Raw genomic sequence first — 57,671 nt, 5'->3', positions numbered from 1 at the left:
TTTACATCTTTTATTATAATGATCAATAGTCTTATGTCAAATACTTTTGACATCCTATCATTCGGTGACATTCTTATTCTTTACCCACATTGCAATCAAATGGATAGCCCGCTCCATTTCTTCAAAGCTTGCGTAAGCGTACGATAGTCGGAGTTGATGCTTGCTCGAGCGATCATAGATATGACCTGGATTCAGCAGAATTCCACAAGCTAGCGCATGCTTGAACAAGGCTTCGATTGCAATTGACCTATCCATGGTCACCCATATGTAAAAACCGCCTTGGGGAACTCTCCATGCTGCAAAAGATGACCAATACTGTCTCAACTGGTCAAGCAAAAAGTCTCTTCGCAAACGCAGCTGAACACGAATGTGTTGCATGCGCGACTCGTGAAGACCCGATCGGAGCCACTCCGCCGCAACTTGTTGCGATAATGAGCTGGAGCCGTAATCCATCTGCATTTTAATATCTGCCAAGCGTTCTATCACCTGCTTCGAACCAACAATCCAGCCCATTCGCAGGCCAGGGCAAACACACTTGGACATCGTTCCTACGTAGAGGACTTGTCCATGCTCATCCATAGACTTCAATGATCGTGGCGCCGGGGCATCCAGCCATAACGCTTCGTAGGCACTGTCTTCAATAATCGGCAATCCAATGCGATTGCTAATGTTCATTAATGCTTCTCTTCTGTCCTGCTCCATCACCGTACCCGTTGGATTATGGAAGCTTGGTATCGTATACAGCAGCGAAGCCTTATACTGTAATGCATACTGCTCCAGAGCATTCACTTGTATACCGCCTTGATCCATTGGTACACCAACCATTCTTAGTCCGGCCGATTGGAAGGCATGAATAGAATATAAATAGGAGGGCTTCTCTACGAGCATCGTTGATCCACGACCAACGAGGCCTGCTGCAATGAGCTGCAGTGCTTGAAGTGCCCCCGAGACAATCAATATCGAATTAGGCGCGGCTTCGATGCCTTGCACCGACAACTGCTTGCTGAGCTGTTCTCGCAGCGGATAGTGCCCAAGCGGCTGTTCATACCCAAGTGATATTCCATGATCGATTACACCGCGTATCGTTTTCTCCATCTCTTTTGTTGGCAATAAGTCAGGGGCAAGCTCACCCGTGCCCATACGAATCATTTGCGGTGAGAATTCCATGTTATTTATCGTCTGAATAATCGGTAAATTGGGATAATGTGAGCCTTCTTCCACATACGCATTCCAATTCGGCAGAATAGGAGACATGCTGTCGACACGATGGGCCATGTCCGATATAACTGTCCCCCCTCCGCTATTCCCTTCAATAAACCCCGCATCAGTCAAGCAATCCAAGGCCGCCACCAGCGTGCTGCGATTCACACCCAATTGCTTCGCAAGCTCACGCTGTGCAGGGAGTCTCGCACCCGCTTCCCATTCCTTAGACAAAATTTTAGATTTCATATAATGCTCGATTTGTTTATACAGCGCGATCGATGAGGATCGTTCGAGTCTCCAATCGCTGTAGTCAATGCTGCACGTCTTTGGCATATGTTCCTCTCCTGCACCAAGTTGATTGATAAGCTTATTATAGAATTTGGTTGGTCAAGAACTCAACCAAATGGTCGGGGACAATTGTAAATTGCTGCGTTATGATATTGTCTTAGAACCGGTTCTATTGATGATGACATACGGAGGTAGATATCAATGGTCGAGGCATTCGTTCACGGAATATTGCTCGCACTTGGCCTTATATTGCCGTTAGGCGCACAAAATGTGTTTATTTTCAATCAAGGGGCTTTATCTAAGCCGTTCGTAAAGGCCATCCCTGTCGTGATAACAGCGGCATTATGCGATACCCTGCTTATTCTAGCCGCAGTTCAAGGCATCTCGCTATTCATCTGGAAGTGGAAATGGCTTCAATACGGACTGTATCTACTGGGATTCTTCTTTCTGTTATTTATGGGTTGGAGTTTGTGGAAGTCGTCAAGCAAGTTGAATGGCAGTCAGGGAAGTGCTATGAGTATCCCGAAGCAAATGATGTTCGCCATGTCCGTCTCTCTTCTGAATCCACACGCGATTCTCGATACGATTGGCGTTATTGGAACGAACTCTTTGCAATATTCTGATAAACTCAAGTGGATGTTTACGATAGCCTGTATCGCAGTATCGTGGCTGTGGTTCCTGGGACTAGCTGTAGCAGGTCATTTCACTAATAAAATCGATGCTGACGGCCGCATCCTCACTTGGTTGAACAAGATATCCGCAATTACCATTTGGTTGATTGCGGTATACATGTTGGTTCAACTGCTAACCGGTGGCCTGACTGTAATTGGATAACTGCGATCCTTATATGAGGAACGTAATACAAGCAAGACTCCCTGCTCTTCCAGCGAGCAGGGAGTCTTGTTCATTTTTAAACCGTAAAGATTCGAAGTTCTTCTTGCAGATCTTGCATTTTGCGATTCAATAAGGTAGCTGTATCCGATATTTCTTCCACAATAGCAAGCTGCTCTTCGGTCGATGCGGCAACACTCTGTGTATTCAGTGAGGAATCCTTTGCTATGGTAGCAAGGTTGTCCAAAGTGGCAGCAACCTCCTCACTTCCAGCAGACATTTCTTCAGCGGCTGCCGATACTTCTTGAATTTGCTCCGTGACCTGCTGCACGGATGTCCATATTTTGTTGAAATGCTCCCCAGCCTCCTGCACAATCAAGGTACCTTGTTCAGCCTGCTCCGTATTTTCTCCCATCGCTTCGGCCAGTTCCTTCGTATGTGCAATTACCGTATTCAGCATCTCAGCAATTTGTTCCGTAGAGTCCTTCGTTTGCTCTGCAAGCTTGCGCACCTCTTGGGCAACAACGCCGAAGCCTCGTCCATGTTCGCCTGCCCGTGCCGCTTCAATAGATGCATTGAGCGCCAATAGATTGGTTTGCACCGCTACATTGCCAATGATACTGACGATATGCTCTATCTTCTCGGATTGATTCAACAAAGACCGCGTAATCCCTTCAGAACGACTGACGGAATTTCTGATCTGTGCCATTTGCTTCACCGTCAGCTGGACAACCTGATTGCCTTGATCAACCGACTCTGTTGCGTCGATGCTCAGTTCTGATACGGCAGAGGATGATTCAGCAATCCGCTGGATGCCGATTGCAATTTCCTCCATAGCAGCCTTACTTTCTTCAGCCCCTTGCATCTGCGATTCTGAACCAGTTGCAACCTCTTGAATAGAATTGGATATTTCATAGCTAGACTGAGATGTTTGCGTGGCGATTACCGTTAGTTGCTGTGACGATTCCGCGACCTGATCAGCGGTCGTCTTGACATTGGTAACCAAGTGCTTGATTTGAGCAATCATCGTGTTAAAACTATCAGATAGAACGCCGATTTCATCTTTCGAGCGAACCGGAATAGATACCGTTAAATCGCCGGCCGCCACTCTCGTGGACAGAACGGACAGCTGTGTAAGCGGCCGAACTAATCGGCGTATTAAGAATGCGATCACGATAATGAATATGATACCTATCGATGAGCCGATACCAATAATTTTCCACAACATGGCATTCAGATCGCCGTCAATCTTCTTATTATTGAAATCTACGGCAAACACCGCTATCGTCTCATTCCTGTCATTATTGATCGGCTTCAGCACCGTAATCCATTCGCCATCAAGATCTTCATAGATGTCACTAAAGCCAACACCTGTCCGCTCCATCTCATGGATCGCATCGACAAGCTCTGGCTTGATCTCATACTCGCTTCCTGGCGCATTTCCAAATTCAACGAAGGAATCGTTGCCTTGAAGCACCTTCAGATAGAACTTTCCATCACGTTCCGTGAAACCGGGAGCAAGCAAGTACGAATTCGAAATGAAATTGTCGCGTACCATGCTGTTCAAGCTCTCCTGAATCCAAACAATATTCTTATCCTTTGCATATTGTGAGGAATCCATTGACTTGAGCTTGTTAGCAGCTCCTGCAATACCCTCCTTTTCTATCTCGATATTCTTCGTAAGCGTAGTATGAAGGGATAGTAATTCATCATTATAGATTCTTCGCTCCATCATATATGAGGATGATATGAATACAATAGACATGACCATAAGAAGAACGGTCACGACGATGATAGATTTCATCACTAAGCCTTTGTTTTTCATTCAATAGCCCCCTAGTTGACTGACAAACAGGTTATATACAGGAGTTCTTTCCATTCGAATCCTTATTGCCTATAAACCTTGTCCGTATTTACTGACCAATCAGTCTATGTCAATGAGCTATATATCGTCATTTTTCGACAAAAATGAATAGACACGTTTAAAAATGTTGTAGATATTTTTCAGAAAACAAGAGCATATATATCCGAGTAAGGAGAAAAAACGTCCCTTTTAAACGAAGTCATCTACAAAAAAAACATCCTTGCCTAAATAATCGGCAAGGATGTTGATGGTAAGATTCTGCATGCACAGACAACATAACTACGAAGCACTAACTACTAACCAGATAACGCCATATCAATTCGATATTGAGTCGCTTTTACACATTTTTTGCAAACTTTAAGAGATGTGCCATCGCTTTTTGTTTGCGTGTACAATACTTTAATCCGTGTGCTTCCACACACTGGGCATGTTCCCCGTCCATGTGATGGAACGTTCCATAATGCTTTACCGCGTTTTGTTTTAGCCATTTCGTTTCCCCTTTTTCGTATCTATTATCGTAAATGTGGTGTGGCTCCGCGCGCTTCGCGAACGTCCTTCACCACCTGTTTCATAGCTTCTATAGCATCTTTTTCAATTTGTTGGGCAGAGATAAGAGTGGTCACCATCTCGTGACATAGCCCCTCTTCATGCGCATCATTCCAGTCGTGTCGTAATCTTCGGAGGATTGCAACAATATCATCGTATAAGTCAGCTAGAACTCGATATTTCTCTGCCAGTTGCTCCAGCCCATCCATCGATTGCTTCATATCATGCAAATAACGAGCAATGTAGTGCTTGAAGGTACGATACATGGACAATGTTTGCTCCGCCCCATCCCAATCCGCCGTACCCGACTGGATTTCCTCTATCATTGCATCATAAGCTTGTTCGCCACATGCAAATTGCTCTGGCGGCAAAATGCTATCATGCTGCTCCCATTTATAAATCGCCTGCACCAGCGATTCCGTAATCAGATCACGTACATCTATGGAAATGCTGCGCTTGGATATCCGCTGGATAAATACAATCGACGAATTTCCCGTTTGCCCGAGTGTCTGATAAGACACCTTGCATCCGCTATTCCCGCACGAATCTACTGCGAAAAAACACTGCTGCGCTTCGTCATAGCCATAGATCGTGTAGTACTGATCGTGCCAATAAATGAGTCCAACACCTTCTTGTAGAGAAAGCTTCATTTCTTCGATTGCATACTTACGAGAGACCGGGAAGACCGGATCTGTATTGTAGCCTGCATACGTCTCTGAGTAGAGACCAAGCAAATCCGCAGCAACGAAATGTTCGGCAGGCCAGTTATAGGCCGTCACAGATATAGCATCCAACTGACGATGAACGGACATGCGGAAGGCCAATGATGACATACACGCAATCGTATGCTTCGGATACGTGGTTAGCCCGCCGGCCAGCAGTACACTATGGAAATGATCGATAAACGTTTTTGTTTCCGGTACGATTTTCATATTTTCAAGGATAATAGACGTCATCTCTTCACCTGCACCTATTCATAGTTGTTGACCGCAATTATCTTGGCGCCGTCGATCCCCAGTGGAGACTGTTGGAACGCGAACGCATGACTTCCTCGTAACCGATTTCAGTGCGCAGTATTTCAATCGCTGCTCGTTCATGTTCCATCGCAAGGTGAGCCTGCTCGATTAGCTGTGGTACATGGTCTGATTGGATGCACAGCTCATGTCCCGTACCATTCTGAACCGTCGCTTTCATGACTTGAAATGCCTCATCTACAAGTTGATAAAGTTGAATGACCTCATCAGATATACCAAGCTTTCCTTGGATAGTAGCCAGATAATTCATCATGTCACGCTTGATACCAGCATAAGAGCTAATGGTATAAGCGCCCCCATGCGAATGATAGTGTTGGCTAGACAGGGCGGCAATCATATATTCGTATGCTTTACAGCCTGCAGCAAAGTCCAGATCCGGCAAAGTTCGATGCGGCGTATCCCAATCTGTAACTGCTGTAATTAGCGACTCTCGGTAGATTTCTTGGTACGGCATGTCCACTGCACCAATAATCGTTTGATAGTACCAGAATGGCGTAGGATTATCGATGATGCCAAAATTCCGATACAGCAGCACTTGTTGTTCCTTCGAGTAACCGTCTAGATAGAAGAACACTTCGTCCTCATCGTCATAACCCGTAATCACGGCAAACTCAGGCTTCCAATACACGACGCCTATTCCTTGATCGATGCTGTGCTGAATATGACGTATCGACTCCTGCTGCGCCAATTCAAACGTACGTTGACGCGTATGCCAAGCAAATTGATTTGATTCAATCCCAATTCGAAGGAGCGCATTGCCATGTTCTTCTCCCAAGTTGCCGTACGCTGTAACTGAGCTCCTTGATAATTCCTTGTGAATAACAAACTTAGATAATAGACCTGTCATTCCGCCTAGCATATATTTCGAACCCTCGTACAGACCAGCACCCGTGAGAACAGCATGCAGGGCATCCACGTAAGAACGATGTTCAATTTGAAAAGAAAGAGATAGAGTAGTTCCTATACTCATGAGCGGCCGCTCCTCTCTTATCGCGATAATCCAATTATAGTAAAGAAGGTACGACATATAATGTCATACCTTAAAATTCGTTTTGTTTTTTGTCTTTCCTGTTATATTTACGCCTATTCGCTAAGCATCCCCATTATTTGTTCACATCTTGCTTTTACCTTCTCTTTCAGCCATTTCGGTTTCACAATCCTTGCCCATTCTCTTGTTGACATCAACTGATCTATAAATAAGGACACATCGAAAAATTGGATCTCGAATACCACCGAATCTTCTCGTTTCATAAGATTGTAATCTCTCCATGCTTCCGAAGGCTTATCTATAAACTCTATGATTGCCGTAAATGGCTGAACAGGAAGATTCGATGAACCGAAGGTAGAGGGCAGTTCACCATTTAGCCGAGATATTCCCGCTGCTCGTTCCATTCGGATGATTCGATCCAAGCGAAGCATCTTCTGCTCCTCCTCCTGCTTGCACCATCCAATGACGTAATCGACGTATTGCTTGTAGCACAGCTTATAGGGGTGAAACGTATACGTCTCTGCTCCTTCCATGCCGTCATATTGAATGGTAAGCACTTGGTTGTTCTGAATGGACATGCTTAGTTGATTTGCTATGTCAATGATCTCGGCATTGATCTCATAAGCTGGAATTTGCTGAGACTGCAGCTCATTAACGTCTGACAAGCGACGGAACAATTCTGATATTTGCAGCATAATTGGCAATTTCGCTTGGTATTCATCATAACCGCCATAATTGTAATCCTGATAACGATGAGACAAGAATGCTAGCGTTCGTCTTAATTCTTCCGTAATATACGTGCTTGGCAAAGCAAATGTCGCATCCGTATACCGATAGCCTCTTTTTTTGGCATCATACTGAAGAGGAGCTCCAAGAGAGTTGACCATGTATTCAATATCTCGATTGGCTTGTCTGGTAGACAGCTCGAATTGATGTGCTAATTGAGTGCAATTCGGAAAATGATTCGATCGTACTTCTTGATCAAACCATAAAATTCGATGCATGTTGCTCAAATCCAAGTTCCCCCTTGTAGACATAGACAAAACAACAAAATCACTTGTTGTGCATAACTTCGTAATTGTTGGAAGTTGGCCTTATCGTCGTTATTGTTAGCGTTGCAACCATCCATATGACTTCAACGTCAGCAGCCGATTGACGGTTACGTATCCCCGCCATTCCATCTCGCCTGCTGGACTCACTGCTGGCCAGCTTATTGGCCAACCGCCATCCTCCTGCTGCTCCTCCACAAGGGATTGCAGATGCTCTTCGATTTCTTTCTCAGTGACAAATTGTACGCAGTAGCTGTGACGCGTTGGTGCCCAATCCAGCACCTTATGAACATACCCTTCCGCCTTCGTATTGCGTTCAATGACACATGGCAGCTGCAGCCATTCGTTCACCTTCTGCAATGCCCTCTCTGCTCGTTCTTTATCCGGATGAGCAGTTAAGAAGGAGATATATTGTATATTGCTGTGATAGCCTTCATTATCGGCTGCCTCTAGCTGATTCCACATGAACTGCTCAGCCTGCTGGAACCATTCTTCTCGGCTGAGCTCAGGTACGGTATGCTGCTTCATCAAATACCCAAGAATATGTCCCGTAGGATTTATGGAGGCTTGACGATCATCGGCGACTGTCCACCAAGGCGCGTGTGGATATTCATTCGCCGACGTCTGAATAAGAGGGAATCCTCCAGTATCGCCCACTGTAACCGATTTCAAATAGCTACCGATTCCAACGATTAACCCTCGGTCATATTCGTCAATCTCGTGCATAATGGATAGTGCTACTTCTGTCGGTACAGGCTGACTATGCGGACAACGAATATCAGGCTCCAGCGCTTGACCGAAGCCGCCATCCTCATTCTGAAAACCTGTAAGGGCCATGATAACAGCTGCCTTGCTCCCTTGGTCGAAATGATATTCAAAACGTCTGCGGTCGAGCAGTCTCGCATTCTCGTAAATAAAGCGCTGCGCACGATTGAAGCTGTCTACACTCAACATTTATACCAACTCCATTACTATTTAATGTAATTAATTTACTTTCACATAAACATTATTTCCCCGCTTCGTCACTTGCATGTTTAACGCAGCTTCATGTTTTTAGTAAAATAAGTTAACGCTTCCGAAGTCGTAGAACGAGCAAGACGTTCATAGAGCTGTTCCTTCGCATCCTGTACAGATATCATTGACGTCTCGATACCCAGATTCTCCAGCCAATGGTCAATCGTCTCATAGGAGGTGCTATTCCATCCGTTCACTTCGCCAGCGCTATTTCGCCGTTCTGTCACACCCGAGATGACAATATCCATCGTCCCCTGCAGCTCATTTAACGCATTGTCGAATGCCTTCTTCTGATCAGGGGATTTCATATCTGCCTTCACTCGCAGCAGCCTCGTATCGATACCGGGATGTTCAACAATGATGCCATACAACAGTTTCGCCTCCGGCGACATCTCACCTGCTGCATACCGTTCCTTGACGGAACGAGTATCGCCAAGCACCGAGCGGACAATCGGTACCCACTCCAGCGAGATAAACACCCCTTTCTTCTTGATGAACTTGCCGTAGGCAGCAACCCCATCCCCAGGAAATTGAACCCGCCAACGCCACGGATCCGCATCGGTGTCACTATGCCATGCCGATTCTTCTGTCACACCCGCAAGTGAAGGGTGATGGGGTGCGAGGTTGGCCAGCGGCAGAATACCCACTTGGCGAATAAGCTCAACTGCTTCTTTATAATTGTGAATCAAATTCGTATTCGCGCTCATCTTCGATCTCATCCCTTCTTCGTCTGATCTAACATCTTCTTCCTCTGTTCCAAACGCTATGTATCAAAGAGAGACCTAAAGGCCTACTTTGTTCCCTTATACCTCTCACATACCTGATGAGCATGCTTATAAATGGCTTCTCGCAATTCCACAGGCTCCAACACCTCAGCATCCAAGCCAAGGCCATAGAAGAAGCGCTGTGCCCATTCCCATTCTGACTGGGGACAGTTAAACTCAACCTCTCCTACATCTTCACCGGTTTCATGCACCAATTCCCCAATATGTTCATCTTGCTCGACAAGCAGCATGCCGCGATAGGTCAGTTTTGCCCGGATTCGGATCGGGTCTTCCTTCTTCACGGCTTCTAGATTCCGCTTTATTGGGCTGCCCTTGCCGTTGTCCCCGTTGCCCTGTACTGTGCGTACATCTTCATCTTCGGCTATCGAGATTTGAGACATACGATCGACACGAAATGATCGGTCTTCACCATGTGTTAACGAATAAGCTTCACAATACCAGAACCCATGTGCCGAATATATCCGCTTCGGCTGGATATACAACCAACGCTGATGCTTCTGTGAACGATAGAATATATGGAGCCACTTGGGCTTCGCCTGTGATAGATGCGCAATCAGCTGCTTCAACTGCGGAGCACGGTAGTTTCTTGTAGGTACGGACAGCTCGACACGCTCTAACATCGGTTCCACCTCAGTCAGTACTTCACTGGATACGATCTGCTTCAGCTTGTCCATGACCGTCCAACGCTCCTGATTGAATGGTGAATCGGGAAGCTGTGTCATGCCTTGCAGCGCGAAGAGCACGGTTAATGCTTCTGTGGTCGATAATTGAAGCGGCTGGAGCATGTAGCCATCCATTAACCGATAGCCCCCGCTTGAACCCGCTGTCGCATATAACGGTACTCCCATCTCGCCCAATGCTTGCATATCTCGGATAATGGTACGGCGGGAGACTTCGAATTTCTCTGCTAACGATTGAGCCGTTTCGGAACGGTGATGTAGGGCGATAATGATAGCAATTAATCGATCGATTCGTTTCAATGGCCTCTCCTTAGCTGGATAATTTTCACGGTTTGTCCTGATTATATCATGTGAATGGTGACAGCTTGTATGTCACCATTTATGATCGGGTAACAAAATTTTTGCGACGATTTTCCGGCTGAAATTGTTACATCTCATCGACATCGTCATCATTGGTACATACCAAACTGTTAGAATCTGATATAGTTAATCCGACACATTACGGCGCTTTCGTCGCAAGGAAGGACATCGGAAGATGAACGTATACGCGAAGCATACGCTTCTAGAAGAAGCTTCAACATTTATTAGGCAATGCTATCAAGAGCTCGGCAAGCTCCCTGCTGACATAGAGGGGCGCTTATCACAAATACATTCCGAGATTGAACATACTGGCACTTATTCGCATACTGCAGAAGAACTAACTCACGGAGCTAAGATGGCTTGGCGCAATAGCAATCGCTGTATTGGCCGCTTGTTCTGGTCATCCTTGCATGTGGTTGATGCCAGACATTTAACCGAGGATAAGCAGATCGCAGACGCGTTAGTCCAACATATTGACTTCGCAACAAATGATGGCCGGATACGTCCTGCAATCACGATTTTTCCACCTGCTCATCCAGACGGAATGCATCCTGTTCGGATATGGAATCATCAGTTGATTCGCTATGCTGGCTATGAGACTAGCCAAGGCATCATGGGAGATCCACACTCGCTCCCATTTACCCGAATATGTGAATCACTTGGATGGCAGGGAGAACGCACACCGTTCGATGTACTGCCTCTTGTCATTCAGACAGGTACGAACCCACCGCAGGTATTTGAGATACCGAAGTCCTCCGTTATAGAGGTGCCGCTCAGCCATCCTGAGTTCGAATGGTTTGCCGAGCTGCAGCTGCGTTGGTATGCCGTGCCGCTTATTGCTGATATGCGCCTTGAAATCGGCGGCATCTCCTATCCTGCCGCGCCATTCAATGGCTGGTACATGGGAACAGAAATCGGCGCACGGAATTTGGCCGATGAAGGACGATACAATTTGCTGCCAGTCATCGCAGAGCAAATGGGGCTGTCTACGCTGTCGAATACATCACTGTGGAAGGACAGGGCTCTTGTTGAGCTTAATGCCGCAGTGCTTCACTCCTTCAAGGAAGCGGGTGTTAGCATCGTAGACCACCATACGGCAGCACAACAATTCGTTAAGTTCCAGGAGCAGGAACAGAGTTGTGACCGTGCTCATACAGGCGACTGGACATGGCTGATTCCACCGATGTCACCCGCCGCAACGCCTATTTTCCACCAAAGCTACGACAATACGATTGTGAATCCGAATTTCTATTATCAATCTGTACCGTATATTAACGAAGCATGATCATCAATTATTCTGTTCTCACAAGGGCCTGCTCGCCAAAATAGCCGAGCAGGCTCCTTTCTTTTTATTCCGTAACACAGAACATTGTGACAACCAATTGCGGGTGCACGTAGCGTAATGAGTCTCAGAGTCTCATTCTAGCGCCATTTGACAACTTCTACGTACAGGTCTATATTAATTTCTGTAATCAATAGTTTCCTCTCTCAACTATTGAGCTTTTCAAATAATAAGGAGGAGTTAACATGACTACATCATCACCCGAGTGGATCGTCATTCAAGGGGCTCGGGAACATAACTTGAAGGATGTCACTGTTCGTTTTCCACGAAATCAATTGTCCGTTGTATCCGGCGTATCTGGTTCAGGGAAATCAACCCTGCTGTTTAACATACTTGTCCAAGAGGGTGAGCGCAAATTTGTTAGTGCTTCCGGTCATGCAGCAGACAACGTGCAGCGGCCGGATTATGACAACATCTACGGTCTGTCTCCTATCGTCAGCGTTAGTCAGCATCATCATAACTTTAGCCGACGCTCTACCGTTGGAACATATAGTGAGATTTATACATATCTGCGTTTGCTGTATACGGCAATTGGAGAGCGTGCTTGTCCGCATTGCCAAGCTGCGTTCAGTTATGCGGATATACGTACGACCCCTGTTCGTCTGTCTGAGGAAGAACATTCCCATCAGGTGCACTATGCGTGTCCTTCTTGCGGACAACCCGTTGAAAATATAACCATGGCTCACTTTTCCTTCAATTCACAGCTCGGTGCGTGCCCGGCGTGTACCGGTCTGGGCGAACAAATAGTGCCCATTCTCGATGTAATTGTACGTCCCGATTTATCGATTCAAGATGGAGGCATCCAAGTATGGAAAAGGGGATTCCTGTGGCACTTTGCCCCGCTTCTCCTGCGTGCAGCCAAATATTATCACCTTCCTCTGTATGAAGAAGATCTTCAGCAGCCGATCGGCGAATTGCCGGACATCGTGCGTCACATGCTGCTGTACGGCACGGACGATCCACGCATTCGCGAGCTTCGCCCTGATGCCCCTGCCCCATCCAATATGAAGCAAGGCAAATATGAAGGTGCCGTGAACAGCCTACTGCGCCGATATTACGAGGGTGATGATGACGAGGAATCGCTGCTGGAATTCGCCCGCTTCCTCCGTACTGTTCCTTGCGAGTCCTGTCATGGTTCGCGGTTGAACGCAACAAGCTCGTACGTCCTGGTGAACGGGACGCCCATCCATCATCTCATGTCTATGTCTCTAACTCAACTGCTGAATTGGCTTGAAGACCTACCTTCTGCTCTGCCTGATCGATACGTCGAAGCGGCTCAGCCTATCTGCAGGGAATTACGGGAACGTACACGAAGTCTCATGAATGCGGGACTGAACTATCTATCACTAGATCGAAGCTTTTCCAGCCTGTCTGGCGGAGAAGCGCAACGTATGCGGCTGGCCTCTTTGCTGAATTCGAACTTGAGCGGCATGATCTGCGTACTTGATGAACCTACGACAGGCTTGCACCCGCAGGATACCGACAAGCTGATGCGTTCGGTGCGTAAGCTGGCCTCACTCGGCAACACTGTAATTGTTATTGAACATGATATCGATGTTATCCGACAAGCCGATTATGTAGTGGACATCGGTCCAGGCGCAGGAGAGCTAGGAGGAGAGCTTGTCTTCCAAGGCACGGTTAATAAGCTGCTGAATCATCCGGAATCCATGACGGCTCAAAGCCTTCGTGAATCTCTGAATCGGCATCGTTCAACCGCTCGAAGCTGGAACCGCACATTAACCATCCGCGATGCACACGCAAACAACTTAAAGCATATTACGGTCGACGTTCCTCTGGGCATCATTACCGCCATTGCTGGCGTGTCGGGCTCCGGAAAGTCCACGCTTGTCATGGAAGAGCTGCTTCCCCAGTTGCAATCAATTGGTTCGGCATCGAATGCTTCCAGCCGAATTGGCGGTATAGAACATATTCAGCATCTCGTCGTTGTCGATCAGCAAGCGATGGGCAAAATGTCCCGTTCTAATGCTGCAACCTATACAAAGGTATTCGATGACATTCGGGAATGGTTCAAGGAATTGGCCTCTAGACAAGGCTTGCGGTTGAAAGCTTCTGATTTCTCCTTCAATGTAGCTGGAGGAAGATGTGAATCCTGCAAAGGCACGGGCAGTCTTAAGGTTCAGATGCACTTCATGGCCGATCGCTTGATTCCTTGTCCGACTTGCCACGGGAAGCGGTATCGTGAGAAAATACTGTCTGTGCAATGGCATGGACATTCCATAGCCGATGTATTGGGCATGAGCATCGGGCAAGCAAGAGAACTGTTCCGCGATATTCCGAAGATCGCAGCCAAGCTGGATTGCTTATGCGATATAGGCTTAGGATATTTACGAATGGGGCAACCATCCAGCACATTCTCTGGAGGCGAGGCGCAGCGCGTCAAGCTGGCAGCAGAACTGTCCAATGCCCGCAGCGGCCACACGCTGTACATATTGGATGAGCCTTCCGTCGGATTGCATGACCAGGATACGAGCAAATTGCTTGCCGTATTGAATCGGCTCGTCGATCGCGGGGATTCGGTTCTACTGATCGAGCATACTACCCAACTTATTGCAAATTCGGATTGGGTGATCGAGCTTGGCCCAGGAGGAGGGCATGAGGGTGGTACCGTAATCGCCACCGGTACGCCCGATTCGTTGAAATCCAGCAATGACTCCATTATAGGGGCTTATCTATAAAATATAGCCATAGGAAATGGCGTGCCAAGTTCCCGAAAAGGTGCGAGTAGAAAGGATGAGGAAAAATTGACCGAACATAACACATGCGATTTCGAAAATGAATTTACGATGCTCCAATGCAAGCTGGTCGCGGAGCATAATCGGTTCAATGTCGAAGGAATCACTTCCGCTCAATACAATATATTGGATCTGCTTGCTACGAATGGAGCAAAAACGACTCGAGAGCTTGCAGATTCGATCCATACGACATTATCCGCGATTTCCAAATTAACAAAGAAACTTATCGATAAAAACATGATTACACAAACACGCGATACTCATGATCGACGCTACATGTATCATGAAATTACTGAACAAGGTCACGCCTTCCTCCAGAAGGCGGCAATCTCTCGCCATGGCATCATGAATCGAATTCGCGATGGGCTCAGTGATGACGAGCTGCGACAGTTTGCAAACTTATGCGGGAAGATAAATCAATCACTGACGGGGAATATGGAGTAGGAAGTAAACTACGCATAGCAATAACAAGCATGATAGTTATTCATAACCGTAACTACACCCGTCCAGCATAAATATCCGCAATGAATTGCAATCCTGCCAGTTTTTTCTCAATCAAGTTGGAAGGTAAATCGTTTATTGCTCCGAATGAAATGGCAAGAAAGACCATAGGAACGAAAAGTTCCTATGGTCTTTCCACGTCATTGACATTACTCAAACGATTTAATGAAGGAAGCTTATTACAGCTCCAGCTTCTTCGCTTGTTCCTTGATGTAATCGGCGGTTCGCAGAGCCAGTGACATTACGGTATTCGTCGGGTTAGCTCCGCCGGATGTCACGAACATGCTGGCATCGCAGACGAACAAATTGGGAATATTATGGCATTGCCCATACGAATTGACGACAGAAGTCTGCGGATTCGTGCCCATTCGGCAGCCACCCATGAGATGAGCGGTATCCGGCACGACATATTTGACATCGCCGCCTTCCGCTTCCAGAATTGCGCTCATTTTGCCAACGGCATGCTCGATTAGCTTCCGGTCATTCTCTCCATAGCTGAACGTTACCTTGGCCCGCGGCACTCCATTCTCATCCTTCTCACCGACAAGCGTTACCCGATTGTCCGGGTTCGGCAGCACCTCCCCTACCATCGTTATTCTTCCGTAGTAATTATAGTCCAGCAGCTCTTCCTTAAGCCGGCTTCCCCAGATCGGGCCTGTCTTCGACTTGCTCAGGCCTTGAGCGAACCCGACAGGTCTGGCGCCATGAGCATGAAGAGTGTAGCCTCGCGCGAATCCCCTGCTTTTGTCCGTCTCATAGAAGTCTTGCGTCGTTGCCAGTACCGGAGTTCCCTTGTACAGCCGTATATCGCGGTCGAACTTGGCATAAACGTCCTCGCTGCTGTGCGGCATAATCGCTTTGCCAACCCAACCACTGCTATTAGCAAGACCATCCGGATAGCGGCTATTCGCGGAGTGAAGCATCAGTCTTGGCGTCTCAACCGCAAAAGCGGACAAGATGACTACTTTTGCCTTCTGCGCATAGGTCACGCCTTTATGCACGAACGTTACGCCCGTTACCTTGCCGTCGTTTCCCGTTAGCACTTGGGTTACCATGCAATCGGCTAGCACCTCCGCTCCTGCAGCGATAGCCTTCGGAATATGCACAATTAACGTGCTGAATTTCGAATTCGGCATGCAACCTTGGTTGCAAAAGCCCCTGTTGATGCATGGCGGACGGCCGTCGAACGGCGCGGATATGATGGCTAGCGGCGGAACAGACGAACGAATCCCCAAATTCTCGCAGCCCTTCATGAATAAATAAGCATTCGGACTCAGCGGATCCCGTTCTGGATGCGGATAAGGCCCATGGTAGCTGCCCCAAGGGAAATGCTTCGGGCCGGATACCGCAATCTCTTTCTCAATGCGCGAGTAATACGGCTCAAGATCCTCATAACGTATGGGCCAGTCTTCTCCAACGCCATCCAGTGTCTTGGTGCGGAAGTCAGATTCATGGAATCGAAGAAACACGGCCGTAAAATGCACCGTTCCTCCGCCTACACCGCGACCGGAGTTGTTATGCCCCATCGTCAGCGGGTCTTTTCCGTCTACAATGCGGGTGTCCTGCCAGCCTAAGTTTTTCATGGTGAGCTCGTCGCTTGCAAAGTCCTGCTGCGGATCGCGAAACGGCCCGGCCTCCAGTACAACGACGCGGAACCCAGCCTCGCTCAATTCCTTAGCAAGCACGCCGCCGGCGGCACCGGCGCCAACGATTACAACGTCCGCCTCATCAGCAAATTTACGCAGTATCATGCTTCTTCCTTCGCCTCCCATGGATCAAGCCGTCCGATATCGCCGCGAACATAGCCGCGCGGGTATGCAGGGCCGGCATACCCCATCTCAGACCATACGATAGGATGCGAGCAATACGCCTCGACAGTCAGATTAAGCATCTTCACGAACCATTCGCGTTGAAGATCGCTGGGCCATTTCGAATAATCCGCTCGTCCATCGCTAATTTGCCGAAGCACCTCGGTAAGCTGCTGTGCTTCACATTTGCTCGCTTTTTTCCCCGTAACTTGCAACAGGAACTTGTCTAAATGCTGAATCCCTTCAAGAATAAGCATTTTGCGCTCCGGCACGCCCGTTCTGCGTTCCCCTTCTCCCGTCGTCGTATCCTTTAATGTCTGGTCTACGTGGGCGAGCACATATTGAATTACTTCCTCTCTCTCGTCATCGACGAGCGCGGAACATACCTGTTGCAGCAGCTTATATTCCTCACCATCTAACACGGTGCAGGACTGCGACTTACTTATTCTGCTCGTCACGATGGCTTGGGTATGGGTATCCCATGCCTCGCGTTCATCCAGTACATTGAATGAAGGATACCGCGTTCTTCTCACCATCAATCTCACTCCAGTACAGTCATCTTCAACCATTACGCTCGCCAATACAGCGCTATTATCCCAAGCAGGCTCATCGCGGTAATCATGAGCGGCATGATGACAGGAGGCCCAATTAGAAAGTTATGTGATTGATAGCCCCCGACCCGCTTTCCTACACCACGAACATGAAAATAAAAACCGACCAGTCCCGCCAAAGCTCCAACCCACATGAGGAATTGGAAAAAAACACGCAGCCATGCCACGTGAAAGCAGACGAGAATCAACCCGAACACAAAAAACAACGGAGCTGCCAGCACGGGTACCCACATCGCTTTATGGTGAAAATTTTGCCGATAATGAGACATCGTCACTTGTATGCCGATTAAACAAAAGGCTAAACTGACGAATAAAATGAGCATCCTCTCGATTGGCCAACCTTCCCATCCCATCGCGTTCCCTCTTTCTTACGAATCATAATTTTTTTCTTTTGCGATAGCCGCTTATAAAAGTGTTCCAACATATCCCATACTTAAAACATAGGTCATCATTTTTATTAGGAGGTTACTCTTGCTCATTCACAAGATCGACACGTACCCGTTGTTATATCGAATCCCCCGTCCCTACGGAGATGCTAATGGCTTGAAGAAGTTCCGTTCCGCTTACCTGATCAAAATTACGACGAAATCCGGACTTACTGGATGGGGTGAATGTTCGGGATGGCTGCCTGCTCTGGAAGCTGAGTTTGAACACGCCGTCATTCCATTCCTACTTGGCAAGGATGCCCGGGAACGAAATGCCATTATCACTGCATTATCCAAGCAAAAGCATGATAGACCCGCAGCTGCGGTCAGCATGGCGTTGACGGAAATCGTTGCGCACAGCGCGAAATTATCGATTTGCGAGCTTTGGGGTGGCGCGGTTAGACGTTCACTCCCCTTGTACGCATCGCTTCAATCGTATTCAGATGCATCGGATTGGGTAGCCCAATCGCTAAAGGATATGGAGCAGGCGGTTCAAGAGGGGTTTATTAACGTGAAAATAAAAGTAGGCGGGAAATCACTCGCTGATGATATTCGCCATGTCCGCGCCGTCCAAGAACGGTACGGGCAGCGTGTAGGAATTGCATTGGACGCTAATGGAAGCTATGATGCTGCCACGGCCAGCAGCTGGAACTCCCTGGTCAATCAATACGAAAATTGGCTCTGGTTCGAAGAGCCATTGCCCTTGAACGCATGGGATCAATTCGCGCATTGTCGACTTCGACTGAACATTCCGGTTGCAGGCGGTGAAAATGCCACGACTCCCTCGCTGTTCCATCAAGCCATCGTTCAGCAAGCGCTGGATATTGTTCAGCCCGATCCGCTTCATCTTGGCGGTATCGATGCCTATCGCGACGTACTAAAGCTCGCACGCACAGCGACCATTCGCGTAACCCCGCATACCTTCGATGGCGCTTTAGCCCGCTGCTACGCGCTGTTCGCTCACGCTTGCTTGCCTGCCTGGAGCAAAATGGACGCCGACGAAGCGGTTGAACCGATAGAGTGGGACGTAATGGACAATCCATTTACGGCCTTGGTTCCGCTTCACATTCATCATGGAACCGTCAATATTCCGAACGGCCCCGGCATCGGGACAGCCATCGATGAAGACATGCTTAGCCATTACCGCTGGGACGGATCGCGTTTCTGGTAATTGAATCTGACCAGCGTTTCTTTTGCGCAACGAAAAAAGGCGAAGCTCTGGCTTCGCCCAACAATATTGCAATTCGTATTTATGTATCCATTTACGAGAAATATTATCGCTTCAGGCTCCTTGAACCTCGCTGTTTCTTCGGCCATGGGGCCAGCAGCAGCGTTACAGGCAGCAGCAGTAAGCCAACGATGAGCACGGTCCAAATGACGTCATTCTGCATATTTTTCTCATGAGCTATGATAGCATCCAGCGACGAACCTACGACATATCCTCTTTCGATCGTTTCCGGCTTGTCCTTCGGTGCATAGGGCGGCAAGCCTCCATACAAGACGGAATCCGTGCCATTTGGAAATGACATTGGTTTCAGCTGTCCTTCCTCTGCCTGCCCGAGTATGGTAACCTCATCGCCATTTGGAACGCCCGCATAGCTCAGTGCCGTCTCTTTCGGCGCCACTACCAGCACGCGGTTGTTCTCGACCTCCTCGTCCGGATTGCGGAGCGTCCCCTCGTGCAGCGGCACAGTAAGATCGGTCAGGCGGAATACGGACGGCTGAAGCGGGATCCCGTTCACCGACAATCCGTTCACGTCACCGACGGTTGTCGTCATTGTTGTCACATAACTGCAATTGCGAGAATTGCACGACCACCTTCGATCCTCTTTCACGAGCAGCGCATAAGATGAAGCCAAATGTTCATCCAGGGCAGGATTTCGAGAGGTAAGCGTACCTGTTATCGCTACGACGCCTGTCATTTCTGGAGTCACCGTTTCAACAGGAACCGCATTCTGCAATTCCTTTTCCCAGCCCTTAGATTCACTGTACATAATAGCAAAGCCACCGAAAACAAGCAGATCCGTTAGTAGAAAAAAGATAAACCAACCACTCACCCGTCGTGGCTTTGTCACTTTTCCTGTTGTACTTTGATGACGCTGCTTCGCCACGTTCTAACACCTTCTCTCAATCATTGCTTGCGCATCCTCATACCTGAATGGTCGATACGAGCAATGGTGGCATTGCAAAAAAAAGAAATATGCCCTATGCCTATGCGTAAGGACGTTATGTTCTGCTTGAATGCGAATCGGAATCATCGCCTTGCACATTCCTCCGCACCGGAAGCTCGCAGCCATTAGAGCTGCATTGGCCAGCAGGAACAATCGTACGTCTTGAAGCGATGTATCGATACAGTCTCCCGCCAATTCCCAGCTTCATGCTGATCCATATGAACGGACTCATCGGCATTAATATCGGCACCCTCATACAGAGTGCATGCACCGCCTCGATACCGGAAAGAATGCGGCCGCTGCTTGATTCCCGCGCATGCATGCTGTCCACCAGATTGTCCATGGACACCGGAATCCGTTCCGTCACATGCTGATCGCGTATCGAGTAAAATCGCAGCACATGCAGCCAATCCCATCGTTCCAATCGTGAACGTATTCCCGTACAAAGCGGACACCAACTATCATAATACACCTCAAGCATGCGGCGTTTACGTATGCTCATCTGTCCTCACCCGCTTCTTCCTTCAACAATTGTATATCCCTCACATCCCGTTACGAGTAGAACACCGTAAATTGCACGACCGCTTCCTCATCGCCTACATTGGCATACATATGCGTTTCGGTAGCGGAAAATTGAATGGAATCAAATTGGTGCAGCGTATACGTATCTTCTCCAATGGTCAATTGCACCGTACCCGACATTACCGTAGCAATTTCCACTGTCCATGGGTGATTTGGCTCTGGTTCGTAGACGCAATTGGGCTTTAACCGTGCACGCAGCATCTCCATCTTCTCACGCAGATCCGTAAAAACAGGCTCCAATATCCATTGGCCGGATTCACTCTCATAGGTAGGGCCATGACCTGATCGAGAGATGCGCACTGACTTATCCGGCATGAGCAGCGTCATTAGAGGAACGGACAAATGCCGCGATATTTTCCACATCATCCCGATTGTCGGGTTCGTATCTCCACGCTCAATGTTGCCAAGAGTAAGCTTGCTAACCCCTGACAGAGCGGACAATTCCTCAAGACTTAGCTGCTTATCTTTCCTCAGCTTCCGCAAATTCGCGCCTACCGATTGCATCAATTGCTTCGTTTCGTGCTCATTCATCGAATGTTTCCCCCAATTCGAACGAAAAGTTTACAATCATTATGCAAATATTTGTTACATTATACTTTACTTTAAAAATAATATAGTATATTATACTTTACTGGATACACAATTGAAAATGATTTTCAAGTAGAGGTAAGGTGAGCATCATGAGAGCCATATTTGTTGGCATTTTAGCATCCATGTTTTTTTCATCCACATTCATTATTAACCGCGCGATGAACCTGTCCGGAACAAGCTGGGCTTGGACCGCATCGCTGCGCTTTCTACTTGCGATTCCCATACTGCTTGCGATTGTCGCATTTCGCAAAAACCTTACGCCTCTCTTCCGTGAAATGCGTAAGCATCCCCTGCAGTGGCTAACATGGGGTTCCCTGTGTGGAGTCGCGTTCTATTCGCTGCTCAGCTTTGCAGCTGTCTATGCACCGTCTTGGCTCACATCGGGAACATGGCAAATTACGATCTTAATTGGCGCGTGCTTGTCGCCACTGTTCTTCGAAACACGCCAGAGACCGAATGGCCCGGTAAGAGTACGCCAATCCATTCCGTTCAAGAGCATGCGCATTTCCGTCATTATACTTATCGGTGTAGTACTCATGCAAGTGTCTGAAGCAAGCAATGTTACGTTATCGGAATTACTGCTGGGCTTCATTCCTGTTATTATCGGAGCTACCTTCTATCCGCTTGGCAACCGTAAAATGATGGCGCTCTGCGGCAACAAGCTGGATTCCTTCCAGCGCACACTCGGCATGGCACTTGGCAGTATGCCTATAGCTATCCTGCTTGGCATATACGGAACTATGTCCGTAGGTTTGCCATCCGCCACTCAGTTCGGACAAGCAATGCTGCTTGCCATCAGTTCTGGCGTAATCGCAAGTCTGCTCTTCTTCTTGGCAACAGACATGGCGAAGCATAATACAGCACTGCTTGCTGGAGTTGAGTCCACACAGGCTGGCATACTGATCTTCACCGTGCTTGGCGAGGTATTGCTTCTCAACGGAACATTCCCACAAGGCTGGTCGCTAATTGGGATGTTTGTCATTATCGCCGGGATGATTGCGACGAGCCTGGCGAACCGCAATATTGCACCAGCAAAGCCTAAGCCAGCACCAACACTGTCTAAGAGAACAGCCTAATACACCAGAAACAGCGAAAGAGCGCCGCATACTGCCTATCAAGTATGCGGCGCTCTTTCTATTATATAAGGTGGAGGCAAAACTAACCATGGTAAGTTAATATTTTCACAAAGTATTTGAAACGAAAGTCATTTCTTGTTAGGCGTAATAAGCATTCAGCAGTTCACGTGTTTCTTCTTCCGGCTTATCTGTAAGACCCTGGTCAGCCCAGCATTGTCTGCACTCTTCTTCTGTCGTGCATCTGTCATTATCGTCACACATATAGCAAAGTTGAAGGAAGTTGCGAGTTACTTGATCCGTTGTGTCAAATGTTTTGAATGTTCTCATCTTTATCACTCCCTGTTCTTTATGGTTACACTATATCATGGAATTGAATGATAGTATGTGAATTAAATCACAACACAATATAAGTATATATACAAAAGCTGCAGCCCCCTCGAAACCTTACGGTTACGGTAGGACTGCAGCAATTTATAGGGAGAATTTATAGGGGTTTCTTATTTTCTTATTTCATGCCCTTTGTTTCTAAAAAGTTAATCGCTGCATCGAGTAAGGCTGCCGCCGCGACATAATCTGTCGGATTCATCGTTAGATAACGGATTGCCCCTTCGAAGGACGTTAAGCTTGCCTCTTCATGATTTTTCTCTACCGACTTTAGAGCTGCTAGCTCCGTCTTCAGCTTAGCTAACGGCTTCGAGAACTGAGCATCAATCTCTTCCTTGTTTGCCTGCGGTGCGCTTGCTCCCTCTTCCCCGTTCTTCTCTGGATTGTACTTCGCAAGCTCCGCTTCGAACTTCTTCATCAGGGCAACATAAGATTGCTGCCATGCCTTGAATTGTTCTTGTTCTTTATCTTCCGCAGCCAGCTTGTTCAGTTCAGTCAGCATTTGCTTCATATTCGCGCCAAGCGCTTGCGCTTCATCCGCCGCAAGTTTTGCTACACTATAGTTCTTCTTATTATATAAAATCTCTGCAGCAGCTTTATATTGTTCAGGAGTGTGTGCGATACTCAGTGCTACATTTACGTCCTTCTTCAAGAAATATTGGAATCGTTCACGGAAATCTCCCTCGTCGAATACGTTGCGAACACCCCAATGAGTACTTTCACTCGTTTTCTTCAAAACAGCTAGAACGGATTTCGCCTCATCATCGAAGGCATAAGCGCCAGTGTCCATATATAATGCCTTCAAGTGGATTGCCATAGCTGCCAGTGTGTTCGGATCATTCGGCTTACCAGCACCCTTGTAATGCTTTTTCACTGCATTGATCCAATTATTCACCACGGAATCGAACTGCTTATTTGATTTGCGAAGGTTGGCATCTGCCTTCGTATACGCATTTTTCTTCGCGGTGATATTTTTTTGCATAGCAGCCGTTGGAGCACCAAATACGTACACATCAATCGTCTCTCCGAATATATTCTTTTTCTTTTCAGTTCGGAGATAGTAATGATAGCCCGCATATCCATTCTGAGAGTATCCACTCTTGTCTGGATTCTGTATGATCATGCCCGCTGTGGATGAGTTTGCTAGCGTATGATTGCCTTCTGCGGTGCTCGAGCCTATCACGTACAGCGGTGAGCGTTGATCAATGTACCCTTGAACATAGTAAAGCTTATCGTTCAATGCCAACTCATATGCAGCTAGCGCTTTTTCGTATGTACTATACATTTGATGATATGGACCGCTAACTTTGTCATACGCGTTACTATATGCATCTTCATTTGGAATCGCCACAACATGTACCTTGTCCAACTGATTCACGAGATCCAGCTTCACATCATTCAGCAATGCACCGTAAGACAAAGGTACAGCAACGCTACCTTTCTCGAACAGAACAGCTTCAGGCAGCGGCAATGCAGCTCCATCCACCTTCCCCTGCTTGCTGTTGGCTGTGAATACGAAGGTATGCTCTTGATTTTTCAATGTCAATGTCTTCGATGATTTGTTCCAATCCGCTTGGAACCCGAAGATGTCTGAAAATGACTTCAAGCCAAGATACAGTCCATCCGTAGATGTCTCTACATAATGCCTGCCTAGGAACACGCGCTTCCCGTTCCATTCCAGCAGTGAATAATCATACAGCTTCATTGTTCCTACGGTTGAAGAAGCTGCGGAAGCATAAGCTGGCTGTATACTGCTCCCAATTCCCGTTAGAAGCAATGACACAACCAGCAGCCACGTCCATATTCTCTTTCTCACGTTGACCCCTCCATCATATATCGCCATAATTCGGCATAATCTACCAACTCATTATATCATGGCCAGAATCAAAGGCGAGTGACTTTCTACCAACATTTTCGTTCCGTGAAGGTAGAAATGACTCCCCTTATCGCTTCGGCAATAGCTGAACGTATTCATCCGACAGCTTCATGAGAGAGAGAATATAGTCATAGTCCTTGCGATACGCTTCCTTCAAAGGCACGGGCTGCAATGTCTTAAGCGATATCGCTGTGCCATCTTCGAATCCTTCACCAGGTACGAACATCACTTCATTGTTGAAGAAGGAGCCTGTTGGCAGATAGTAGCGCATTCCGACTACATTATGGTCTGTATTCAACATATCACGTCCAAATGCAAGGAATTGCTTCTCTTGCAGGGATATACCGAGCAGGTTGGAAGCTGTCGGCATAATGTCGATTTGACCGCCCGTTCCTTCGATTATCTTAGACTCAGCTTGCTTAGGTACATGAATGATCAACGGAATATTGAAGCGGCTCACTTCATTCGAATAAGGAACACCAAATCGATCAGTTATTTCCTTATCGCTTGCTTCCTTCGGATTAACGCCAAAGTGATCGCCATACACGACAAGCATTGTCTTATCCCATATTCCCTGCTTCTTCAATTCCTCAATAAACTGTCCCAATGCATAATCAGTATAATTGATCGCCGTCAAATAGTTCCCTAAATACGAGCCCTCCATATCGGCAGGAAGAGTCAACTTCCGCAGTTTGTCCGGCACGACAAATGGTGCATGACTGGACGTCGTTACGAACTGAGCATAAAATGGCTGATCACGCTTCGTCATCTCCCGAATTTGCTCCGCACCGACCCTATACAATTCTTCATCAGAAGCACCAAAATCATTGAAGAAATCGTTCGTATAGTACGGCTTGTCATAGTAATGGTCGAATGCTAATCCAGGATAGAGCAAATGCCTGTTCCAGAATGTCACATCGTTAACATGGAATGTTGCCGATTGATAATTCAAGTCATGAAGAAGACGAGGCATACTTGGAAGCACTCTCTTCCCAAAGCCTGTGGACATCGCTGCCGTTCCGGTCGGGTATATGGACGTATTGGACAGAAACTCTGCATCCGAAGTATTTCCTTGGCCGATTTGCTGATAAATATTCGGGAAGTAAAAGCTCTCCTTCACGAGCTTATTCAGTACAGGTGTAATCTCTTGTCCTTCCAGCTTGGTCTGAATCGGGAAGTTCTGAAAGGCTTCCAGTTGAACAACAATCACGTTGGCACCGCGGGCCAATCCGAAACCCTCCGGCTGTCCAGACGGAGGGTTTTCCTTACGATAAGGATATGCCGCTTGAAGCTCTTGGATCTTCACTTTCGTCTCATCCAAATTCCCATTCGCAATGATCTCATTCTCACGTATGATTTTCAGCGCTGTTGCAGCTTGATAGTTGAGATAGCCAATCTTCTCTGACTTCACCGTCTCATTGCTGATCGATTCTGCCTTGTCTATTACGAACCAGGAATAGCTCATGCAGCCGATCAAAATCAAGGCCGCGGCAGTTCTCCATATCCAACCTGCATAACGTTGTGGCGGGGATGAATCCATCCAAGCTTGCTGCTGCGAATACGTCCTGCGGATCAACCAACGAATCGCAACAAATATTCCAGCCACCACGATATCTGCAAAGTACAAAAAGTGTGAGAACTTCACAAGCGGCCCGATACTGCCGCGTATTTGTGGAACCTGTCCCATTTCATCAAATGCAGTAAAGGTTGGGACTGTATTAAAGTGAATATGGTACAGTGTTGCAGCAAACATCAAAATAGAGAAAATGACCTGAAAGGTCCAATATATCGTACCTTTGCCGAATCGAGGCAGCACCATCTCGAAGATACTGACAAGAACAAGTACGGAAATAATATCAGTAAACAAGCCTGATACGGTAATCGAATCATAGACAAAGTGGCGAAGCAGCGTTAATTTGACCACCAGAAGCAGGGTCAGCAGCGCGCCTTGCGGAAGTTGAACACGCTTGCGTTCCACTCTGGCCAGTGAGATATTGCTCATTATCGTTCATTCCTTTGCAATGATGTTCTGTCGTGGTGACGTTGTCTGGTCGTGCATAAAAGCCGATTGAATCTGCGCATCATATGTTTGCTTAACGGTATCCAGCGCCTTCACAAGTCCCATTATATTGCTCAATAGGGTGATGACTGCACACGCCGCTACAATGCTAGTAAGCACACGGCGAGCCTGTCCTCGCAGACTATGAATGAACCACGCCGCCGAGATGATTGTACCAAGGGAATGGGTAAGCTAAATTCGTGACAAACGCCATTCTGTCTACAATACTGGGCATACAGCACCGTCAGAAGAATCCCGAATACCTCATATCTATAGGAGTTAGGAATAAGGGCAGTATAAATACTATACGAACTCGCCCCGAAGAATGCAGCAGTACTAATAGGCAACCTATCTGTAGTAGCAATATTTACATTTTTACATACCGACCTATTATAATACAGATCCTATCGAATGAATATGGTTATTATGGATCACAAGGATATGTTTACTAGTGAGCCTTAGTGCTAGATTCTACTTCTGCACCATAAAAAAGCGACCCAATGAATTGGGACGCTTGCCTTCATCCTATTTTTCCTGTTTCCAGTTGCTTTAAGACAACGATATAAGAAGGAGCAGAGCCATACTAAATTTGTGTGCTCTTCTTAAAAATGGCGATCTCCTCCTTGAGCTTCCGGACAGCTTCATCTACATTCGCTCGCGTGTAACCTTCTGACTTCAGCCATCTCATGACCTCAATTGTTTTTTCTCCCAATTGCCATTTGGCCTGAATGAATTCGCTGCCCGTATGCTGAAGCAGCAAGTACACTTCCTCATACAGCCGCTGAAGTTCAGTTGTATCTACGATTCCGCTGTCCCCTACTTGTACCGTAGAACGGAAGGCTTCTGACTTGCCATTGTAGTTCATTGTAACGTTAACCGCTGCCGTACCTGGTTTTACCCCCTTCATGGTCACGCTGTTACTGGATTCACTGATTTTCTCTACTGCATCACCGATGACTTCCCAATGGTAGATAGCATCTTCTGTAGGTACAGCATACCCGTTGGCATATTGGCTCAGCAGTCTAATCGTTCTTTCCTGTGCTGGAGTAGAAAAGAATTGATAGGTTCCCTGCCAGCCAACCTTCTCTCCCTGTTCCAATACAACTGATTTGTTAAAGACTTGCAGGAAGTAGGATTTCCCATACTCCTGAGTAAAGACAATCGGTTGATCATCAGCCAGATATTGCAATTTACCAAGTCCGTAATTGCGATTCAGCGTCACGAGCAGCTGATGCTGGCTCCCATCCTGTACTCCTGAACTCAGCCAATACTTATCTACGTCTGGATGCTGGGCTTTCGTTCCCGAATCACTATACACGCCCGAGCCGCTTCTACCTACTTCCGTCTCCCCTGCATAGTAGCGTACTTCTTGATTCCATGCTCCGTTGACGGACTGCAATCCATAATAACGATATAACGTAATCTCTTCCAGAGGCATAATTTCCGTATGAACTTGTACTTTGCCGCCTTCAATTTCATACGTAACCGTCTCCTGCAAGATTTCACGACCACGTCCGTCCTGCTCCTTCGTATTGAAGCCCTGAATCCGATTCACAACCTCAATTTTCACCTTGGTCCCGGCGATTGCTGTCCCATCTTGAAGCTGCTTCCCGTCCACCCACACATTATATTTAACGGTTCTTCCTGTCGTAGAACTGTTCTCGCCGCCATCATAATTATGATGGCCACCCGTGAAATCCTGACCTTTGCCGTTGCCATTATCATTGGCACCAACGATATAAGGGCCAATCCAGTCCGATATATCAGGCCACAACATAGTCGATGGGCGCGTCAAGTCGGGATCGGCGTCCTTGTCTACATTCGGACTAAGCCTCCATTCTTTCATCCCGTAGAGCTTATTCGCACCAGCATGATCGAACACAATCCACATATCATTGCCGTCATTGTACTTGTGAGCAATCTTCAAGTTGCTGCCGTTTTTCATGACATATTGCGTTCCACCCTGCAATGGATCGTGAAGTACTGGATTTTGGAAGCCATGGTTGATAGATAGTGGTGTTTCATTCCCCATTATCTGATTATAGGCCCAAGGAGCAACCTCAATCACGACAGACTCCACTTCTACCGGACCTACTTTTGCGCGAATCACGACAGTTCCAGGCTTGATAGCCTGCAGCTTGCCATCTGAGGTCACTTCAACAATGCTTGAGTCCGAGCTCGCGAAGACCGCATTCACTTTCTTTTGTTGTGCATCGTTTTTGTCGATCACGACTGGTGACCACAACGTACCGACATCCATAGTTGCCAGCTTAGAAGGAAGCATGATCCGATATTCCGGAGCAGTACGGTTCGCTTCATATTTTAATAGCTTCAGATCATCAAGGTAGAACGTGGCGTCCTCCGATTGCCTGTTGCGCATAAGGGCAAAGCGAATGATATTTTCCGTATTGATTCCTGCCTGCTTCAGCTCCTGAATCGACTTCGTAATAATGGTCCATTGACCAGGTGGGAACATGAGATTTCTGGCATAGGTCTTGCCCCAATCATATTCATACATAAATACCTCACGTATCTCTTGTGGCTTGGACGAGGCATTGTATACCGCATAGCTAACAGCGTCATACCCGCTCCAATCCATTAGATTATAGGCTGGATAGGATTCTTCCGGAAGCTCCTTCTCGAACCCGTTATAATCGGAATCGATATATGCCGCGATCCAGCTATTCAGATAAGCCTTGAAATCGATTTTCAACGACTTCTCGCCTTGCAGCACGTATGTAGCATCTGTAACCGTTGTCCGCTTGACATGGTCGCCGTTATTCGTTCCAGATTTAATATCCCTTTCAAAATCTACAAGCGAACGAGATTCTGTTACTGTCGGCTCACCAGAATTCCCTAGAATAATATCGCGATACATCGTCTGCTTATCATGGATGCTGACGACAATAGATTTGCTGGGTAAGCCTTGTTTCTCTAAGACAAAGGAATTCTCTGTTGCATACAGATCGTTCATCGCGAACTGACCTTCTGTATCAGTGGTGACGGCATTCCCTGCCTTATCCGTTAACGTCACCCCTGCGATACCGTTGCCCTGACGATCAACCACTCTTCCTGCAAAGTTCCCTTTTGGAGGAATAAACTTGCCCGTTGCAAACCTGTATAGATCCGTATACATCTGCTTCGCCGCCGGTACCTCAGAATGATAGAGATCATAGATTGCGTACACGTCTTGGTAATACGCAAGAAGAGACTGATTCATAAACTGCTTCTTCACACCTGTAATTAAATAGTTATAAAATGCTTGACGATACCGCGGAGCGTCCACAATACGCTGATCAAGCTCTACTTTGACTCCCGCTTCATTGGCATATGCCAAGTCCGCAATCTCTTCCACCCGCTCAATTGTGGTGCTGTCGTCGCCATAATGGTTCGACTGAAGGGCTGAGAAGTCAAAGCCTAGCCGGTTCCCATTCGCCTTCTCCCCTGCACCATACCAAGGAAGCCAGCCTAGACGCATGCCGCGCTGCTGCAAATACTGGGATGCGAAATCCGCACTCTCCTGCTCCCCAGGTACAGTTGTATCGAGATCCTCTTGGAGCCAATAGAAGCCGCTCAGCTTCAAATGCTTATACTGCTGTTGCTCGAAACGAGCGGTTAACGTGTCGATGTACCAGCGGATTAACTCTTTGCGCGTGTTCAAGTTTTCTAGATTTTTCACTGTGCCATCGCCATTGAAATCCCCAAAGTCCTTGCTCTGTGGGTCTGGGAGAGGCAATGTAACATACACGTTTACCTTTTTATTTGGTTCATGCAAATCCTCGCCTACCTGTTCAACTGCGGAATCCAAGCCATCGAGCTGCAACCCCTTCTTGAACAAGCGATCTATTGACCATTTCCAATCCTGCCAAGTTCCCGGCTTGCTTCCTGCCGCCCATGGGTAATAGCGAGTGAGACTGCCCTTGTAGGGGGATGTCTTCGTAAGCAGGAGGAATGTATCGAAGAACGCATCCTCTGCAACTCCATCTTGATTCAAGTATCCTACGTAAGGGAGAAAATGATCCTTCCCGTACTCCCCTCTCTTCGTGCCATTCGTATTCTCTCGGTTATCATATCCGGTGTTCATAATCACAATATTCGAAGCACCATTGGATTTTTCACTGTTTTTGGGCAAATAATCTGCAGACACTATTGTTGAGAAAAACGATGTCATGATCACAGAAGCAAGCATGAAGGAAGCAGTCAGCAGGCTTATGCTTTTCTTTACTTTCACAAATTCACTCTCCTTTAATCTTTGAAATAAAGCGTTCACATAAAATTGATAGCAAAACGCTTACAATTCTCTTCGTACCCACTCCCTTCATGAATCGACCTCTCATTTTTGGATAATTTAACCTATCTCATCATATCAAACTGGATAAACTATTCAACTAATAAATATCCTATTCTCTGAGAAGCCATGCAAAAGAGCTGCCATGCGGCAGCCCCTTTATTTTGAACATCTGTATTAACACTTGTAGTTCTGTTATCTCATCATTCGGCTTCATCATTTTTCTCATTAAACTGAGACGGACTCGTTTCACGGATGTGGATAAGGATATCGAACTGTTCCGACAGGGAAGCATTAAAATACTGCGGCCGATCAGGGATGATTTGAGCGATGCCGTCAAAGAACGGCTGCTCTCCTTGTGCCCATTCCTTGGCTTGTTCCTTAAGATTGCGAACATCCAGCATGAACATCTCATAGGAAACTTCACCTAACTTATAGTTGGAGCTGTTCACGTTCTGCTGAATCGTATCCGTCGCGAGCTTGCCTTCGCTGAATGCAGTGAATTTCCCTTTGGTGGTGGTAGTCCCAATAGCCACATATTTATCTCCAAAGCGCTCTTCCAAAAACTGACCCGCTACTTTCGGGTACATTTCCCTATCAATTACGCCTTTTGCTACGTGGATATTATGTCCCCACACCATCGTTTTACCGCCTAATGCTTGCTTGGCCCATTCTGCATGATCGGCTAAGTATTGATCGTGCAGCGTTACAATTTGTGGATAATCGCTAGGAATCATCATTGCCGTGAAATTCTCGATCACCTTAGCCGTACCCATTACCCAGACGAGTTCGGATGCAGCAATCCCATTGTTCATCTGTACCGTCTTATTTTCGAGCAATTTTACGACTTTGGCTGCATTCGCGTTGAATTTCTTCTTCTTCTCAGGTGTCAGTTTCATATATTCCTGCAAGCCTACAGCCGCAGCCGATAATTCCTTATAGCTCTCCTCAACTTCAGATAGGATTTCAGGATGATGCAGTTTCACATAATCAACCACTTTAGTAAAGACATCTTGCTCCAAAGCCTTCAAGTCGAGTCCGATAAATTGGATTTTCTTCTCGTGTGACGGGTCAGCGTTATAGTCCTTCATCCATTCAACCATCGTAACTATCTCATCGGCCGGGTATAGCAGCTTCAAAAATTCTCTTGGATTGCCCTTTCCCGTGTGGATATATTCATTCAGCTTTAAGCCATTGCCCCAATCCTCTTCGATTCCGAAATTCGTAAAACCCATCTCGGTAACTAAAAACTTGACGAGACGGAACTTCATCGTAAATATTTCAGAGCTTCCGTGTGATGCTTCTCCCAATCCCACATAATCGGCGTTCCCAATCATGTCTTTGAGCGGCATCATATCATCGAATGGCTGCATAGGATCGATCGTCTTTAGCGCCTTTGCCTGTGATTGAATAGATTCGACGACACTCAACTTGACAGGTTGAGCGGCTACGGTAGGTTCCACCTGTTTATCTTCCTTCATCTCCCCACACCCTCCAGTCAGCATTGATGCTCCAAGCACGATAGACATCCCTACATACCTCATTTTCGGTTTCATTTACTTCCACCTTATCTCGTCTTGACATTTTGTTGTCTGCTATGTTTTCTATTTTATTTTTCAAATCTCTCATATTTCTAACTTGATTCTTACGAAATCATTAAGTTATTTCTGCATGTACACACGCCTAAAAACATCGATGGATGACCAGAGTATTGCTCAATAAAATAAAAAGAAGATGACCCGGAGTGCACCGTAGCCATCTTCTATAAGCCGAACCAATTATCGAGGCTGCTTCTGATACGTACCCTTCACAAATTGGTACATCCAATCATAAAGCTCACGAATCCGCGGATCACTGCTGCGAGAACTGTCGAGCAGGGCATCTACACCTTGGTAATAAGCCATGAATGCTTCGTTCATATAGCCGAAGTCGACCCCTCCATTCAAATAATCAATGTAATAGCCGCGTGATGCATCATTCGTGAATGCATCCTCATCCATCTCCATCTCAATACCTAGACCGTGATGCTTCGCTAAGTACGCCGCATCTTCAATCCGATCTGGGTTAGTTCCACCCCAATAATGGTTCGGCTGCAGCGCTGTCGCGTCGAACCCTATCGCACGTGCTGCATAGTTCCTGTTGCCACCAAAATTCGGAACCCAGAACAGCTTCTGTCCTCTCTTATGCACGATATCTCCAGCATACTTGACCAACTTCTCGTCCGATGAATTGTCTCTTCCCATCGATTCGGCCATCCAATACATTCCAACCAATTCCAAACGGTCGTATCGGCCTTTCATCCATTTTGTTCTTACTTGATCCAAATACCAATCAACAGCCTTTTTCCGATTCGTAAAGGATTGGTCCGCGCCAACATCACTAGGCACAAAGTTCTCAGAGATCCCGTCCCCATCGACATCTCCAAAATTGGAAATCGTCTCACCAGGATTCGGAATCATAATGACGACTTTCATCTTATGATGCGAATCATTCAGCTTATTCCCTGCTTCTGTCACAGCAGCATTTAACTCGCTCAAATCCCCGCCCGGCTTGAACATTTTGTCCAGATACCATTTCCAGTCATCAAGTACTGCGTTAATCCCAAAATCCCGCTGGTAATCCGCCGTACGAATGCCTAATAAAAGCGTTCCATCATACATCCAGTCCTGCGGCTCTCCGTTATTGTCAACATAACTGACGTACGGCATGAGCTTCTCCTTTGTCCAATTGCCACGATCGTTACTATACATACTGTTGTACATGAGCCACAGATCGTGAATGCCTGCCGTATCATTGCCCGGCTTCAAATAAGAAGGTGTGACTGGGCGAAGCGCATATGCATCCGCTGTTTTTCCATCTACACCCCATATCTCCACTTCGTCCATGAACACCCAAATCTCTGTCGTAACGGCAATTTTCACATACCGGGCATAGATTTTCTTCGCTTGACTGGATGGATGGGGAACTCGATCTACCGCTGCGTCCCACACATAATCATAGGCTGCAGTCGGAATATTGGTCCAGAGCGGTACCGGAGAATTCATGTATTTTACAGGGGCCCAATTCATCCCGTCTTCTGAGGCATAATAGGAGACAATTTCTGGTGTATAGATGCCTACTTCATGATTGTAGAGAAAGTGAGACTTAATCTTCCCAATCGATTTGCTTTCGCCCAAATCAAATATGATTTCACGCGTCTTTCCCTTTAACAATGCGGTCCAGTTCGGGTCCATAAAATCATTGGCATCTCCATACTTTCCATCTGTCAGCTTCGTTCCATCGTCTGGGTAATTTTCATCAGGTGGCTGATGGGTGAAGGAATACGAAATCCCGCTTGCCAAATTCCTCATCCCATCGGCGGCCACTGTAGGTTCAATATCTACCGCTAATGCAGCTTGGAAGGTGGACAGCAGCATGATAGAAGCTGCGACGAAGCTCACGACTCTCTTCAACTTAATCATCAATAAAAACCCCCTCTCGTCGATTTTTCGATAAAATCGTGTATTGAGTAAGCATGGGTTGATCACCCATTCTTGATGACTTATGTCTATTCCGTGCTTCGCTGCGCTCCCCATTCATCGTTTATCGAGGCTTATCGAGGCTGCTTCTGATACGTTCCCTTTACAAATTGATACATCCAATCATATAGCTCACGAATCCGAGGGTCACTGCTGCGTGAACTGGTGAGCAAGGAATCAACCCCTTGGTAATAGGCCTTGAACGCATCCGTCATGTACCCATAATCGACCCCACCGTTCAAGTAATCAATATAATTGCCGCGTGAGGCTTCATTCTCGAACATTGCTTCGTCTGTCTCTAACTCAACACCAAGACCATGATGCTTCGCCAAATAAGCTGCGTCCTCAATTCGTTCTGGATTGCTGCCGTCCCAGAAGTGGTTCGGTTGAAGTGCTGCTGCATCGAATCCCAGAGCGCGAGCCGCATAATTCTTATTCGCACCGAAGTATGGAATCCAGAACAGCTTCTGTCCGCGCTTATGCACAATCTCTCCAATATGCTTAATCAACTTTTCATCGGACGTCTTCCCGTTTGACACCCCTTCGTCCAGCCAGTACATGCCAGAGATCTCTAAGCTGTCATAGCGGCCCTTCATCCATTTTGTTCTGACTTGATCCAAATACCAGTCAACAGCCTTCTGCCGATTCGCGTAGGACTGCTCTTCCCCTACCTCACTCGGTACGAAGCTCTCAGAAATGCCATCTCCGTCGATATCTCCGAAGTTGGATATCCCCTCACCCGGATTCGGGATCATGATAACAACCTTCATCTTATGGTTCGGATCATTCAACTTCTCTCCCACTTCTTTAACCGTGTCATTCAATGCGCTCAGGTCTCCGCCCGGCTTAAACGTCTTATCCAAATACCATTTCCAATCTTCAAGATTTGCTGAATACCCAAAATCCCGTTGGAAATCCGGCGTACGAAGGCCTAGCACGAGTGTGCCGTCATACATCCAGTCTGTCGGCTGACCATTACTATCGACGTAGCTGACATACGGCATGAGCTTCTCCTTCGTCCAATTGCCTCGATTGTTATCGTACATTCCATTGTACATAAGCCACAGATCGCGGATTCCTGCTGTATCATTACCCGGCTTCAAATACGATGGTGTTACTGGACGAAGAGCATACGCATCAGACGTCTTGCCGTCAACACCCCAGATCTCTACCTCATCCATGAACACCCATATTTGTGTGGTGACTGCGATCTTCACATAGCGCGCATAGATCTTCTTCGCTTGACTGGAAGGATGAGGAACTCGATCTGTTGCAGCATCCCATACATATTCATAGCCAGCTGTCGGAATATCAGACCATAGCGGGGCTGGAGAATTCATGTACTTCACTGGAGCCCAATTCCGGCCATCCTCGGATGCATAGTAAGACACTATGGTCGGTGTATAAATGCCTACGCTGTTGTTATAGAGAAAGTGTGATTTAATTCGGCCGATCGACTTGCACTCTCCTAAGTCAAATGTGATTTCTCTTGTCTTCCCTTTCAACAATCCCGTCCAGTTCCCATCCATGAAGTCATTGACATCTCCATATTTGCCATCTGTCAACTTCAATCCATCATCTGGGTAATTTTCATGAGGGGGCTGAGAATAAGAATAAGATATTCCGCTCGCTACATTCCTCATTCCATCTAGCTCCTTGAGCTCATTTTCTTCGGCAAAGGCTGTGTGAAAGGTGGACAGAAGCATGACGGCAGCAACAATGAAGCTGGCCCATTTCTTCATCTTGATCATCAATTCGACTCCTTTCGTTACGTGAAATGTGTGAAATGCGAACTCCATCGCGAAGGAAGCGTTTTCAAGATGTTGCAACTATTATACCTGCTGTACAGGTTTATGGTTTTGATTATAGTCCATACTTATCGACTTATTGTCCACTTACCAGATACGAACCAAGAACAAGCACATCACCTTCCGAAGGAGATGAATTGAATCATTTACCAATCCAGCAGGAGGCATGTTTACGACAATAACATATACCACCGTAAGATAGCATATGGAACACAGCATGATGGTATTGTGGATCGGTTGCAGCGCCTATTATGGACGAATAAAAATAGGGCATGCAGATGCATGCCCTATCTAAACCAATACCTTATCGTTATGAGTATGGATTAGCGTTCTGGATTGTAAGTCACATGAACTGACTTATATCCAAGCTGCTTAATCTGATCAGGAGAAACATAGAGTGTTCCTTCCTCCAACACACTATTCTCCGCATTCAGCTCCATGGTTCGGCTGCCATTCACAAGCTTAAATCGATGAGCGCCATTCTGCTTTTTCAGCTTCTCTAGCTTGATAAGCTGCCAGCCGCATGCATCCGCGAGCGGTTTAACAGGGATACGAATATACCCTCTTTCTTCAAATACGATCGGCACGCGAATCGATGCCTTATCAACCTTAACCTCGTAATCTCGCTGGATCTTCATCGTTATTTTTTCCTCGGGCAATGCATCCAGATCGAAGTCCGTCGGTAAATCTGCGGTAGCATCCTTGGCATTGTCCATCTTCGGCAAATATGCCTCCGCAGCAGCCCAATCCTTCAACGGCTTGGATATCCGCTTCTTCAAGTCCAACACATATAGAGGACGATCCGGCTTATTCAATGTATATACCACGTATCCCTTCTCAGGATCAACGCCTCTAAGATTGCCGAATACGATTCGTTCCAATTGACTTGTTGCAGGGTCGAAGATCACAATCTCCTCTTGATTCGATTTCTCTCCATTCAACCGGCTGTATATGATGCGATTGTCTGAGAGCCAGACAGCCCCTGTTGAATAGCTAGTTCGAAGCCATTCCTTCGTATGCCCTGTTTGATTGTTGCGCAGTATATAGCTATGAACCGTGGTCATGTACCCTTCTGCAGTCGGTTCAAAATATAGCCGCTCATGGATTCCCCATTTGCGGTCTGGCGAGGAACGAAACACTTTACCCTTCACAACTTCCTGATCCTCAGGATCATACGTATACTGCATCCCGCCTTCAATATTATCTGCATAATTGGTCTTGAGCAGAGGATGCTGCTGACCCTTTTCTACTCGCATGCTCCGAATGCTGGGATCCCATTTCTTCCACTGCCCATCAGCCATTTGAACGACGACACGCTCCTCACGCGCCTCCAGATCAATTCGCTCAACATTATAATAGACCGCTCCGCTCTGCTGATCGGTGTACACCTTTTCGGCAGAGTATGTACCTGCTGCACCTGCGAGAGACGGCAAACTTAATCCCAAAAGGATCCCCCATGCCCATATCGTTGCTTTCAAGGAATCAACTCCTTTCCTTCATACCTTTTATACGAAATTAGTGATACATCTGAATTGTATGCTCAGAGAAGTCCACATAAGTATCAACGTGATAGAACCAAAAATGTTTCATTTCATTTCCCCGAAGGGATAACGATACATATGGGACGCAACAGTAGGGGGTCTCCCCTTCATTCGTTACATCATAGATAATAGCACATACAAAAAAACGCCCCCCGCAGATTGCGAAGAACGTCCTGATCTTCTTATTAACCAATCCATGCTGACCATAGATCGGGTTCTTACCTCTTACATAAGGAACATATAAATCGGTGTGAAAAGAATGGAGGTAATCAGGCCCGCTAACCCCATTGCCAATCCACTGAATGTCCCCTGCTTCTCTGAGTCCGCCAAGCTCTTCGCAGTCCCGAATCCATGCGCAGCCGTCCCCATTGCGATCCCAAGCGGCACTTCGCCGCGAATACCAGTCATCCGCAGGAAGGTTGTACCGAACAATGCACCAACAACCCCTGTGAATACGGTAAATACAGCAGACAGTTCAGGCATAGCACCCAATGACTTGGAGATTTCAACTGCGATTGGAGAACTGACTGATTTCGGCAGCATGCTCAGCATAACTTCCCTCGCCCCGTCTAAACTCATCATGATCGCCGCCACACTCACAATTCCCACGATAGAGCCGCACGTAATGGACAAGCAGATTGCAGCAAATTGCTTTTTGACTAGCTCACGATATTTATAAATAGGAACACCGAGCGCGATTGTCGCTGGCCCAAGAATAAGTGCCAAAATATCTGCCCCATTTTTGTAATCCTGGAGCGGGATATTGCCAATGACGAGAAAACCGATCAACACCGCCGAGCAAAAGAGGATCGGGTGCATCCATTTGAAACGCACATGCAGTACACGGGATAATGCATACACAACGATCGTTGCAGCTATTCCGAACAATGGCTGTTGTGTCCATGATAAAAGGTTCATGCTGCATCTTCCTTTCTTGTCGGCATCTCATTAGCTTCATCCGGTTTCTTCTCCATCTTCGAAGCAACGAAGCCTGTCATCCAGAGAACGACCAGTGTACTGCCGATAATTCCAGCAGAAATGCTGAACCAATGTGCACTCAAAACAGGTATAAATGCCATAATACCGACTACATAAGGGATGAAGAACAACAACATATGATCAAGCAGGAATTGAGCGGATTGTTCAACCCACTCCAGCTTCACCCACTTCATGCCAAGTGCAATCAGGAACAGCACCAAGCCAAGCACGTTGCCGGGTAGCGGGAGATGAAGCAAATTGTGCAGCCACACACCTGCGATGTTGAAGCCTAATAAAATTGCAAATCCTAGCATAAGGAACCACCTTCTGATGATAAGACTTTGATGAAAATCCGTTCCTATTCTGAAACACCCCTATTGTAACAGAACTATCGAGCGTGTCCCACCCGCGAGTACGGTCGAAAAGCAGAGTTGTAAGCGGTTTTTCACAATAAAAAAGGCCTGGAGCAGCCTCCAAGCCTTTTCATGTATTTTCTGTAACTTTCAAAATTTTATCATTTTCGTATGAAATGAATCACACTATCGCTGCAAACGCCGAATAATACGCGTTACCCGCCATACCGTCCAGTTCATATGACGCTGCTTGCGGAAAGCAATATACTGCGGCTCCCACGTAACATCGAATAATGCTAGCCATATTCTTCTATAGTTATTCATTGGATACAGCTCACGGATTCTCCGGAAGATCGCAACAGCAGTTCGTTCTGTCCATAAATAGGGTGAACGATCCGACTCAACATGGGACAATGGAATTAATCCGCTGACAAGCTGCTTGCAATGATGATGCTGTCCGATCCATACGATGATATCACGTAGCTGCTGAAGTACTTCATCCTGTTCGGGTTGACATAAGCCGCGGCAAGAACGAATATCGCCGATCATTACCGTCCCAGAGGCCTCATCGACTCTCAGCACAACGTATCCAAGCAAGAGATCTCCATCCGTTTCATTAAATAAGCGAACGAGTTGGAGCGTGGCATCCGATACCGTCAGCAATCGTTGAAGCGTCTCGATATACCCTGGTGTCGCGGACTCCCAGCTGTTGGCCGCGTCTATGACTTGCTGAACATGTTCAGCTTCCAACGGGAAGCTGCTTTGCTCATACCGGTGCTCCGGCGATGCCATGCTCGGCTCGGTGAATTCATACCGTGCAATTTCCCCTACTTTGAAGAAGTCATTGCCATAGTCATGAAGCAGTGGCATGCCATCTATGCCTGCTTGATAGAACACAATATCGAGACCGAAGCGATCCGCATGTTCGTATAGGGAATGAAGAGCATCATGTTCTTTCGCTTTCATCCGCTCCAGCTGCGGCATGCCAAGCATAATTACCCGCCGTCCCTTAATAATGAAGGGAAAGCGAATTTTGCCGCTGTTGACTGAGAAGACACGCTTGTCCGCAACATTCTGATACATCCAGCCATTAATGCCTGTCAGAAGCACTTGATCATCGCTACGCCAATCTCTACCTAGCGGCTTCTTCAGATGGCGCTCGAATACAAGTACCCCAATCACGTACATAATAGCCGCTACTAGCAGACCAGTAACTAGCGTTGTTGTAAATTGGCCATAGCTGAGTGTGTAAGTTGCTGCATCCGCAACCTTCTCATGGAATTCGGCCAGCATGTAACCCAGCATCATGTACAGAACCATGAGAAGTGATCCGAATAAGGTTGTGAAGAATATCGTACTTTTCGTTAACGGGAATCGATAACGAGTGAACTGTGAGCGAATGAGGAACAGGAACAGCAGCATCCCGCACAGCCACAACGTATGGCGAATCGTCGTTCCTAGCAGGAACGTCAGCAGCGTACATATCGCTAAGGCTGCTAGGGTCATCACATATGCCCGAATTGTTCGCTCGAAGAGTCCCTTCAATTGCAGCAGAATCAACAGGCTGGCACCAAGTAAGATACCATTCACAATTGGAAATACTTGACCATGGAATAACGGAAGAACGAACATGGATGATTCCCATGATGGCTCAGTGAACGTGTATGTAAATAAAAATATGGAAGTCATAAACAACAAGATTACGACTGACCAAGCAGACAGCGAATTCCATAACGAGCGCTGTACGAACCACAAGATGCTGCCAGATTCAATATATGAACCTAACGTCGGGTGATCCTCGAACTTCTTCACCGCAACTTCACCGAACTCGAATGCTGCGAAGATTAAGCCAAGTGTAAACGGGATGAAATAGTACACGGTCCGGTACAGCAGCAGTGCTGTAAATACTGTACTGTCTGCAACTCCTAATGCTTGCAAGCCGATTAAGAACGTAATATCGAATGTTCCGAATCCACCGGGCACCATACTGATAAGGCCGGCTATGGCACTAACTGTAAATACACCGATGACTTCAGCGAAGGAGACGTCTGCCTTCAGCATGAGCAAGATAACGTAAGCAACTGATCCTGCAGCGAGCCATTCGATAAATGACACAACCGTATATCCGAATGTCAGTTTGGCGTTCGCATTCGCTCTTCCCTTCCAACGTGAGAAGAGTAAATACACGGGGAAGAACAAAGCGACCCCGACTAAGACAACCCATAGCCACCCCTTAGCGGCGAGCAGTTCACTCGCAGGGAACACATGCAGCAGTACTAAGATGCCCAATAGGGACAACCCACTAATCATAGAAGGCGCCATCCATGCAATTGCAATCAGCAGCCTGCTGGCATCGCCTGTAAATTGACGATACAAAACGGTTCGAATCCCTACCCCTGCGATCCCACCAAAGCCGACAATCCCGTTAAAGGTATTCGCGATCCAGGATACTCGAAACGTTTTCCCTATGGTAACAGGAGCTTTAATCGAACGCAGCAGCAGGCGATCATAGAAAAACATGGTCGCAACCGCTAGTCCGCCTAGAACTATGAGCCCCGTAAAATACTCACTCGATATTAATCGTATCGCATGGAGCGATTCCCGAAGTGAAAATCTGGATAATTCCTTCTTTCCTTGAATAAAGACGAAAATGATGACTGCTAATGGAAAGGCTATTTTCAGCGTCTGAACAAGCCGCTTATTATGCAATAACGCTTGCAGCTTCGTCTTGATTGCATTCATTCAACCCCTCCTCTATTCCCTGATACCATATAGTGTGTAGTGAGGGCAGGTTCGTTATTCGTTTGCCTTCTTATTGTAAACGCATCGGCTGCATTGCTGCAAATATCTGCTTCAATTGATGAAGGTCTGCAGACGATTGACGGCTCCTTCCTTCTGCTTATCAGATACGTGAGTGTAGACCGTACCGATGCACGATTCATCTCCGTCTTCGACTTCTTCACACCGATGGATGGATTCACATTCGTCAGCTCAAATTCATTTAGTGCTTTATAGAAACTTGTCACCGCACAATGCTTGCGATCCATAACGCATTTTCTCCCTCGATTATGCCTGCAAAATAGCCTCAAAAAAACTGCGTATAATTGATATTATACGTAGTTTTGGATCTGAGTGGCAAATAAATCTGACCGCATTAATTGATTAAGCTAGCCTTTCAACCATTCATAGAAAAGCGACAACCATTACATTACAATACCATAGCATCATAGCTATAGGGTTGTGGTTAAAAGAGAAGGCAGCATATGAAGAGTCTTGGAGATCTTTCCAAGGTTTTTTTATTCACATGGGTATTTTGACTTATATAAAAAGGAATTGGTATCGTCCTGTCGAACTATTACATGGATCTACACATTTCTACGAGGGGACGATTATGCATCATGTTTACAATCACAAATTGGAATAGCGAATTAAGCCATAGGCGATTCCGCATGAACTTTGCGCGCCTTGGGCTTCTTGCATTATTCCTTGCGCTAATCTTTTACTTTATTTTTATGCCGCTTAATAAGGCAGCCGCAAGCGCCGACTCAACGGCTTACACGCAGGATCAATTAGATGCCCTTGAGATGCTGAATGAGGTTCGCCTAAGCGTTGGCCTGCCACCGTTAAAGCTTAATAAAGAAATAACGCAAGCAGCCATCAATCATGCAAAATATTATAATTTGCACGAACGCGGAAAGAAGGTTACCTTAAGTGCCCATCAAGAAAAAATGGGACTGGAAGGGTTCACGGGGACTGGACCTTTTGAACGAATGAAAGCCGCCGGCTGGAATTATGGAACTTCATACCGAACGGGTGAAGACATGCATTTTGGACAGAAGAGCAGCACGATGGCCATGCAAAGATGGCTGGATACCGCCTATCATCGTGACATTATTTTAGGTTCTGCCTATAACGAGATCGGGATCGCGCTTGTTGATGGAACAGCTGTTGTGAATCTAGGCGGTTCATACCAGTCCTCCATGCAAAGTAACCGTATCTTTGTCTATCCTTATCAAGGGATGACCAATGTGCCAGTAGGATTCTACGGGAATGAAGTGCCGAATCCATTGGATCAGTTCAATGTCGAGCATTCAGGCTATATTATTTCCGCGTCAGTCCCTGGCAAGCTGGATTGGCATGAAGCAAGCATCACGGACGAGAAGGGAAATAACGTTCCTTTTTATGAAGAAGTCTCGAACGGGCGTACCCTGTTCCTTTATCCGAAGTCCATATTGCAGGGTTATCATACATATCGCGTCAATCTGGCATACCGTACCGATAGCTCATCCGAGACACAGCGCCTATCCTGGTCATTCAAGACTGGCAAGGGCCATCAATTAGTAAGCATATCGGGAGCTCTGAAAGAGATTCTGATTAATGAAGGCGAAGAGACCTCCATTAAGATGACAGGACGATATGACGATAATGTCACGGAACCGTTGACAGACCAAGTACGTTATGTCAGCAGCAACGCAGCAGGTCTTAAGCTCGTGTCCCCTGCTACCTTCAAGGGAATAAAAGCAGGCAATTATTACGTTACCGCTCATGTGGGGAATCTGTCCTCTGAACGAATTCAGGTCAAGGTTCTGCCACGCTTAAAGACGAAGACTTATCCGCCACTGAATGCAAGCAAGCCCGCAAGCACGGTAACAGAAGCTGAATTCTGGACGATGTTCCTGCAGCAGTATCAAATCCATATTGAGGCTTACGCACCAGCTAAAAAGAACCATGCCGCCGATGCTGCCTTCCGGATTGCTGAAATGCGAAACATCCCGCTGCTTGGATTGACTAGCATTCCAGCTAGAGATAAGCCGATTACGAGAGGGAAGGTTGCAGAAATTATAGCTGCGGCTGACGGTGTCCATTACGTCAAATATAATGCCATCTGGTATGTGCTTGGTATGAATTATATGAAAGGGACGACGGATTCAACGCTCACTGGCTTTGAGCCAGACCGTACAATAACTCGCGGAGAGGCTGTTCAATTGCTTACAGAACTGAAGCCGAAGCTGAAGTCATTGCGCGCAAGACCAGCCAGTCGGACACCTGTTGAATTCCTGCCTCCTTTACCTGAACGAGAAGTCTACATAAAGCCTGAAGTGATCAAAGATTATACGCTTATCGCTACCTATCATCCTGATCGCACCTTAACGGTAGAAGGCAAATTCACCATTCTTGCTGGCCAACAGACGACGATGATGGTACAGACGGGCGGGAAGAAGCCAAAACAAATTGAAGATGTAACGGTATCCGTTGATCGTGAAGGCAACTTCAAAGTCACATCTGGCCCGTACACAGAAGATTCCTTAAACCTAGACTTGAAGACACCTGGAGCTACGTATTGGATCTCTGTCGAAGCCAATGCGATGAATGTCAGCGAATATAGCCCCAAGCCATAATGGTAATAGTGGTTTTTGTATGAACCTTTTTAGGGTGAACATATCTCGAATGTAATAAAACGAACTCCTTGTACTTTAGATGAACTATAACCCTTAATGTGAACAGGATAAAGAAAGCACTACGCTGCCAGAAGATGATTCCTATATTCGTTAGGATTCATCTTCTTTAATGTCCATTGATATCGCTCGGTATTGTAAAAGTGAGTATACTCGTTAATGCGATTCCTAAGTTCGTCAATACTTGTACAATCTTTGTACTCTAAATCGTCTTTCATATGACCGAAAAATGATTCCATTGGTGCGTTATCATAACAATTTCCTCTTCGAGACATGGATTGTGCCCTGATCCGAATGAAGAATGGCTTCGGGATGAATATTGCCATCCAGTCGTTCCAGTAGCTTGTCTAACGCTCGATTCACAAGCGACAGTTCCAGCGAAGTCGACAAATAATGTGCTAAGATCTCAATTCGTAGAACCGTCTTTACACAAGAGAGATATCCCCATTGCTGCCCATGGTTGTACTTGGGTCTTAATGAGCAACAGATCGCGCTCATCGGCCTCCTCTTTTTGTTGACGGGTATCTTCGGCTGAAAGCCACCAATAATAACCGCTAACGCTTACCTTAAGCCAGCCTCAATGAATAATCTTCTTTGGCGTTTTCCAGCTTTATAGGCTTTAACTGCAGCAAGTTTAAAGGCAGGAGTGAAGGATATATTATTCGACTCTGATACACGCAATACGTTTGGATTTCCCTCAAGTTTTTTGATTTGTAACTCGCTACACCGTATGCTCATACTCCATTCTCAATAAATAAATTCAATTATAAACGTAAAGAACCCGAGAGAGGCACTTTTTTTAAAGTGTCCATCTCTCGGCTCATAGTTCACCCAGCATCATGATTAGTGCTTAACAAAAAAAGCTCCCTTAACAGCAGCAGGCCCAAACATGAGCCTGTTTGCTATTAAGGAAGCTTCTTAAACGGATAATCGTCCACACTTATTTCACAACTTATTCCTTAGTCACCAGCTTCAGCGGCGCAGGAATGGTTTTTTCCACTGTCTTGCCCTGCAGCACATCATATGCGGCTTGCACCGCAAGCTGTCCGATCAGGTCAGGCTGCTGTGCTACGGTTGCTGTCAGCTTGCCTTCCTGAATCGATTTTAATGCATCGTCATTGCCATCAAATCCGATAACCGGAATATTTTTGCCGGTGCTCTTAATGGCTTCAATCGCACCTAGCGCCATTTCGTCATTGTGTGCGAACACAGCTTGTACATCAGGATTTGCTTGAAGCAGGTTTTCCATCACGTTGAGACCTTTTGTACGGTCAAAGTCCGCCGTTTGCTTCGCAATAACTTTCAAAGTCTGGTCGGCCACTTCGTGGAAGCCTTTGCCGCGTTCACGGGTCGCTGATGCTCCCGCTACACCTTCAAGCTCAATGACTTTCGCATTTTTGCCGACCAGGTTCTCGATAAATTCAGCCGCCATGCGGCCGCCCTTGACATTATCTGAAGCCACCAGTGCTTCAACGTTGCCGTGATCCGCCGAACGGTCGAGCGTAATGACAGGAATACCAAGACTATTCGCCGATTGAACGGCAGTCGAGATGGCTGCGGAATCGGTAGGGTTAATCAGAAGTACATTAACGCCTTTTTGCATCAGGTCATCAACGTCATTGCTTTGTTTCGCCGAATCGTTTTGCGCGTCGACGACAATTGTTTCTATGCCGTGTTTTTTAGCTTCGGCTACAACGCCATCTTTCAAGGAAACAAAGAACGGGTTATTCAATGTAGAGACGGACAAACCGATTTTCATATCCTTTAAGTCCCCACCCGCTTTTGGCTTCGCCCAGCTTGGAGGCTCCAGAGAACAGCCGGTAGTTAAAATGAGCAATAACGCTGACAGTATTATCGTTAGCTTTTTCATGTGATTCTCTCCTCTCGCTTAAGCAGATTTCTTCCGGTCGATGAGCACCGCAATCAGAATAACGATACCTTTTACCACCATTTGATAGAAGGAAGATACGCCGAGCAGGTTAAGTCCGTTGTTCAGAGTACCGATTATGAGCGCACCAATCAGCGTACCGACAATTCGTCCACGGCCTCCGGAAAGGCTTGTACCGCCTAAGACAACCGCTGCGATTGCGTCAAGTTCATAAGATGTACCTGCAGTCGGCTGCGCCGAGTTCAAACGCGAAGTCAAGATAGCCCCGGCCAAAGCGGAGAGCATACCTGCTAAGGAATAAATCATGATTTTAACGCGTGACACTTTAATACCGGATACGATAGCCGCTTTCTCGTTACCGCCGATTGCATAGGTTTTGCGTCCAAATGCAGTTTTGTGCAAAATCACCCACAATACTGCGAAGGCAATAATCATCGTGATTGCTGGAACCGGAATGCCGAACTGATAACCGCGTCCGAACAATTGAAATGTCATGCTGTCACCAAGCCCGGTAATCGGATTTCCGTCTGTATAAACAAGCGTCAGTCCTCTAAATATCGTCATGGTTGCAAGTGTAGCGATAAACGGAGCCATTTTGCCCTGTGTAACCAGAAGACCGTTAATCATCCCCATCACACCACCGAGCAAACAGCCGGCGAGGATTGACAGAATCGGATCATATCCGGCTACGAGCATATTGGCTACAAACGCACTTGATAATGCCAGGGTTGAGCCGACGGACAAGTCGATCCCGCCCGTAAGAATGACGAAGGTCATGCCAAACGCAATCAGCGCGTTGATGGATACCTGCCGCAGCAAGTTCAAAATGTTAAGCGGTTCCAAAAAACTTGGGTTAAGAATGGATACAATGACAATCAGTATGAATAGACCAAGTAGTGGTCCGAGTTTCTGCGTCATTTGCGATAGTTGAAAGCCTTTGCTTGTTTTTGTATCATTGATGGTTGTCATATCACTTTCCCCCTGTCGCCAGCGTCATTATTTTTTCCTGTGTCGCTTCTGCTTTCGTTAATTCTCCTGTGATTCGCCCTTCGTGAACAACAACGATGCGGTCGCTCATGCCGAGCACTTCAGGCAATTCGGAAGATACCATAATGATGGCAACGCCATGGCCTGTCAGTTCGTTCATTAACTGGTAGATTTCGCGCTTAGCGCCAACGTCTACGCCCCGTGTCGGTTCGTCGAGGATTAACAGCTTCGGACCGATGCCTATCCACTTGGCAATAACCACCTTCTGCTGATTACCGCCGGACAAATTTCCAGCTGCGGTTTCCGCTGAATGTGTTTTGATCTGCAGCCGCTTAATTAAGGCATCCACGAACACCTTCTCACTTTGCGTCGAGATGATTCCTTTCTTTGTAAAACCGCTGATACTTGGAAGAACCATGTTATCCCGAACGGAAAAGTCCAGTACCAAGCCTTCGTCTTTGCGGTCTTCCGTAATGAAACCGATTCCATGATTAACTGCGTCGACCGGCTTTCTGATCTCGACCTTCTTACCAAACATACGGACCTCGCCTTGATCCAGCCGATCCAATCCGAACAGTGCTCTCATGATTTCGGTGCGTCCAGAACCCATCAGGCCAGAGAAACCAACGATTTCACCTTGATGAACGCTGAAGCTTACATCTTCAAACGATCCTTTGCGAGTTGCATGCTCTACCTCCAGGACAACCTCACCTGGTGAAGGATTGCGAGCAGGGTAGCGTTCAGTCAGCTCCCTGCCGACCATTTTCTTTACGACTTCATCGAAATTGGTTTCTGGAATTGGCTTGGTGTCTACCGTCCGGCCGTCACGCATAACCGTGATCCGGTCGCAAATTTCGAAGATCTCCTCCATCCGGTGTGAAATGTAAACAATCGATACTCCTTCTTTTTTCAAGGACTGAATGACTTCAAATAGTTTCTGAATTTCTCTTTCCGTCAGCGCCGAGGTTGGTTCGTCCATGATAAGAACCTTGGTGTCCGTCAACAGTGCCTTGGCGATTTCAATCATTTGTTGTTGTCCCACTGAGCATTGTCCTGCTTCCATATTCAACGGAATGTCAACGGAGAGTCTTTTGAATTGCTCGATTGCAAGCGCCTTCATTTCCTTGGATTTTAGAAGTCCCCAAGTCGAGGACATCTCCTTCCCGATGAACAGGTTGTCCACCACGGTCATGTCAGGCCATATATTTAGCTCCTGATGGATAAAAGCGATACCTTGCCGCTCCGCTTCTTTCGGATTGGCAAAATACGTTTCCTTGCTGTCGATCAGGATGGTTCCTTTATCTCTTGCATGCAGGCCCGTCAGAATGTTCATTAGGGTGGACTTGCCCGCACCGTTCTCACCCATGAGGGCGTGAACCTCACCTTCGCGCAGGTCAAAATCGACGCCGGATAGTACCTGGTTGCTGCCGAAGGCTTTGTGGATTCCTTTCATTTGAATCTGCATAATGGCTCCTCCTTAAAAGTTTTGCGGAGCGTGGCTCCTATGGATGACTTCGTAGCAAAACTACTTCGGAAGCTTACGCTTAGTTTTGCGAGCATTGCTCCTCTGATTATTCTTCTCGGCAAAACTGTCTTCGAAAGCACACGCTTGCTAACCGAAATAGACACCTGCTTGTAAAATGATATTAGCGAACGGTTTAGCCTCGCCCGTGCGAATCACAGCTTTGGCCTTGCGAGTCAGTTCCTTGAATTCTTCGTGAGGACAATCCTCGATTTCACAATCTCCGAATTTATGCTGAATATAAGCATTTGCTTCATGATTTTGCGCTTTGATTTCTTTCGCAATCACCACTTTTTCGATTTCCATATCGGCTGCAATGGCATTGACCGTTTCCACAAAGCTTGGTGTACCTAACGTTAGCGCCAAATCAATTTTCTTGACCCCTTCCGGGATGGGAAGACCGACGTCGGCGACGACGATTGTATCTGTATGGCCCAAATCGGCCAAAATTTTCGAAATATGACTGTTCAAGATGCCTTGTTTTTTCATGTTACATCTGCGCCTCCACTTCTTGACGATATGGCATGCCGCCCTGCGCACCAAACTTCGTTACAGACAAGGAAGCTGCACGGTTGGCAAAAAGGACGCTATCGTAAATCGCTGTTCCTTCAGCCAGTGCGACCGCAAAAGCGGCGTTAAAGGTATCCCCTGCGCCTGTCGTATCCACCACGGCCACTTTGTAAGATGGTACGAGTACTTCATTAGAGCCGTCGAAATAACGTACTCCTTTGCTGCCTTCGGTAATAAACAGTTTGTTCGGATATTTGCGCAGCGCCTCGGAAACGGTTAGAGATGAAAACAGGATTTTCGCTTCATGCTCATTTGGTGTAATATAAGCGGCATTTTCGATTACTTCATCATCAAGTGGACGTGCTGGCGCTGGGTTGAGCAGCAGCGGAATCCCAAGGTTCTTGCAGATCCGGCTGACATGAGTAACGGTTTCCACCGGAATCTCCTGCTGGATCATCACCATATCCGCTCCTTCAAAAGCTTCCCTCGTATGGTCGATATATTCCGGGGTAACTTCATTATTAGCTGCTTTCACAACAACAATACTGTTATCACCTTCTGCCAAAATGATATGCGCTGTTCCACTTTCCATGTGTGGAACCGGTTCCACATTGTCGACACAAACGTTGTTTTGCTTAAAGTTGTTCAAAATTTGCGCTGCGAATGCATCGTCTCCTACGCGCCCGATCATGGTTACGTCGGCTCCGAGCCGCGCTGCGGCAACGGCCTGGTTCGCTCCTTTGCCTCCAGGAACGGTTTTGAAGCTTTCCCCGAGAACCGTTTCACCGGCCCCCGGGCGTTTGGATGATGTAACGACCAAATCAATCGATGAGCTTCCTACTACAATAATTTTAGCCATGTTGCCCCACCTTCCTCATTGTTTCCCGCTCTGTAAATGTCACGGGCATTTGTATGATTTTCTGATCTACATGTTCATTCTCTAATAATTGTATTAAAAGGTCTGCCGAGGCTCTGCCCATATCATAAGCGGGCTGCCTGATCGTCGTCAGTGCTGGTGTTAAGAGACTGCTGAGCGGAATATCGTCAAAGCCGATGATTTGCACGTCATCCGGCACATTCTTGCCAAGCCTAAGCGCTTCATGAAGCACCGCCGTAGCAACAATGTCGTTGCTGGCTATGATGCCATCCGTGTCCGGATAACGCTCGAACAATTCCTTCGCCCATTTTCCTGCTTCCGTGAACGAAAACGATGTAGTCTGGATTACGTTGTAATCCATCCCATGACTGTTCAACACATTAATTGCGCCCTGATAACGATCCTGTGCCGGCCGAATGGAAGCCGGCCCCTGCATGACCGTAATCCGCTGACTGCCGCGGGCAATCATTTCATGGGCAGCTATTTTTCCACCTTCATGTCCGTCCGCATATACCGACGGGCGATTGTCCACCGTACGGTCGAGAAATACTACCGGAATCTTCAGCTTCCGATAAATATCTGCATCCGGATGATTCGTGGATGCAATCACGCCAACCACATTATTTTGTACGAAGGTCTGGATATATTCTTTTTCTTTTTGTATATTTTCATCGCTATTGCCAAAAATGATTCGAAAATCATTCTCCTGCATCTTATCCTCCACCCCACGCGCCAATTCAGGAAAAAAAGGGTTGGTGATATCAGGGAGTAGGAAACCGATCAGTCTGGATTTTCGCTTGTATAAGGATCTAGCTACTTCATTCGGCGTATAGTGAAGTTCTTTGATTGCGCTTTCAATCTTCCTACGGGTATCATCATGCACATATCCAGTGTCGTTGATTACCCGCGATACGGTTGCTGCGGATACGCCCGCATGTTTCGCTACGTCTCTAATCGTTGCCATCGTTGTTACTCACCTCTAAATATGAAACCGGTTACACATATAAAATAACACAATCATTTACCTTTGACAAGGTTTATGGCTGTTCCATTATCTAGGTGGGATGGCTGGCAGCATCTTTTTAGTGGTCATGGCAGGCTGCGGTTCTGATCAAGTAGAATCTGAGGAGTGTTTGTAGTTGAAAATCTACGACACAAACATTAGTCCTTGACCTTGGATTTCCTCCCATTTAGTAAAGATGTCTTGAACCAATGTTTGTGTCGTTCTACAATCATCCTGTAATGCGGTAAAACGGAGGGCGGATCGCCTTCTTCCGAAATGAAGGAACTTTTGCTTGTTCGGAATCCTATCTCATGAAATCTTGAAGACTGATTTTTTGGACAATCTCATACCCATTCCCCGGCCCTTTGGGCTTAATCACAACAGACCCCATATAAGGGATCTCACCGACAGCAACACCGACAGGAAAAGCGTGACCGATGATTACTTTGTTCGTTCCAGACGGGGGTACTACCTCGAACATTTTCTCTACCTGCGTCACAATGCTTTGTTTCTCTACAGCTGAAATTGTGCTATCGCTAAGCTTAGCGATAGCCGCCAAAGAAGGATCGACAGCCACATTGCCTGAACCAAAGGCAAGTTCTGCCGATTCTCGGGTTCGGCAATATGGACTCGCAACAACTGGATATTGAACAGGAACATTGAGTTTGCGCATAGACTCCCCAAGCATTTTAGCCTGCTCTCTTCCGGTATCACTCAGATTGCGCTGCGTCGAGCAATCATGAAAATCCACGGCCGGTCGATCCTGCCCAACCGTAGCTTCGCCATGCCTCATATACAAAATATATCCGCCTTTTTGTAAGGCGTGCACCACAGAGTCTAATTCATTTTCAGGCATATTCATTCGCACAATACTTCCGCTTTGGAAACCCGACATGAACATCAGAATAGCCATATATATTGGCAGGAGTACATACTTTTTCATTCTCATATTGTTGGACACCCTCTCATGCACGTATGTACTCCTATGATTCGTTACATTCAGCTATTTATGCCTAGATTGATCCAAATGCTTCTTTCTGTGGAGCCACAACCGATATTCCTCATCTAGTACCGTATACTTCTTATCTCCTGGTTTACATAGTGATAGCTCGGCTAAAATGTGGGATAACTTATGTTCTACCATTAACCGATCATACACCTCATCTGAGGAGGCCATCTGATCCGAACCTTGTCCATCATCGCCAACTTGCACTGCCTGACTTAATGAGCGTTGTGACAGTGTCACTTTGCCGTCATGAAAAACCAGCCATTTTTGACATACTCGTTCGAGAAAATACCGATCATGGGAAGCGATCAGCATCGTTCCAGAATACGAGGTTAACGTTTCCTCCAGTTGCGTCCTGCTCTGTAAATCCAAATGGTTCGTTGGTTCGTCCAAAACAAGCACGTCTGAACGATTGACGATCAAGTTCGCGATTTTGAGACGCATCCGTTCTCCTAGGCTCAGCTGCTTCATCGGCTTCATCAACATTTCTGCCTCTATCCCCATCTGAGCGAGTACCGTTCGGACTTCGGCAAGACTATCAGAGTCGTACCCGTACCATTCCAATGCGCATTGCTCCACATCCATATCGTCCAGCTCCTGAGATAAGTAGGCGGGCTTGATGCTTGGACTTAGCCAGATCTCTCCACGATCAGGTTGAAGCTGCCCTATTAACATCCGGATAAGTGTTGATTTGCCGCACCCATTTGGCCCTAGAAGTCCGATTCTATCTCCACGCTGAACGGTAAATGAACTATCCTGGAACAGCAGCTTATTCCCTGCAGATTTATGAATCCGATTGGCTTCCAACATTCGTCTCCCCCGTTTGTCGGGATGATCAAATTCAAAATAAATCTGCTGCTCCTTTCGCGGCTTCTGAATTCCTTCACATTCGATTCGACGAAGCCTTTTTATCCTCGATTTCACCTGTCGATCCATTTTCTTAGCCTTGGTACGATAGAACTCCTTGATCCCAGTGCGCATCTCTGCCATTTTACCAACTTTGCCTGCTTCTCGGTGCGCCTTGGAAGACCACTGTTCCAAGCGGTTGATTTCAACTTCTATTTTTGCTTTATACTTTTGCTCCGTCTCATATTGATGCAGCTGATTCTGATATCTTCGAGCTTTTTCATCGCGATACGCGCTGTAGTTCCCCATGTATTCATGAGCAACCCCATCCTCTAGCTCAATAGTGCGCTGAACCGTCCGGTCGAGAAAATATCGATCATGCGAGATGACAAGCATCGAACCATCGTATGAATTCAGTTCTCGAATCAACCATTCCACACCATCCAAGTCTAGATGGTTCGTAGGCTCATCTAAAAGTAATAAATGAGGGCGAGTTGACCAGATATGAGCTAGCGCCAACTTCGTGCGCTCCCCTCCGCTCAGATGACGAGCTCTCTCCATTTCCCACGACTGCACCTGTCTTACGCCCATCATGCTTGTTGCAGTCATGAATGAGGAAGCCCCATCCTTCTCCAGCATGCACACCGACATCTCACTGAACATTTGAACTGAATACGAAGTCGATTGCTTTAAATATCCAATGTCAATCGAATCTCCAAAACAAGTGATCACACCTGTGTCCGGCTTTACTGTTCCATATAGTAACTGGGCGAGTGTCGTTTTGCCTGCACCATTGCATCCGACCAGTCCAATGCGATCCCCCTTGGCAATATCGAGCTGAACATTTCGTAGCACCTGTAAATCTCCAAAGGCTTTCGCTAAATTTCTGCAGCTTAACAACAACGTCATACGTTTACCTCCTTTATCCGCGCAACTAAGCGCAACAAAAAAACTCACCGGCCTCTGCCGATGAGTCACGATTAGATTGTGCGATAAAGAAACCCTAACGTAAACAAATAGCATACCCTCCATAAGCACTCTGTAGCTTACGCATAGGTACAAGTCGCGGCAAAACAAAACAGGAGCAAGCTAATTCAGCCTGCACTGCTTCCTCTGTCCGAACTATTACGATAAGGAGTATCTGTAAATAGGCACACGTGTTTTCTAACCGTTCCACCATTGCGGCAGAGCACTGGATCGTTGTTATCCAATTCCATAACGAGTCCAATTAGTTAGTCCACATGTCCTTAAATAGATACCTCCTCTTACATATTCGTTTCTAGCCTATCACATTAAACTAAAAAAGTATACAAATATTGAACATTACTTCATATAAAAAATTTGCGGGTAGCAAATTGTTGGTTAAATCATGAACTCAATATAACATCACCTAACAAAAAACAAGAGAGCAGATGCCCTCTTGTTTCAAATAGTTTACTGAAATGAGTTTGATAAATGCAATTTTTATTAAATCATTAACTAATTTGTTTGTACGTTCTTCATTACTCTCCGCTCTACAATTGCAAGCCGTGTGAACAGCGCAACAGCGCCTGCTGCTAGACCGCTAATCAGTCCGATCCAATAGCCATACGCTTGCAGATCCGTCCAGTTCGCCAGTACATAGCCTAACGGTAGACCAACAATCCAATATGAGGCGAATGCGATCATGAACACGGCATTCACATCTTTATAGCCGCGAAGCGTTCCTTGCACTGGTGCCGCAACTGCATCAGACAGCTGGAAGAATATCGCGTACATCAGGAACGTCGATGTAATCTCACGCACACCCGCTTCCTTCGTGTACATGCCTGCCACTTCATTATGGAACAAGAACAGAAATACCGCACATAGCGCGGATAAGCCCACCGCTGTAAATATACCAAGTCTCGCATAGGTCTTCGCATCCTTGAATCGCTTAGCGCCTACCTCGAATCCAACGAGAATCGTTAATGACATCGCGATGCTCATCGGAAGCATGTATAATAATGAAGCAAAATTGAGAGCCGATTGATGTGCTGCAATTGTTGCCGTGTCATATTCACTCATGAATATGGTTACCATGGAGAAAATACTTACTTCAAAGAAAATCGATAAGCCGATCGGCATCCCGATGCGAAGAATCTCTTTCCAATGGGTAAGCGATATCCCCTTCCAAGAACGAAACATGCCCATTTCCCGCATGCGATTGTTACGACGCAAAAATGCAAATGCAATGCATGTAATAATGAAATACGTAATTGCCGTTGCTATTCCAGCCCCTGCCCCACCGAACTGAGGAAGTCCCATTTTTCCAAAAATAAACAAGTAATTCAATAGCACATTAATTGGGAAGGACAGCAGGGTAATGATCATCGTAACCCGAGTTAAGCCAAGTCCATCAATGCTGGCGCGCATTACGGTATAAAGGAAGGATGGAATGACTCCGAATCCGATTGCAGTCAAATATTCTCTTGCCACCCGGTGAACATCCGCATCCAGCTTCATAAAGGTTAGAATCGGATCAACCGCAAATATACCGATCCCAATGACAGCAGCTCCGAAGATGACCGCTAAATATGCTGCCTGGGTCACACTTGGAGCAATTAACTGCTTGCGTTCTGCTCCCATATGCTGCGCCACAATTGGCGTCACCGCAAGAAAAATCCCGCTTATACCTGTATATACAGGAACCCAAATACTCGTAGCGATCGCTACACCTGCCAGGTCAGAAGTTCGGTAGTTGCCTGACATGACCGTATCAAAGAATGTCATCAGCTGCATCGCCACTTGCGTAACGAATATGGGCAATAAAATATGTAGCATTTGAATCAATTTTTGCTTTAATGAGTAAGTCTGTTTCATGTCTTCTTATCTCCTTGTATGCACAACTTTAACCATTGTAGCATCTCTCCCCATTGGTTTGAACAACTATTTGACCATTGACTCCTTTACGCGGGATCACTCGTTCATTACAATAGAAGGAGTATGGAAGGAGGTCTCTGCCCAATATGACGATTCAGAAGACGAGAGACCGTGCTGTGCTTCAGCACAAGCTGCCGTCCCTGCCCTGGTACGTGCAACAATTCATTGAATATAAAATGCCCGATTTATCTCCATCCTCCTTGTTGGAATATGTGCGGGACTACGAAATATTTCTGGGCTGGCTCGTGTCCGAGCGATTAACCGATGCGCATGATCAGAAGGATGTTACCTTATTAGATTTGGAATCGCTTCGCATGGAGCATATCACTTCGTTTCGCATTTATTTGACGACATACAAAGAAACAACCAATGCTCGTGTGACTGTGTCCCGCAAGCTGTCATCCCTGCGCTCCTTATTCCATTACTTGAGCCAAATTGCGGAGGATGAGAACTTCTACCCGCTATTGAAGCGCAATGTAATGGCCAAGATCGAAATCAAACGCGTGCATAAACCAAAAGACAGCGCCTCTAAGCTGAAGGGTAAGCTGCTTGAAGATAATGAAATTAACGGGTTCATTCATTATGTGCGGGATGGTTATGCCCAAGATGTAGCCAATAACAAACAAGCTGCATATGCGCATGCGCAGAATGCAGTTCGGGACGCTGCCATTGTCAGCCTAATCCTGAATTCCGGGTTGCGGGTTAGCGAAGTTGTGAATCTCAACATGGATGATGTCGATATGAACAACAAGCTCGTCTATGTATACCGCAAGGGTCATAATGATGAGACGTTCAAGACTCCAGTTTATTACCGTGACAGCGCAAGACAGGACTTGGCCGAATACTTGGAGGCTAGATCAACTCGGTATGCAGCGCCTAAAAAGGAAAAAGCCTTCTTCCTCGCGATCAAGAATGGCGAGAAGGAAGGAAACCGCATGACGAAGCGTGCTATTCAGCAGATGATTATTAAATATGCAAAGAGATACGGCAAGCCTGCTCTAACTGTACATAAGCTTCGGCACTCATTCGCCACAGATTATTATTTGCAAAATGACATCTACAAAACAAAGGAACAGTTAGGCCACGCTTCGACAGAGACAACGGAGATCTATGCACACCTGACAGATAAGACGATGTCTGAAGCTATTGAGCGGCGGCAGGACGAGGAAGAGTAATCTCTTCTAATTTCCCCTGGAAGAATATCAGGAGGATTGGATGGAAAATCCATTGTGTACCAACTATAATGAAATAGTATCAAATAAGAACCGCTCTTCTATCCTAGAAGAGCGGTTCTTATTTGCCTTCTGCTATCGCTTTCGGCGGAATATACTTCCCGAACCGGAACGAGTCTTCGGCGGTTTCGATTTT

At 46.7% G+C, this 57,671-nt stretch carries 46 protein-coding genes and 1 pseudogene (1 of these 47 cut by a window edge); 8 read left to right on the top strand and 39 right to left on the bottom strand.

The genetic code is table 11. The features are described from left to right. Positions 1-57 precede the first annotated feature (57 nt). Positions 58-1,536 carry an aminotransferase-like domain-containing protein gene (locus BLS15_RS06785; RefSeq protein WP_090510605.1) on the bottom strand — a complete coding sequence of 493 codons (1,479 nt, stop codon included), beginning with the start codon at positions 1,534-1,536 and terminating at the stop codon, positions 58-60. Positions 1,537-1,692: 156 nt separating this feature from the next. On the opposite strand from BLS15_RS06785, the gene BLS15_RS06780 reads away from it, so the two are divergent. Continuing rightward, positions 1,693-2,325, top strand: a complete 633-nt coding sequence (locus BLS15_RS06780; protein WP_021253813.1) for a LysE/ArgO family amino acid transporter — start codon at positions 1,693-1,695, stop codon at positions 2,323-2,325. Positions 2,326-2,401: 76 nt separating this feature from the next. On the opposite strand, the gene BLS15_RS06775 is transcribed toward BLS15_RS06780, so the two are convergent. The 8 genes from BLS15_RS06775 to BLS15_RS06740 form a co-directional block, all read right to left on the bottom strand. Then, positions 2,402-4,147, bottom strand: a complete 1,746-nt coding sequence (locus BLS15_RS06775; RefSeq protein ID WP_028533016.1) for a methyl-accepting chemotaxis protein — start codon at positions 4,145-4,147, stop codon at positions 2,402-2,404. 335 nt (positions 4,148-4,482) lie between these two features. Next, positions 4,483-4,674 carry a hypothetical protein gene (locus tag BLS15_RS06770; RefSeq protein ID WP_021253815.1) on the bottom strand — a complete coding sequence of 64 codons (192 nt, stop codon included), beginning with the start codon at positions 4,672-4,674 and terminating at the stop codon, positions 4,483-4,485. A gap of 24 nt (positions 4,675-4,698) precedes the next feature. Further along, positions 4,699-5,688: a hypothetical protein gene (locus BLS15_RS06765; protein ID WP_021253816.1), complete on the bottom strand. Its 990-nt coding sequence runs from the start codon at positions 5,686-5,688 to the stop codon at positions 4,699-4,701. A gap of 37 nt (positions 5,689-5,725) precedes the next feature. After that, a complete protein-coding gene (locus tag BLS15_RS06760) occupies positions 5,726-6,736 on the bottom strand; it encodes a hypothetical protein (RefSeq protein WP_051614142.1) in 1,011 nt (336 codons plus the stop codon). Positions 6,737-6,849: 113 nt separating this feature from the next. Further along, complete coding sequence (locus tag BLS15_RS06755; RefSeq protein ID WP_254777311.1) at positions 6,850-7,758, bottom strand: helix-turn-helix transcriptional regulator; 909 nt, start codon at positions 7,756-7,758, stop codon at positions 6,850-6,852. Positions 7,759-7,863: 105 nt separating this feature from the next. Further along, positions 7,864-8,757: a hypothetical protein gene (locus BLS15_RS06750; protein WP_090510598.1), complete on the bottom strand. Its 894-nt coding sequence runs from the start codon at positions 8,755-8,757 to the stop codon at positions 7,864-7,866. Between the two features lie 80 nt (positions 8,758-8,837). Further along, positions 8,838-9,524, bottom strand: a complete 687-nt coding sequence (locus BLS15_RS06745) for an AlkZ-related protein (RefSeq protein ID WP_028533018.1) — start codon at positions 9,522-9,524, stop codon at positions 8,838-8,840. A gap of 83 nt (positions 9,525-9,607) precedes the next feature. Beyond that, on the bottom strand, positions 9,608-10,582 hold the full coding sequence (locus BLS15_RS06740) for a helix-turn-helix transcriptional regulator (RefSeq protein WP_028533019.1): 975 nt from the start codon (positions 10,580-10,582) through the stop codon (positions 9,608-9,610). 235 nt (positions 10,583-10,817) lie between these two features. Between BLS15_RS06740 and BLS15_RS06735 the strand changes: the two genes are divergently transcribed. From BLS15_RS06735 to BLS15_RS06725, 3 genes are all read left to right on the top strand, one after another. After that, positions 10,818-11,927, top strand: coding sequence for a nitric oxide synthase oxygenase (locus BLS15_RS06735; protein WP_090510595.1), 1,110 nt, complete (start codon positions 10,818-10,820; stop codon positions 11,925-11,927). A 242-nt stretch (positions 11,928-12,169) separates the two neighbouring features. Then, positions 12,170-14,680 (top strand): excinuclease ABC subunit UvrA, encoded by a 2,511-nt coding sequence (gene uvrA / locus BLS15_RS06730; RefSeq protein ID WP_090510593.1) that lies wholly within the window; start codon positions 12,170-12,172, stop codon positions 14,678-14,680. Between the two features lie 66 nt (positions 14,681-14,746). Then, entirely contained in the window at positions 14,747-15,181 is a 435-nt protein-coding gene (locus BLS15_RS06725) for a MarR family winged helix-turn-helix transcriptional regulator (RefSeq protein WP_021253824.1), read from the top strand. A gap of 236 nt (positions 15,182-15,417) precedes the next feature. Here BLS15_RS06725 and BLS15_RS06720 read toward each other — a convergent pair whose 3' ends face one another. From BLS15_RS06720 to BLS15_RS06710, 3 genes are read right to left on the bottom strand one after another with little or no spacing between them, the layout of a single operon-like run. Beyond that, the gene (locus BLS15_RS06720) at positions 15,418-16,989 is read right to left on the bottom strand and encodes a GMC family oxidoreductase (RefSeq protein WP_090510590.1); all 1,572 of its coding nucleotides are present in this window, start codon (positions 16,987-16,989) and stop codon (positions 15,418-15,420) included. Next, positions 16,986-17,582, bottom strand: coding sequence for a gluconate 2-dehydrogenase subunit 3 family protein (locus BLS15_RS06715; protein WP_021253826.1), 597 nt, complete (start codon positions 17,580-17,582; stop codon positions 16,986-16,988). The genes BLS15_RS06720 and BLS15_RS06715 overlap by 4 nt, the downstream gene beginning before the upstream one ends. Positions 17,583-17,614: 32 nt before the next feature. After that, positions 17,615-18,010: a hypothetical protein gene (locus tag BLS15_RS06710; RefSeq protein ID WP_021253827.1), complete on the bottom strand. Its 396-nt coding sequence runs from the start codon at positions 18,008-18,010 to the stop codon at positions 17,615-17,617. Between the two features lie 118 nt (positions 18,011-18,128). Here BLS15_RS06710 and BLS15_RS06705 point away from each other — a divergent pair, with 118 nt between their 5' ends. Beyond that, complete coding sequence (locus BLS15_RS06705) at positions 18,129-19,253, top strand: mandelate racemase/muconate lactonizing enzyme family protein (RefSeq protein ID WP_028533021.1); 1,125 nt, start codon at positions 18,129-18,131, stop codon at positions 19,251-19,253. A 103-nt stretch (positions 19,254-19,356) separates the two neighbouring features. On the opposite strand, the gene BLS15_RS06700 is transcribed toward BLS15_RS06705, so the two are convergent. The 3 genes from BLS15_RS06700 to BLS15_RS06690 all read right to left on the bottom strand — a co-directional run bounded on the left by BLS15_RS06700 (position 19,357) and on the right by BLS15_RS06690 (position 21,366). Next, the gene (locus BLS15_RS06700; protein ID WP_090510587.1) at positions 19,357-20,193 is read right to left on the bottom strand and encodes a hypothetical protein; all 837 of its coding nucleotides are present in this window, start codon (positions 20,191-20,193) and stop codon (positions 19,357-19,359) included. Positions 20,194-20,308: 115 nt separating this feature from the next. Next, positions 20,309-20,755 carry a thiol-disulfide oxidoreductase DCC family protein gene (locus tag BLS15_RS06695; RefSeq protein ID WP_051249908.1) on the bottom strand — a complete coding sequence of 149 codons (447 nt, stop codon included), beginning with the start codon at positions 20,753-20,755 and terminating at the stop codon, positions 20,309-20,311. A gap of 50 nt (positions 20,756-20,805) precedes the next feature. Further along, a complete protein-coding gene (locus BLS15_RS06690) occupies positions 20,806-21,366 on the bottom strand; it encodes a helix-turn-helix domain-containing protein (protein ID WP_021253831.1) in 561 nt (186 codons plus the stop codon). 149 nt (positions 21,367-21,515) lie between these two features. On the opposite strand from BLS15_RS06690, the gene BLS15_RS06685 reads away from it, so the two are divergent. After that, complete coding sequence (locus BLS15_RS06685) at positions 21,516-22,502, top strand: DMT family transporter (RefSeq protein ID WP_090510584.1); 987 nt, start codon at positions 21,516-21,518, stop codon at positions 22,500-22,502. A gap of 138 nt (positions 22,503-22,640) precedes the next feature. Here BLS15_RS06685 and BLS15_RS06680 read toward each other — a convergent pair whose 3' ends face one another. From BLS15_RS06680 to BLS15_RS28470, 12 genes and pseudogenes are all read right to left on the bottom strand, one after another. Next, positions 22,641-22,829: a hypothetical protein gene (locus BLS15_RS06680; RefSeq protein ID WP_021253833.1), complete on the bottom strand. Its 189-nt coding sequence runs from the start codon at positions 22,827-22,829 to the stop codon at positions 22,641-22,643. Positions 22,830-23,007: 178 nt separating this feature from the next. Beyond that, entirely contained in the window at positions 23,008-24,702 is a 1,695-nt protein-coding gene (locus BLS15_RS06675; RefSeq protein ID WP_175460728.1) for a stalk domain-containing protein, read from the bottom strand. 127 nt (positions 24,703-24,829) lie between these two features. Further along, complete coding sequence (locus BLS15_RS06670) at positions 24,830-26,764, bottom strand: LTA synthase family protein (protein WP_090510578.1); 1,935 nt, start codon at positions 26,762-26,764, stop codon at positions 24,830-24,832. Between the two features lie 640 nt (positions 26,765-27,404). Then, positions 27,405-31,052: a DUF4855 domain-containing protein gene (locus BLS15_RS06665; protein ID WP_090510575.1), complete on the bottom strand. Its 3,648-nt coding sequence runs from the start codon at positions 31,050-31,052 to the stop codon at positions 27,405-27,407. Between the two features lie 260 nt (positions 31,053-31,312). Beyond that, positions 31,313-32,638, bottom strand: coding sequence for an erythromycin esterase family protein (locus BLS15_RS06660; protein WP_175460737.1), 1,326 nt, complete (start codon positions 32,636-32,638; stop codon positions 31,313-31,315). Between the two features lie 249 nt (positions 32,639-32,887). After that, the gene (locus tag BLS15_RS06655; protein ID WP_021253839.1) at positions 32,888-34,570 is read right to left on the bottom strand and encodes a DUF4855 domain-containing protein; all 1,683 of its coding nucleotides are present in this window, start codon (positions 34,568-34,570) and stop codon (positions 32,888-32,890) included. A 131-nt stretch (positions 34,571-34,701) separates the two neighbouring features. Beyond that, positions 34,702-36,378: a DUF4855 domain-containing protein gene (locus tag BLS15_RS06650; protein WP_051614144.1), complete on the bottom strand. Its 1,677-nt coding sequence runs from the start codon at positions 36,376-36,378 to the stop codon at positions 34,702-34,704. Between the two features lie 380 nt (positions 36,379-36,758). Continuing rightward, complete coding sequence (locus tag BLS15_RS06645) at positions 36,759-37,913, bottom strand: hypothetical protein (RefSeq protein ID WP_021253841.1); 1,155 nt, start codon at positions 37,911-37,913, stop codon at positions 36,759-36,761. Positions 37,914-38,201: 288 nt separating this feature from the next. Further along, positions 38,202-38,894: an LrgB family protein gene (locus BLS15_RS06640; protein ID WP_021253842.1), complete on the bottom strand. Its 693-nt coding sequence runs from the start codon at positions 38,892-38,894 to the stop codon at positions 38,202-38,204. Next, positions 38,891-39,268: a CidA/LrgA family protein gene (locus tag BLS15_RS06635; RefSeq protein WP_090510569.1), complete on the bottom strand. Its 378-nt coding sequence runs from the start codon at positions 39,266-39,268 to the stop codon at positions 38,891-38,893. The genes BLS15_RS06640 and BLS15_RS06635 overlap by 4 nt, the downstream gene beginning before the upstream one ends. Before the next feature lie 225 nt (positions 39,269-39,493). After that, a complete protein-coding gene (locus BLS15_RS06630) occupies positions 39,494-42,049 on the bottom strand; it encodes a flippase-like domain-containing protein (protein WP_090510566.1) in 2,556 nt (851 codons plus the stop codon). 191 nt (positions 42,050-42,240) lie between these two features. Next, positions 42,241-42,351, bottom strand: a pseudogene (locus BLS15_RS28470) (recombinase XerC); the annotation flags it as partial. 354 nt (positions 42,352-42,705) lie between these two features. Between BLS15_RS28470 and BLS15_RS06620 the strand changes: the two are divergent. Next, positions 42,706-44,706 (top strand): CAP domain-containing protein, encoded by a 2,001-nt coding sequence (locus BLS15_RS06620; RefSeq protein WP_175460727.1) that lies wholly within the window; start codon positions 42,706-42,708, stop codon positions 44,704-44,706. Positions 44,707-44,825: 119 nt separating this feature from the next. On the opposite strand, the gene BLS15_RS29370 is transcribed toward BLS15_RS06620, so the two are convergent. The 11 genes from BLS15_RS29370 to BLS15_RS06570 form a co-directional block, all read right to left on the bottom strand. Then, on the bottom strand, positions 44,826-45,002 hold the full coding sequence (locus BLS15_RS29370; RefSeq protein ID WP_254777310.1) for an IS3 family transposase: 177 nt from the start codon (positions 45,000-45,002) through the stop codon (positions 44,826-44,828). A 10-nt stretch (positions 45,003-45,012) separates the two neighbouring features. Beyond that, entirely contained in the window at positions 45,013-45,261 is a 249-nt protein-coding gene (locus BLS15_RS29365) for a hypothetical protein (RefSeq protein WP_051249909.1), read from the bottom strand. Between the two features lie 454 nt (positions 45,262-45,715). Next, positions 45,716-46,633: a ribose ABC transporter substrate-binding protein RbsB gene (gene rbsB, locus BLS15_RS06610; protein WP_028533030.1), complete on the bottom strand. Its 918-nt coding sequence runs from the start codon at positions 46,631-46,633 to the stop codon at positions 45,716-45,718. An 18-nt stretch (positions 46,634-46,651) separates the two neighbouring features. Continuing rightward, positions 46,652-47,620, bottom strand: a complete 969-nt coding sequence (gene rbsC, locus BLS15_RS06605; protein ID WP_021253848.1) for a ribose ABC transporter permease RbsC — start codon at positions 47,618-47,620, stop codon at positions 46,652-46,654. A 1-nt stretch (position 47,621) separates the two neighbouring features. Further along, positions 47,622-49,103 (bottom strand): sugar ABC transporter ATP-binding protein, encoded by a 1,482-nt coding sequence (locus tag BLS15_RS06600; protein ID WP_090510555.1) that lies wholly within the window; start codon positions 49,101-49,103, stop codon positions 47,622-47,624. Between the two features lie 147 nt (positions 49,104-49,250). Beyond that, complete coding sequence (gene rbsD / locus BLS15_RS06595; protein WP_090510550.1) at positions 49,251-49,649, bottom strand: D-ribose pyranase; 399 nt, start codon at positions 49,647-49,649, stop codon at positions 49,251-49,253. 1 nt (position 49,650) lies between these two features. Beyond that, positions 49,651-50,529, bottom strand: coding sequence for a ribokinase (rbsK, locus tag BLS15_RS06590; RefSeq protein WP_090510545.1), 879 nt, complete (start codon positions 50,527-50,529; stop codon positions 49,651-49,653). Then, positions 50,522-51,511: a LacI family DNA-binding transcriptional regulator gene (locus BLS15_RS06585; RefSeq protein WP_021253852.1), complete on the bottom strand. Its 990-nt coding sequence runs from the start codon at positions 51,509-51,511 to the stop codon at positions 50,522-50,524. Before BLS15_RS06585 ends, rbsK begins: the two co-directional genes overlap by 8 nt. 343 nt (positions 51,512-51,854) lie before the next feature. Continuing rightward, positions 51,855-52,499, bottom strand: a complete 645-nt coding sequence (locus BLS15_RS06580; RefSeq protein WP_090510965.1) for a histidine phosphatase family protein — start codon at positions 52,497-52,499, stop codon at positions 51,855-51,857. A 54-nt stretch (positions 52,500-52,553) separates the two neighbouring features. After that, positions 52,554-54,311 carry a ribosomal protection-like ABC-F family protein gene (abc-f, locus tag BLS15_RS06575; RefSeq protein ID WP_090510543.1) on the bottom strand — a complete coding sequence of 586 codons (1,758 nt, stop codon included), beginning with the start codon at positions 54,309-54,311 and terminating at the stop codon, positions 52,554-52,556. Positions 54,312-54,881: 570 nt separating this feature from the next. Next, positions 54,882-56,243, bottom strand: coding sequence for an MATE family efflux transporter (locus tag BLS15_RS06570; RefSeq protein WP_090510539.1), 1,362 nt, complete (start codon positions 56,241-56,243; stop codon positions 54,882-54,884). A gap of 146 nt (positions 56,244-56,389) precedes the next feature. On the opposite strand from BLS15_RS06570, the gene xerS reads away from it, so the two are divergent. Beyond that, positions 56,390-57,478, top strand: coding sequence for a tyrosine recombinase XerS (gene xerS, locus BLS15_RS06565; RefSeq protein WP_021253856.1), 1,089 nt, complete (start codon positions 56,390-56,392; stop codon positions 57,476-57,478). Positions 57,479-57,610: 132 nt separating this feature from the next. Here the strand turns inward: xerS and BLS15_RS06560 are convergent, their stop codons facing one another. After that, positions 57,611-57,671 carry the 3' portion of a DUF4247 domain-containing protein gene (locus BLS15_RS06560; RefSeq protein ID WP_090510536.1) on the bottom strand. It continues 677 nt past the right edge of the window, so the window shows 61 of its 738 coding nt (coding positions 678-738); its start codon lies off the right edge, out of view — the gene reads right to left on this strand; its stop codon occupies positions 57,611-57,613.

Origin of the sequence: Paenibacillus sp. cl6col (assembly GCF_900102125.1) — a bacterium.
Lineage (GTDB): Bacteria > Bacillota > Bacilli > Paenibacillales > Paenibacillaceae > Paenibacillus_B > Paenibacillus_B suaedae.
Note: the sequence above shows the minus strand (reverse complement) of the source record. Positions and strands in the feature narration are given on the sequence as shown.

What these genes read in the sequence shown, in the direction of transcription:
- BLS15_RS06785 (WP_090510605.1), bottom strand. Translation starts at nt 1,536, where the DNA reads ATGCCAAAGACGTGCAGCATTGACTACAGCGATTGGAGACTCGAACGA.
- BLS15_RS06780 (WP_021253813.1), top strand. Translation starts at nt 1,693, where the DNA reads ATGGTCGAGGCATTCGTTCACGGAATATTGCTCGCACTTGGCCTTATA.
- BLS15_RS06775 (WP_028533016.1), bottom strand. Translation starts at nt 4,147, where the DNA reads ATGAAAAACAAAGGCTTAGTGATGAAATCTATCATCGTCGTGACCGTT.
- BLS15_RS06770 (WP_021253815.1), bottom strand. Translation starts at nt 4,674, where the DNA reads ATGGCTAAAACAAAACGCGGTAAAGCATTATGGAACGTTCCATCACAT.
- BLS15_RS06765 (WP_021253816.1), bottom strand. Translation starts at nt 5,688, where the DNA reads ATGACGTCTATTATCCTTGAAAATATGAAAATCGTACCGGAAACAAAA.
- BLS15_RS06760 (WP_051614142.1), bottom strand. Translation starts at nt 6,736, where the DNA reads ATGAGTATAGGAACTACTCTATCTCTTTCTTTTCAAATTGAACATCGT.
- BLS15_RS06755 (WP_254777311.1), bottom strand. Translation starts at nt 7,758, where the DNA reads ATGCATCGAATTTTATGGTTTGATCAAGAAGTACGATCGAATCATTTT.
- BLS15_RS06750 (WP_090510598.1), bottom strand. Translation starts at nt 8,757, where the DNA reads ATGTTGAGTGTAGACAGCTTCAATCGTGCGCAGCGCTTTATTTACGAG.
- BLS15_RS06745 (WP_028533018.1), bottom strand. Translation starts at nt 9,524, where the DNA reads ATGAGCGCGAATACGAATTTGATTCACAATTATAAAGAAGCAGTTGAG.
- BLS15_RS06735 (WP_090510595.1), top strand. Translation starts at nt 10,818, where the DNA reads ATGAACGTATACGCGAAGCATACGCTTCTAGAAGAAGCTTCAACATTT.
- uvrA (WP_090510593.1), top strand. Translation starts at nt 12,170, where the DNA reads ATGACTACATCATCACCCGAGTGGATCGTCATTCAAGGGGCTCGGGAA.
- BLS15_RS06720 (WP_090510590.1), bottom strand. Translation starts at nt 16,989, where the DNA reads ATGATACTGCGTAAATTTGCTGATGAGGCGGACGTTGTAATCGTTGGC.
- BLS15_RS06715 (WP_021253826.1), bottom strand. Translation starts at nt 17,582, where the DNA reads ATGGTGAGAAGAACGCGGTATCCTTCATTCAATGTACTGGATGAACGC.
- BLS15_RS06710 (WP_021253827.1), bottom strand. Translation starts at nt 18,010, where the DNA reads ATGGGATGGGAAGGTTGGCCAATCGAGAGGATGCTCATTTTATTCGTC.
- BLS15_RS06695 (WP_051249908.1), bottom strand. Translation starts at nt 20,755, where the DNA reads ATGAGCATACGTAAACGCCGCATGCTTGAGGTGTATTATGATAGTTGG.
- BLS15_RS06690 (WP_021253831.1), bottom strand. Translation starts at nt 21,366, where the DNA reads ATGAATGAGCACGAAACGAAGCAATTGATGCAATCGGTAGGCGCGAAT.
- BLS15_RS06685 (WP_090510584.1), top strand. Translation starts at nt 21,516, where the DNA reads ATGAGAGCCATATTTGTTGGCATTTTAGCATCCATGTTTTTTTCATCC.
- BLS15_RS06680 (WP_021253833.1), bottom strand. Translation starts at nt 22,829, where the DNA reads ATGAGAACATTCAAAACATTTGACACAACGGATCAAGTAACTCGCAAC.
- BLS15_RS06670 (WP_090510578.1), bottom strand. Translation starts at nt 26,764, where the DNA reads ATGAGCAATATCTCACTGGCCAGAGTGGAACGCAAGCGTGTTCAACTT.
- BLS15_RS06660 (WP_175460737.1), bottom strand. Translation starts at nt 32,638, where the DNA reads ATGTCTATCGTGCTTGGAGCATCAATGCTGACTGGAGGGTGTGGGGAG.
- BLS15_RS06655 (WP_021253839.1), bottom strand. Translation starts at nt 34,570, where the DNA reads ATGATTAAGTTGAAGAGAGTCGTGAGCTTCGTCGCAGCTTCTATCATG.
- BLS15_RS06650 (WP_051614144.1), bottom strand. Translation starts at nt 36,378, where the DNA reads ATGATCAAGATGAAGAAATGGGCCAGCTTCATTGTTGCTGCCGTCATG.
- BLS15_RS06640 (WP_021253842.1), bottom strand. Translation starts at nt 38,894, where the DNA reads ATGAACCTTTTATCATGGACACAACAGCCATTGTTCGGAATAGCTGCA.
- BLS15_RS06635 (WP_090510569.1), bottom strand. Translation starts at nt 39,268, where the DNA reads ATGCTAGGATTTGCAATTTTATTAGGCTTCAACATCGCAGGTGTGTGG.
- BLS15_RS06630 (WP_090510566.1), bottom strand. Translation starts at nt 42,049, where the DNA reads ATGAATGCAATCAAGACGAAGCTGCAAGCGTTATTGCATAATAAGCGG.
- BLS15_RS06620 (WP_175460727.1), top strand. Translation starts at nt 42,706, where the DNA reads ATGTTTACAATCACAAATTGGAATAGCGAATTAAGCCATAGGCGATTC.
- BLS15_RS29370 (WP_254777310.1), bottom strand. Translation starts at nt 45,002, where the DNA reads ATGGAATCATTTTTCGGTCATATGAAAGACGATTTAGAGTACAAAGAT.
- BLS15_RS29365 (WP_051249909.1), bottom strand. Translation starts at nt 45,261, where the DNA reads ATGAGCGCGATCTGTTGCTCATTAAGACCCAAGTACAACCATGGGCAG.
- rbsB (WP_028533030.1), bottom strand. Translation starts at nt 46,633, where the DNA reads ATGAAAAAGCTAACGATAATACTGTCAGCGTTATTGCTCATTTTAACT.
- rbsC (WP_021253848.1), bottom strand. Translation starts at nt 47,620, where the DNA reads ATGACAACCATCAATGATACAAAAACAAGCAAAGGCTTTCAACTATCG.
- BLS15_RS06600 (WP_090510555.1), bottom strand. Translation starts at nt 49,103, where the DNA reads ATGCAGATTCAAATGAAAGGAATCCACAAAGCCTTCGGCAGCAACCAG.
- rbsD (WP_090510550.1), bottom strand. Translation starts at nt 49,649, where the DNA reads ATGAAAAAACAAGGCATCTTGAACAGTCATATTTCGAAAATTTTGGCC.
- rbsK (WP_090510545.1), bottom strand. Translation starts at nt 50,529, where the DNA reads ATGGCTAAAATTATTGTAGTAGGAAGCTCATCGATTGATTTGGTCGTT.
- BLS15_RS06585 (WP_021253852.1), bottom strand. Translation starts at nt 51,511, where the DNA reads ATGGCAACGATTAGAGACGTAGCGAAACATGCGGGCGTATCCGCAGCA.
- BLS15_RS06580 (WP_090510965.1), bottom strand. Translation starts at nt 52,499, where the DNA reads ATGAGAATGAAAAAGTATGTACTCCTGCCAATATATATGGCTATTCTG.
- abc-f (WP_090510543.1), bottom strand. Translation starts at nt 54,311, where the DNA reads ATGACGTTGTTGTTAAGCTGCAGAAATTTAGCGAAAGCCTTTGGAGAT.
- BLS15_RS06570 (WP_090510539.1), bottom strand. Translation starts at nt 56,243, where the DNA reads ATGAAACAGACTTACTCATTAAAGCAAAAATTGATTCAAATGCTACAT.
- xerS (WP_021253856.1), top strand. Translation starts at nt 56,390, where the DNA reads ATGACGATTCAGAAGACGAGAGACCGTGCTGTGCTTCAGCACAAGCTG.